Below are 56,817 nucleotides of genomic sequence, written 5' to 3' on the forward strand. Positions count from 1 at the left end.
ACGGACCTCTGGTGTGCCAGTTGTCCCGCCAGGGGCATGGCTGGTTGGCTACGTTCGGTCGGGATAACCGCTGAAAGCATCTAAGCGGGAAGCCTTCCTCGAGATGAGTTCTCCCTCCTGCCCTGTTCGGGGTGGGGTAAGGCCCCCGGTAGATGATCGGGTTGATAGGCCGGAGATGGAAGCACTGTGAGGTGTGGAGTTGACCGGTACTAATAGGCCGAGCGACTTGACACACACGTGTTGTGGTCGTCGTGTTGTGGTGTTCGCGTCCCTGTGTGGTTCTCAGGCAACAAACGGGAACCCGTTGTGATAGGTGTATCGGGCCTTGTGGCTTGGATGAGTCTTGCCACCCCCTGGTTGGGGGTGTGCGTGGGTCGTTCGGTGGTTATGGCGGAGGGGAAACACCCGGTCCCATTCCGAACCCGGTAGTTAAGCTCTCCAGCGCCGATGGTACTGCATGGGAGACTGTGTGGGAGAGTAGGACGCCGCCGGACTCATATTAGGGAGGGCCCCGCCGGAAACGGCGGGGCCCTTCTTTTTTTATTGGCGTGGCGAGGTTCGGTAGCGGAGCCAGACCAGGCCGCCGTCGAAGGACTCGCTCGCCATCAACCTCATGTCGGCGGTGGCGGCCGGCTGCGTCCCGTACCAGAAGCGGAGCCCTTCCGGGCCGGCCAGGCATGGGTGAATGAGGAGGCTGACCTCGTCCAGAAGGCGTGCACTCAACAGTGCGCCGATCAGTGCTCCGCCACTGTCGACGCGGATGACCTTGGCGTTCGCCTGGCGTCCGAGAATATCGATGGCTTCGGCCAAGTCCACGCGTTCGTCACCGGTGACGAGTTCGCGAACGCCTCGACCGGGTGATCGTGGAGGGGTGACCCCGCAGTGGAGCGCGAGTACGTCCGACCAGTGTCCGACATCGCGCAGGGCGTCCCATTGGCGGATACGGGCCTTCCCGTCCACCACGGCCAGCAATGGTCCGTCGGGTGCGGGGCCAGGGCGGGGCGCCGTGGCGAGGGCGGCCTCCTGGGCGAGCGGTGTATCCGCGCCGACCAGGGTGACGTCTTCCGCGAAGGTGCTCGCTAGCTGGTAGAACTTACCGAGGTCCGGTAAGAATCCGGTCGTGGCGCCTTCGAGGGAGATGGCCACGTGGGCGACGACGTAGGGGCGTTGGTTCACGTTCGGACCGTCGGCAGCCATGCGTCTCACCTTAGTCCCGGCCAGCTGCTCATGGCTGTGGGCGTTGCGCTCGACATCGCCTATTGACGTGGCACGCCTTGGTGATCTTCGGGGTAGGCGTATGGATTCTTCCTTGTCCGCGGGATCGTGATGCGGGCGGTCGCCGCGGGCGTGAATCCGCGTTCTGTGGATCCGGCCCTTCTTGGTGTGGGAACCGCGGACCAGTGATCGAGCGCCGTGAGGCCGTGCATATGTCGGCGATATGCGGTGGTGCGTAGGCTTTGGGATGCCTTTGCTGATCGCGGAGGACGGGCGAGGCCGTGCGTGGTGCCGGGCGCTCGGAGCAGTGGAGTGGCGCGGTCGTGAAGGCATGACCGGTATGGCGTGACTGCGACAGGCGGGAGGATTGGCGGTCGCAGCCTCGACGGGGGCGATTCCAAGATCTCGGCGCATCATCACAGCGAATGCGGCCTGACGGGCGTCATATCGGTGAAGACGTCGTTCCGGGTGCGAGTGGGACTCGCGATAGAGGGGAAGCGGAGGCAGCGTGATCGAGGAGTGGCATGCCTGGTTCGGCACGTTCACCGGCGTGGTGGTCATCACGGTGGCCGTACTGCCGTTGGCCGTGCTGGCGGTGTGGGCGCTGACGCGCCACCGGAGGGTCACGGGCACCGCGCCGGCGTTGGCGTTCGGGAGGTCGCTGGCCGAGGTCGGCATCGTCTACGGGACGGTGCCATGGGTATGGATGATCATGTTGCCGGGTGGCCGGGGGGACTCCGTCCCCGCCCGGGTGAACCTGGTGCCGCTGCGGGACCTGTTGGAGATCCTCGCGGACGAGCCGACGACGGCGGTCGGCCAGATCGGGGGGAACCTGCTGGTGTTCGCGGCGCTGGGGCTGTTCGTCCCGATGCGGTTCGCGGCGATGGCGTCGGTGCCGCGGATCCTGGTGCTCGCGGCGGGCTGTTCGATGCTGGTCGAGTCCGCGCAGTACGTCCTGCGGCTGGACCGGGTGACTTCTCTGGACGACGTTCTGCTGAACGCCGCCGGTGCCGGGCTGGCCGCGCTGGTGTCCCGGCGCTGGTGGCGCGGCACGGCTGAAGCGTCGTCCGCAGGCCGGGCCGAAGCGGAGGAGGCTGTGGCAACGTCCGTCAGGTAGCCGCCTGAATCAGGCTGAGTGGGGTTGGGTTCGTCCCAGCGTGGCGTCCAGTGTGGTGGCCCATTGGGCGAGGAGGCGGGCGCGGCGGACGGAGTCGTCGGTGAGTACGTCCGCGAGGCCGAGACCCCGCATCAGGTCGAGTGTGGCCTGCACGGTCTCGCGTACGCCGGGGACATTCTCGTCCGCACCCAGGGCCTCGACCGTCAGCCGGTGCGCTTCGCGGCCGACCTTGGCCTCCAAGGGGACGACCTGGGCGCGGAGCTGCTCGTCCGATGCCGCGGCGACCCAGAGCTGGAGGGCCGCCCGGAACAGGGGACTGGTGTAGATCTCCCCGAGCAGCGTCAGCACTTCGAGGGTGGACGGGCGTCGGCCGGCGAAGGCGTTGAGGCGGCGGCGCATCTGGGCCGTGCGCACCTCGGTGCCGTAGGCGACCGCGGCGGTGACCAGTTCCTCGCGGGTCCGGAAGTGGTGCTGGGCGGCTCCGCGTGACACGCCCGCGCGTTCGGCGACCACGGCGACGGTCGTCCCCGCCCAGCCGGCGGACGCGAGGCAGTCGATGGCGGCTTCGAGGAGCCGGGCGCGCGTCGCGCGGCTGCGATCCTGCTGCGGCTCGCGTGGGAGCGTCTGCGCGGTCATGGCCTGATCACGGCTTTCTCGGTCCTGGTCGTGCCCGATGGGTGCGGCGTGCTCGTCCAGTCAACCAAAGGGCCGGGCCAGGAAACAATCAAGCATGATTGATTTCTTTCCGGGAGGCTGGCAGGGTTCAGCACATGACGCGAGCGTTGCGGGTCGGCAACGCCTCGGGCTTCTACGGCGATCGCTTCACGGCCGTCCGGGAGATGCTGGAGGGCGGGCCGCTGGACGTCCTGACGGGCGACTATCTGGCCGAGCTGACCATGCTGATCCTCGGCCGGGGCAGGCTGAAGGACCCCGAGGCCGGGTACGCGACCACGTTCCTGCGGCAGATGGAGGAGACCCTCGGACTGGCGGTGGAGCGCGGCACGAAGATCGTCACCAATGCGGGCGGGCTCAATCCGCGGGGTCTGGCCGAGCGTCTGCGGGAGCTGGCCGCACGGCTGGGCGTCGATGTCCGGGTCGCGCATGTGGAGGGCGATGATCTGCTGGACCGGGCCGAGGAGCTGGGGTTGATCCACCCGCGGTACAGGCGTCCACTGACCGCCAACGCCTATCTCGGGGCTTGGGGGATCGCCGAGTGCCTGCGGGCGGGCGCCGATGTCGTGGTGACGGGGCGGGTGACGGACGCCTCGCTCGTCGTGGGTCCCGCGGCGGCGCATTTCTGCTGGGAACGGGATGACTGGGACGCTCTCGCGGGGGCGACGGTGGCCGGTCACGTCCTGGAGTGCGGGGCGCAGGCGACCGGCGGCAACTACGCCTTCTTCCAGGAAATCTACAATGTAAAGGACCGTGGCGGTGGCTCACCGGCGGGGTTCCCGATCGCGGAGATCCACGGGGACGGCTCCAGCGTCATCACCAAGCATGAGGGCACCGGCGGGGCGGTGACCGTCGAGACCGTGACGGCCCAGCTCCTGTACGAGATCGGCGGACCCGCCTATGCCGGCCCGGACGTCACGACGTTCTTCGACACGATCGAGCTGCGCGAGGACGGTCCCGACCGTGTCGCGATCAGCGGTACGCGGGGGGCGCCGCCTCCGGAGACGACCAAGGTGTGCCTCAATCATCTCGGGGGTCACCGCAACGAGATGACGTTCGTCCTGACCGGGCTGGACATCGAGGCGAAGGCGGAATTCGCGCGTGCCCAGCTCGAGTCCGCCCTCGGCGCCGATCGTCCAGCCAGGATGGAGTGGACGCTGATCGGTGCGCCGGGACTCGACCCGGCGACGCAGGGGGAGGCCACCGCGCTGCTGCGGTGCGCCGTCCTCGACCCGGACGCGAGCAAGGTGGGGCGGGCGTTCAGCGGGTCGGCGGTGGAGCTCGCGCTGGCGGGCTACCCGGGTTTCGCGATGACGTCGCCACCCGGGAAGGGGAGCCCCTACGGGGTGTACACGCCCGCGTTCGTCCCCAACGGGGAGGTGAAGCAGGTCGCCCTCCTTCCGGATGGGTCGCGTCGTCCTATCGCCCCTGCGCCTGTGACTTCGGCTTCCGGGGGTCTGGCGTCTGTGGCCGGGGCGGCCGGGGCTTCCCCGGCCGGGGCTTCGAGGCCGGGGGCTTCGAGGTCGGAAGTTCCGGCGGCCGGGGCTTCCTCGTCCGTGGTTCAGGCGGATGGAGGCCATCCCCCGCCCTCCCAGGGGGGCGACCCCAGTTCCATTGTCGAACGCCTTGGTGAGGCGGCGGAAGGGCAACCGCGCACTGTGGATAACCCGGTCCGCAGCCGTGTTGTGCGAGTGCCCTTGGGACGGGTCGCCGGGGCTCGCAGCGGTGACAAGGGAGGGGACGCCAACATCGGTGTCTGGGCTCGTACCCGCGAGCAGTGGTCCTGGCTTGAAAGCTACCTCACCGTGGAACGGCTCGGCACGCTCCTCCCCGAAACGCGCGAGCTGGTCGTCACGCGTCACCTCCTGCCCAACCTCCGCGCCATGAACTTCGTCGTCGAAGGACTCCTGCAAGAGGGTGTCTCGGCGTCGACACGATTCGATCCGCAGGGCAAGGCTCTCGGTGAATGGCTGAGGTCCCGACTTGTCGATGTGCCGAAGGAAATCCTGTGACCGGGCGAAGGCGATCCCGTGACCAAGCTTCCTAACGATCCCTGTGCCTGCGGGGACGACGATTCCGTGACCGTGCCGGCGGAGGAGGTGCCGTGGCGCTGAGGAGCGCGTTGGACGTGCGCGGGCCCGAATACCGGGAACGGCGCGAGGCCATGCTCGCCAAGCTGGCCGAGCTCGCGGCCGAGCATGAGAAGGTGCTGCTCGGCGGCGGTGAGAAGTACGTCGAGCGGCATCGCCGGCGCGGCAAGCTCCTGGCCCGTGAGCGGATCGAGTTGCTGCTCGACCCCGACTCGCCGTTCCTGGAGCTGAGCCCGCTGGCGGCCTGGGGCACCGACTTCCAGGTCGGTGCCAGCGTGGTCACCGGGATCGGGGTGGTCGAGGGCGTCGAATGCGTGATCGTCGCCAACGACCCGACGGTACGGGGAGGATCGAGCAATCCCTGGACGGTGAAGAAGAGCTTCCGGGCGTCCGACATCGCGCTGGAGAACCGGCTTCCGCTGATCAACCTGGTCGAGTCGGGCGGCGCGGACCTGCCCACCCAGAAGGAAATCTTCATTCCGGGCGGGCGGATGTTCCGGGATCTGACCCGGCTGTCGGCCGCGGGCATCCCGACGATCGCGCTGGTGTTCGGCAACTCCACGGCGGGCGGCGCGTACGTCCCGGGCATGTGCGACCACGTCGTCATGGTCAAGGAACGCGCCAAGGTGTTCCTCGGCGGGCCGCCGCTGGTGAAGATGGCCACCGGGGAGGAGGCCGACGACGAGGAGCTGGGGGGCGCGGAGATGCACGCCCGTGTCTCCGGCCTGGCCGACTACATGGCCGTGGACGAGGCGGACGCGCTGCGCCTGGGGCGGCAGATCGTCAAGCGGCTCAACCACCGCAAGGCCGGTCCGCCGCCCGCGCCGTCCAGGGAACCGCTGTACGACCCGGAGGAGCTCGCCGGGATCGTCCCCGAGGACCTGAAGACCCCGTTCGACCCGCGCGAGGTCATCGCCCGCATCGTGGACGCCTCCGAGTTCGACGAGTTCAAGCCCCTGTACGGGACGAGCCTGGTCACCGGGTGGGCGCGGCTGCACGGCTACCCGGTCGGCATCCTCGCCAACGCGCAGGGCGTCCTGTTCAGCGAGGAGTCGCAGAAGGCGGCGCAGTTCATCCAGCTCGCCGACCGGAGCGACACGCCGCTGCTGTTCCTGCACAACACCACGGGCTACATGGTCGGCAGGGAGTACGAGCAGGCCGGGATCATCAAGCACGGCGCGCTGATGATCAACGCGGTGGCCAACAGCCGGGTGCCGCATCTGTCGCTGATCATGGGCGCCTCGTACGGGGCGGGCAACTACGGCATGTGCGGCCGCGCGTACGATCCCCGCTTCCTGTTCACCTGGCCGAGCGCCAAGTCGGCCGTCATGGGGCCGCAGCAGCTCGCCGGGGTGCTGTCGATCGTGGCGCGGCAGGCGGCCGAGGCGCGCGGGCAGGTGTACGACGAGGAGCAGGACAGGGCCATGCGGGAGATGGTGGAGAACCAGATCGAGGCCGAGTCGCTGCCGTTCTTCCTGTCCGGGCGGCTCTACGACGACGGTGTGATCGACCCGCGGGACACCCGTACCGTGCTGGGCCTGTGCCTGTCGGTGGTCCACAACGCCCCGGTCCGCGGCGCCGAAGGCGGCTTCGGCGTCTTCCGGATGTGATCCTTGGAGACCCTGAGCGCTGTGAGTCCTGTGTGAACGAGAAGCCGATGATCAGCAGGCTGCTGGTGGCCAACCGGGGCGAGATCGCCCGCCGGATCCTGCGCACCTGCCGGGACCTGGGCATCGGCACGGTCGCCGTGTTCTCCGACGCCGACGCGGCCGCGCCGCATGTGAGGGAGGCGGGCATGGCGGTGCGGCTGCCGGGCGCGGCGCCCGCCGACACCTACCTGCGCGGCGACCTGATCGTCGCGGCGGCGCGGGACGCGGGCGCGGACGCGGTCCATCCCGGGTACGGATTCCTGTCGGAGAACGCCGGGTTCGCCCGCGCCGCCGGGGACGCGGGACTCACCTGGGTGGGGCCCGCGCCGGAGGTCATCGAGGCGATGGGCTCCAAGATCGAGGCGAGGAAGCGGATGGCGGCGGCGGGCGTCCCCGTCCTGCCGGAGCTGGACCCGGGCACCGTCACCGAGGCGGACCTGCCGATCCTGGTGAAGGCGTCCGCCGGTGGCGGCGGGCGCGGCATGCGGGTCGTGCGGGCGCTCGCCGAGTTGCCCGGCGCCGTCGCCTCCGCGCGCCGCGAGGCGCAGTCGGCCTTCGGTGACCCGTCGGTGTTCTGCGAGCCGCTGCTGGAGCGCGCCCGGCACGTCGAGGTGCAGATCCTGGCGGACGCGCATGGGACGGTGTGGACGCTGGGGGAGCGGGACTGCTCCGTCCAGCGCCGCCACCAGAAGATCATCGAGGAGACGCCGTCCCCCGCGGTGGGCGACACGGTGCGCGCCGAGCTGTGCCGGGCGGCGGCGGACGCGGCTCGCGCCATCGGGTACACCGGCGCGGGCACGGTCGAGTTCCTGCTGGACGGCGACGGACAGCGGTTCTTCTTCCTGGAGGTCAACACGCGCCTCCAGGTGGAGCACCCGGTGACCGAGTGCGTGTACGGGCTGGACCTGGTCCGGTCGCAGATCGAGATCGCCGAGGGGGCGCGGCTGGCGGCCGAGCCGCCGCGCCCGCGCGGGCACGCGATCGAGGCGCGCCTGTACGCCGAGGACCCGGCCGCCGGCTGGCGCCCCGCCGCCGGCACGCTGCACACCTTCGAGGTCCCGGACGTGGACGCCGAGTTCGAGGCGCCGTCCCGGTACGGGCTGCGGCTGGACGCCGGGGTCGGCGGCGGCGCGGAGGTCGGCGTCCACTACGACCCGATGCTGGCCAAGCTGATCGCCTGGGCCCCCACGCGCGCCGCCGCCGCGCGCCGCCTGCGGGCCGCGCTCTCGGGTGCGCGCGTCCACGGTGTCACCACCAACCGGGACCTGCTGGTGCGCGTCCTCTCCGAGCCGGTCTTCCTGGGCGGTGGCGCCACGACGGCCTATCTGGACGAGATCGGGACGGACGTCCTGGCGGCCCCCCTCGCCGACGCGGACGGGGTGCGGCTGTCGGCGCTCGCCGCCGCGCTGGCGGACGCGGAGGCCAACCGGTCCGCCGCCCCCGTCCTCGGCGGGCTCCCGCCGGGCTGGCGGAACCTTCCGTCCCAGCCGCAGCGCAAGGCGTACGAGACGGCGGACGGGACGGTGATCGAGGTCGCCTACCGTCTCGGCCGAGACGGCGCTCTGCTCGCCGAAGGGCACGAGGACGTCTCGCTCGTCAGCGCCCGCGCCGATGCGGTCACGCTCGACGTGGCCGGCGTCCGGTACGCCTTCGCGGTGCGCGCCGTCCGCGATGAGCGATCCCGTGAAAGCCTCGGCAAGGCCGAGGTGTATGTCGACTCCGCGCTCGGGCCTGTGGCGTTGCGCGCACGTCCCCGTTTCGCCGACCCCAGCGACCTGGTCGCCCCCGGATCACTTCTGGCGCCCATGCCCGGCACGGTGGTCCGGGTCGAGACCGAGGCGGGCGCCGAGGTCACCGAAGGCCAGACGCTGGTCGTCCTGGAGGCGATGAAGATGGAGCACCGCATCACCGCCCCCGCCGCCGGGACGGTCACCGAGCTGAACGCCGCGGAAGGCCGCCAGGTCGAGGCGGGCGCGGTGCTCGCCGTGATCACCCCTGCCCAGGACCCCTCTCCTGAAGGGAATCCCCGATGAGCTTCGTCGAGAGCGACGAGCGGCGGGCCCTGCGCGCCGCCGTCGCGGACCTGGGAGCCAAGTACGGCTCCTCCTACTACGTCGAGAAGGCCAGGTCCGGGCGGAAGACCCGGGAGCTGTGGGAGGAGGCGGGACGGCTCGGCTACCTGGGCGTCAACGTCCCGGAGCAGTACGGCGGCGGAGGCGGCGGCATCGGCGACCTCGCGGTGGTGGCCGAGGAACTGGCGGCGGCCGGATGCCCCCTGCTGCTCATGGTGGTCTCCCCGGCGATCTGCGCCACGATCATCGCCAGGTCCGGCACCGAGGACCAGCGGAGGCGGTGGCTGCCGGGGTTCGCCGACGGCTCGGTGACCATGGCGTTCGCGATCACCGAGCCGGACGCGGGGTCCAACACGCACCGCATCACCACCACCGCCCGCCGAGACGGCGACGGCTGGGTGCTGACCGGCCAGAAGACGTTCATCTCGGGAGTGGACGAGGCGGACGCCGTCATGGTCGTCGCCCGCACGCACGACCGGGAGGGCAACCTGCGGCCCTCGCTGTTCATCGTCCCGGTGGACGCGCCCGGCTTCACCCGCACGCAGATCCCGATGGAGATCCTGTCGCCGGAGAAGCAGTTCACCTGCCACCTGGACGATGTGCGCCTCCCGTACGAGGCGCTGGTCGGGGACGAGGACGGCGGGATGCTCCAGCTGTTCGCCGGGCTCAACCCCGAGCGGATCATGGCGTCGGCGATGGGCGCGGGCATCGGGCGGCTGGCGCTGGACCGGGCGACCGCCTACGCCAGGGACCGGCAGGTGTTCAGGACGCCGATCGGCGCGCACCAGGGGCTGGCGCATCCCCTGGCCGCCGCCAAGATCGAGCTGGAGCTGGCCCGGCTGATGACGCAGAAGGCCGCCTGGCTGTACGACCAGGGCGACGACATGGGCGCCGGGGAGGCCGCGAACATGGCCAAGTACGCCACCGCCGAGGCCGCCGTCCACTGTGTCGACCAGGCCATCCAGACCCACGGCGGCAACGGCCTCACCACCGAGTACGGGGTCGGGATGCTCGCCGGGGTGGTACGGCTGCTGCGCATCGCGCCGGTCAGCCGTGAGATGATCCTCAACTTCGTGGCCCAGCACTCCCTGGGTCTTCCCAAGTCGTACTGAGCACGTTCGCGGCGATCTGCTCGTCCAGGGGAACGGGCGCGGCGAGGCGGTTGTCGATCGGGATGTGCGGGACGGGCGGCGGCTCCTCCGGGCGCATCCGCTCGATGAAGGCCCCGAAGGCGGCGAGCTTGCCGGTGTCGCGTGGCGATCCGCGCGCCGACAGCCGGTGCCGCAGCGTCTCGGGGTCGCTACGGATCCAGACGAGGCTCACCCGCGGCCCGCCCAGCTCGGCCACCCATTCCCGCCAGCGCCGCGGTGAACGGATCTGCGTGGTGAACGGGCCGGTCAGCAGGACCGGGCACCCGTTGGCGCGGACCTCCCGCGCGGTGGCGGTCATGCCCGCATACTCGTGGCGTTTGACATGCTCGTCATACCAGGGACCCTCCCGCTCTCCCGGGTCGCGGCCGTGGGCCTCCAGGACGGCGGCGACGAACGAGCCGTACATGGTGTCCTTGTCCAGCAGCGCCGGAGCGGGGCGCAGCCGGTCCAGCAGCAGCCCGGCCACGGTCGTCTTCCCGGACCCCGGCGGCCCCGCCACCACCCACACCGTGCCGCTCATGCTCCGCCGCTCATGCTGTGTTGTTCCTGGGGGTGGTCCCCAGACCCCCCGAACGGCTCCGCCGTCATGCTGTGTTGTTCCTGGGGGCGGTCCCCCAGACCCCCCGAACGCTTCGCGCTCACGCTGGGATGCGGAGCCGGCGGCTGGCCAGGCGCTCGATCCGGGCCAGGTCGATCTCGTGGCCGAGGCCCGGCTGGGTGTACGGGACGCCGACCACGCCGCCGGACGAGCGCACCGGCGGGGACACGAACACCGGGCCCCCGGCCGGGTCGGACACCTCGCTCGGCAGCGTCACGCCCGGCAGCGCGGCCAGCGCCACCGCGGCGGCCTGCGCGATGCCGAACGCGCCCGTGCCGGTGCACCACACGTCCCACCCGGCCGCGTACGCCAGGTCGTGGGCGCTGCGCGCCGCGGTGAGCCCGCCGAGGCGGGCGGCGCTCAGGTCCAGGACGCGGCCCGCCTCGCGGGAGATCGCCGCGTCCAGGGTGTCCAGATCGCCGATGCCGGGCGCCAGCGCCGTGCCGATCTGCCGCTGGAGCCGTGCGTGCGCCCCCAGGTCGGCGGCGGGGAACGGGCGGACGATCGCCAGCAGCCCGTAGGCGTCCAGGCCCTCCAGGATGGCCAGGTGCTCGGGCGTCTCGCGGTAGGCGTGCCCGGCGTCGGCGACCAGGGCCAGGGCGGGGAACGCCCGGCGGATCTCCCGCACCGGCTCGATGTCCCAGCCGGGACGCACGTCCACCGTGACCCGCGTGTGCCCGGCGCCGACCGCCTGGTTGACACGGCTCACCACCGACTCCAGCAGCGGTTCGGGGCTGAGCCGGGCACCCGTCACGATCGAGGTGCGGGTGCCGCCCAGCGCGTGCGCGAGCGGCAGCCCCCTGGCCCGGCACCACAGGTCCCAGCAGGCCATGTCGATCGCGGCGGCCGCGCCGCGGCAGCCCAGGTCGGCCGCCGCCGACACGTCCTCGGGACGTTCCAGATCGAGGCCGATCAGCGCGGGACCCATCCGCTCCTGGATATCGGCCCACACCTCGTCGGCGCCCGAGCCGTCACCGGCGGAGCCGTTCAGCGCGGCCTCGCCCCAGCCCACGGCGTCGTCCCGCGCCGTCAGCCGCACCAGGACGCTCTCGGGGCGGCGGCCCCGCGGCATCGCCACCCGGAACGCGTCGCAGCCCTGGATCTGGGGCACCCGCACCGCCTCTCGACCGGCAGAAGTCCGTACCCCTCCATGATCCCCCCTTCGCGGACCTGGGAAGACATCGGCGCCCGCCCGGGCGCGGCAAGCCGCGTCAGAGACGCCGCAGGGGGCGTCTGGTGTAGCCGCCGTCCGCCAGGCCCGCGAGACGCTCGAACGGGTTGTAGGACGAGTAGTCGCCGCACAGCACCAGCGACACGCCCGCGCACACCAGGTAGAGGGGGATCATGACCACGCCGAGGCACCAGGCGTACTGGGTCGAGTGGCGGGCCTCGTGGCGCAGCAGCCGCGGCCGTTCCAGCAGGGTCCGCGCCTCCCGGCGGGCCAGGATCACGTTGCCGACCGTGAACACCGGCGCGGCCGGGAGGGGAAGGCGGTAGCCGCCCGTGACGAGCAGGCCGTCCGGACCGCGCAGCAGGCGGGCGCCGCCGGGTTCCGGGCGGGTGGCGACCGCGGCCAGCAGCAACCCCAGCGGCGTCGACAGGTTCACCACGTTGACCACCTGCCGGACGCGGTGCGCGGGGTTCACCTGAGTGCCCGTCAGTGGGGGCAGGTGGCTTCGAGCGAGACCGGTTTGCTCTGCGGCTTGGTCGCCTTGGGAGAGGAAGACGTGCCGGGGGTCCGGCTGCGGGTCGGGGAGGCCGAGGGGGACGGGGTGGGCTGCCCTTCCTCCGCGATGGCCCGCGCCGCCAGCTTGCGGATCAGCGCGAAGTCGGGGTTGCCGGTGTGGATCAGCGGCGGGACGAACTGCAGGCTGTCGATCCTCGCGCCGTCCTTGACCTTGCCCGACAGGGTGACGAACGCCGGCAGCAGCTCCTGCGGGATGTCGGTGGAGATGGTGCGCTTGGCGGCGGCGGCCAGCTTGTCGAAGCTGGTCAGCACCGTCGCCGGGTCGGCCTGCTTGGCGATGGCGGCCAGCAGGCACTTCTGCCGCCCCATCCGGGTGTAGTCGTCGCTGTTGGTGCGCGAGCGCCCGTACCAGAGGGCCTCCTTGCCCTTCAGGACGCGGTTGCCGGCGGGCAGCACCTGGCCCCGCAGCCCGTACGGGATCGGCTCGGGGATGTTGATCCGGACGCCGCCCATGGCGTCGATGATGTCGGCGAAGCCGAACATGTCGACGAGGATGTAGTAGTCGACCGGCTGCCCGAGTATCCCGCCGATCGTGGCCTTGAGCAGCTCGGGGCCGCGCCGGTTCTTGCGGGCGCCCGGCACCACGTCGGGATGGTCCTCGGCGTACTGGTACACCTCGTTCAGCAGGCCGGGCGTTCCGGCGCCGTCGCCGGTGAAGCCGTAGGGGAAGCGGTCGCGGGCAGGGCCCGGCGGCATCGGGAAGTTCTCCAGGTTGCGCGGCAGGCTCAGCAGCACCGTGTCGCCGGTGCGGGTGTTGATGCTGGCCAGCGTCATGCTGTCGGTGCGCACGCCGGACCGGTTGCGGGCGGCGTCGCCGCCCAGCAGCAGCACGTTGACCCGGGCCTGGCCGTTCCACGGATCCTTGGCGTCGATCTTGCGGCCGTCGCCGCCACCGGCCTGGAAGATGCTGGTGAGCGCGTCCCGGGCCAGGTAGGTGCTGTAGGCGCCCCAGGAGACGGGGACGGCCACGGCGAAGCAGAGCACGGCCACCGCCACCGCGCCCGCGGTGCCGGCGCCGAGCGACAGCGAGCTGGGGCGCAGTAGCTGGTACGAGCGGATCACGACGGTGACCCAGACCAGGCCGAGCAGCAGGATCGCGCCCGCGGCGCCCGAGAGCAGCTCCGGCCGCACCGCCAGGTCCATCAGCTCGTTCAGATCGGCGCGTAAGATCGCGCCCGCCACCCCCGCGGCCGCCGCCAGCAGCAGATAGAGGGACAGCAGCAGCCAGCCGGCCACCCGGCGCCCCGTGGCCAGGTGCGCGATGCCCCAGACCAGGGCTGAGGCCAGGGTGAGGGCCAGCGCTCGGGAGAGACCGGGCTCGGCGGCACCGGGCCGGTCACGCCGGCCGGCACGTCGACTCGCCATCTGCGCTCCGATCCCCAACGCGCGGTGAGCCCACGCGTGCCCTACATCTATGGACGCGCATAACCGGCGAGGAGTTGCCAGGCGGCCGACCCTGCCGGGCGCGGATGGCGCCGCCTTGGCGCGGCTCCGGCCCCGTCCAGGCGTCGCGGCCCGTCTCAGGAAACCCCGTCCGGCCCCTGGTGCGGCCCGGCGGCCGATCCGCCACGGCGCCCAGGGACGCGATTAACGCGATCTTAGCGGGGAGCGGCCCCAGGCCGGTGATCTCCCCGCATCTCGGCGGGGAACGCCCGGCCCCCGCGCCGGGGCGCGGCACCGTCCTCGAACGTGCCGCATCCGCCCGATCATGGGGCGGTGCGGCCACGACCGCGCCCCGTCACGGCGGTGGCGGCCTTCGTCACGGGATTCGGTCATGTCGGAGGGTGCGGGCGTGTCCGCCCGAAGATCACCAGCTGATGGAGACCGGCATGCCCTCGGCATAGCCCGAAGGGCTCTGGATCCCGATCGTGGCGCGGTCGTGGAACTCCTCCAGCGTCCGCGCGCCCGCGTACGTGCAGGCGCTGCGCAGCCCCGCCACGATGGAGTCGATCAGGTCCTCCACGCCGGGCCGCTCGGGGTCCAGGTACATCCTGGACGTGGAGATCCCCTCCTCGAACAGCGCCTTGCGGGCCCGGTCGAAGGGCGAGTCGTCGGCGGTGCGCAACCGGACGGCGCGGGCCGAGGCCATGCCGAAGCTCTCCTTGTAGAGCCTGCCGTCGGCGGCCCGCTGCAGGTCGCCGGGCGACTCGTAGGTGCCGGCGAACCAGGAGCCGACCATCACGTTGGACGCGCCGGCGGCCAGCGCCAGCGCCACGTCGCGGGGGTGGCGCACCCCGCCGTCCGCCCAGACGTGGCGGCCCAGGCGGCGTGCCTCGGCCGCGCATTCCAGCACGGCGGAGAACTGCGGGCGGCCCACCCCGGTCATCATCCGGGTCGTGCACATCGCGCCGGGGCCCACCCCGACCTTGACGATGTCGGCGCCCGCCTCGATCAGGTCGCGGGTGCCCTCGGCGGTGACCACGTTCCCCGCGACCAGCGGCACGCCCGGGTCCAGGCCGCGCACCGCCGCCAGCGCGGAGATCATCTTCTCCTGGTGGCCGTGGGCGGTGTCGATCACGATCAGGTCGGCCCCGGCCTCCAGCAGCGCCTTGGCCTTGCCCGCCACGTCCCCGTTCACGCCCACGGCGGCGGCCACCCGCAGTCGTCCCGCCGCGTCCACGGCGGGGGAGTAGAGGGTGGCGCGCAGCGCGCCGGTGCGGGTGAGGATCCCGGTCAGGCGGCCGTCGCCGTCCACCACCGGCGCCAGGCGGTGGCCGCGGTCGTGCAGGCGGTCGAACGCCTCGCGCGGGTCGACGCCGTCGGGCAGGGTCACCAGGTCGCGGGACATGATGTCGCGCAGTTGGGAGAAGCGGTCGACGCCGTTGCAGTCCGCCTCGGTCACCACCCCGACGGGACGCCCGTCCTCGACCACGATGACGGCGCCGTGGGCGCGCTTGGGCAGCAGCGCCAGGGCCTCTCCCGCGGTGGCGTCGGGGGCCAGCCGGAGCGGGGTGTCGTACACCAGGTGGCGGCGCTTCACCCAGCCGATCACGTCGGCGACGACGTCGACCGGGATGTCCTGCGGAAGCACCGCCAGCGCGCCGCGCCGCGCGACCGTCTCGGCCATCCGGCGGCCGGACACCGCGGTCATGTTGGCCACCACCAGCGGCAGCGTCGTCCCGCTGCCGTCGGCGGTGGACAGGTCCACCTCGAGCCGGGACCCGACCGCCGAGCGGCGCGGGACCATGAACACGTCGTTGTAGGTCAGGTCGTGAGCGGAGCGCTCACCGTTGAGAAGGCGCACGGCTGTACAACGCACCAATCGCGATCAGAGTCCGGGGGTCGCAGTGGCTGGACCACCGTCCATTCTGCGTCATATCTCCGGGTGCTCCGGCCGGGCGCCGCGAGGAACCGGCCGGGTGGGCACTCCGGGCTCCCCTTGGCCCTGCCCCGAGGTGACGATGAGGTGGCGGCGGGGTGCCCTTCGCAAGCGATCCGGGCGTCCGGTGCGTAACCAGAGGTGCCGCCGGGATGCAACGGATTTGAGTGCAACGAGAGGTTACTCTCGGAGTAAAGTTACCTCTTGACGATCCTGCGTGCGCGATGCAGTTTTCTTACATGTGCCTCGCGCGGAAGACCATCCCCCGCGGGAGGCGTCACAGCAGAACACCGGGAGCAGCGCATGCAGGTCACGCAGGTGAACCCGGTGCGCCGCGCCCGCCCGTGCCCCGGCGCGCCGCGCGGGGCCAATGGGCCCCGCACCGGTCACGAGCCTGACCGGCGCCGGGCCGCGCACGGCGATCCCCGCAGCCCCGCCCCGTACCGTGACGTCGCCCCACGGTCCGGGACCCGCGCGGCGATCGATGCCACGTTGCGGTGCCGTGGCGGTACGCCCGGCGCCGCATTCGTCGCCGCAGGGGCCGCCGGCCGACGCTTCGACGGCCCGCGACCCCGGCGAACACGGGCAAGATCAATATTTAACGACGCACCCCGCCGGAATGGAATGATCTTGCAGTTGTCAGCAAATCGAGTAATCGCGTGCCGAGGAGGAGAGCCGTGCTGGATGCGGTCGACGAAGTGCTCGTCCGCGAGCTCCAGCGGGATGGCCGGGCGACGTTCCAGGCGCTGGCCGACCGGGTGGGGTTGTCCCGCACGGCCGTGCGGGCACGGGTGCAGCACCTTCTCGAGACCGAGGTCGTCCGGGTCGTGGGCATCGTGCACGCCGCGGTCGTCGGCGCCGAGGCCATCGGGCACGTCTCGGTCGCCGTGGACGGGTCGGCCCGCGAGGTCGCCGCGACCATCGCCCAGCGCGCCGCGGTCAGCTTCACCGCGCTGACCGCAGGCCCCCACGACCTGGTCGCGCAGGTGCGCACCCGCGACGACGCGTCGCTGGCCGCCGAGGTCGACGCCATCCGCGCCGTGCCCGGCGTGCGCTCGGCCGAGGTGTTCCGGTCGGTGTCCACTGTGCGCGACGCCCACGCCGTGGTGCGAGAGCTGGGCGACATCGCCCTCGACGACATCGACTGGCGGCTGCTGCGGGAGCTGCAACGCGACGGCCGCGCCCCCTACACACGTCTCGCCCACATCATCGGCCTGTCCCAGGCCGCCACGCGCGCCCGGGTGGTACGGCTGATGCGCTCGGGCGTCATCCAGGTGACCGGCCTGGCCGACCCGCTCGCCCTCGGTGCGGCCGAGCTCGGCGGCTTCGGGCTGGTGGTCACCGGGGGGCTGCACCGCGTCGCCGAGGCCGTCGCCGAGCAGGAGGGCGTGCGCTACCTGGCGACCGGGTTCGGGCGGTACGACATCGTCGGCCAGGCCGAGGCGCGCTCCCGCGCCGAGATGGTCGCCGTCCTGGACGCCATCCGTGCCGTGCCGGGCGCCACCGTGCGCGAGTCCTGGCACCACCTGGACGTCATCAAGGAGTCCTACGCCGTCGAACTGCCCGACAAGCGGCTCAACGGCCAGTAGCGCACAAGGAGGCGGCAGGGAGGCCGAGGCGGCAGGGGGCGCGGAAGGCCGCGCCCCACCGCGCCCCACCGGTCAGGGCCTACCGGTCAGGGCCTACGGGTCAGGGACGGTTGAGGGCCGCCTCCTCCAGGTCCAGCTCGTGCAGGACGCGTTCCAGCACCTCGTCGTCGATGCGGCGCTGGTCGCGCATCTCGATGAACACGCCGCGCTCGGCGGCCAGCATCTCCCGGCGCAGCCGCCGGTAGGCGCTGCTGGGCGTCTCCATCCCGCCCATGGCCGTGCCGCCGCCGAGCTGCTCCCACGCCGACCGCTGCCGGTGCTCGGCCAACTGCCGCAGCCGTTCCACCACCGCCTGGTCCGGTTGCTCCTCCTCCTCGGCCAGCAGCTCGTCCAGCCGCCGCAGCGCCGCGTTGGCCGCGGCGTGCTGCGCGCCCGCCTCCGACACGGTGTCGCTGTACTGCTCGCGGTCGCTGCCGACCCCCAGCCTCCGGATCAGCGCCGGGAACGTCAGCCCCTGCACCAGCAGCGTCGCCAGCACCGTGGTGAAGGTCAGGAACAGGATCAGCTCGCGCGCCGGGAACGGCCGCCCGGCCTCGTCGGTGAACGGGATCGCGAACGCCGCCGCCAGCGACACCACGCCCCGCATCCCCGCCCAGGCGACCACGACCCGGCCGCCCACGGGGACCGGGCCGGACTCCCCGCGCCCCATCACCCGCGCGACCCGCAGCCGCAGCGAGGTGACCGCGAACACGTAGACGAACCTGGCCAGCACCACCAGGCCGAAGATCGCCGAGGCCCAGACGGCCAGGCTCGTCCACTCGTACCGGGGCGACAGGCCCTGGACCACCAGCGGAAGCTGCAGCCCGATCAGCAGGAACACCACCGACTCCAGCACGAAGATCAGCACTTTCCAGAAGGCTCGGCCGATCAGCCGGGTCGCGGCGGGCGCCTCGGGGAACCGGTGCCCCAGGTACAGGCCGCTCACCACCACCGCGATCACGCCGGAGGACTGCGCCGCCTCGGCGATCAGGTACGCGGCGAACGGCGCCGCCAGCACCATCGCCTTCTCCACCAGCGGATCCCGCAACCGGGTGCGCAGCCAGTGCAGCGGCGGCCCCAGCGCCAGCCCCACCACCGTGCCGAGCACCGCCGCCATCAGGAACTCCCGGACCCCGTCCAGCAGCGTGAACCCGGCGCCCACGGCGGCGGCCACCGCCACCCGCAGCGCCGTCAGCGCGGTCGCGTCGTTGAACAGGCTCTCGCCGACCAGGATCGTCACGGTCCGGCGCGGGAGTCCCAGCCGCCGCGCCACGCTCACCGCCGCCACCGCGTCCGGCGGCGCGACGATCGCGCCCAGCGCGAACGCCGCCGGCAGCGGCAGCCCGGGGACCATCAGATGCGCCGCGTACCCGATGACGAGCGTGGTGACCAGCACCAGTCCCACCGACAGCAGCACGATCGAGGAGCTGTTCCGCCGCAGGTTGATGGTGGAGCTCTCCCACGCGGCCGAGAACAGGAGCGGAGGCAGGAAGAAGAACAGGACGAGATGGGGGTCGAGCTCGACGTGCGGCACGCCCGGCAGGAACGAGAGCACCAGGCCCCCGATCACCAGCACCAGCGGAGACGACAGGCCGACCCGGCGCGCGAACGCCGCCACCATCAGCGCGCTGACCGGCACCGCCAGCAGCCACAGGGCCTCAGTAGCCTTCACGAGGCGCATCATGACACGCGGCCACGGCCTAGCGTCACAGCGGGCGCGGCGGCATCCCTATACGAGATTGATCCGGTTGCGGGCGCGCGCCGAGTCAGGCGTGCCGGTCACTGGCGTCGGCGTGTCTCGCCTGCGGGGCCCGTGCCTTGGTGTCGCGTGACGTGATCTCCCGCGGCTTGGTTTGGCGTGGCCTGGTCTGGCCTGGCCTGGTCTCGCGCGGCTTCGGCTCGCGGGCGGTCTCCTTGGCGAAGGCCAGGAAGTCGCGCGCCACCGGGGGAAGCTGCCGGTGCGCGTGCACCAAACCGATCTTGCGGGTGATGGGCGGAAGGAACGAGCGGACCGCCAGGCCCTCGGTGTCCTCAAGCTGGTTGCGGTACCACAGCAGCGAGCCCATGCCCGCCCGCACCCAGCCCAGCCAGGAGCCGCGCTCGTCGGACTCCACCGCCGGCACCGGCCTGGCGCCCAGACGGCCCAGCAGCCCGTCGATCTCGGCGCGCCGCGCGCTGCCCCGGGCCGGCAGCACCAGCCGCATGCCGTCCAGCGCGGCGGGCGGCACCGGCTCGCGCAGCCGCAGCCCCGGCGGCGAGATCAGCACCACCTCGCGCTGCTCGAACGGGTGCGCGACCAGGTCGCCGGGCACCGGAAGGTCGGTCACCGCGAGGTCGGCGCGGCCCGCGCAGCGCCACCGCGACCGCCTCGCGGCCCTCGCAGCGGATCACCCGGACCCGTACGGCGGGCTGGTCGCGGGCGAACCGCGGGATCAGCGCGCCGGTCAGCTCCGGCTCGAGCGACGCGGTCGCGGCGATGCGCAGCTCGGCGCCCCGCCCGTTGGCGCGCGCCACCGACAGCCCCTCGATCGCGTCGACGGCGTCGAGCGCGACCCGCGCCTGCCGCACGACCTGCTCGCCGACCGCGGTCAGCACCACGCCGCGCCCCGACCGGGCGAACAGCTCCACGCCGAGCTCGCGTTCGAGCTCGCGCACCGCCCGCGAGAGGGCGGGCTGAGCGACGTAGAGCGCCTGGGCCGCCGACGTCATGGTGCCGTGGTCGGCGGTCGCCACGACATACCGCAGCTGCCGCAGATTCATGACCTGACCGTATGCCAACGAACCCACAAGGTCCCGGACATAGCCGGAATAGGACCGTTGATTTGCCCGTCAAGCCGGTTTCGTCCGCCGAGTTCCGCCGACGGCGCCACTCAGACGGACCGCACCCCTCGGAAGGACGATGCCCCCCAGAAGGACGACGGCCCCCAGGAGAACGACGGCCCTCACGAGAACGACGATCAGACGATCTGCTCGTCGACGAAGCACCACCGCCAGTCCTCGTCCGGCTCGAACGACCGGACGATCGGGTGGCCCTCCTGCTCGAAATGCGCCGTGGCGTGCCGGTTCGGCGAGGAGTCACAGCAGCCGACATGGCCGCACGTCAGGCACAGCCGCAGGTGCACCCACCGGTCCCCGGTCTCCAGGCATTCCTGGCAACCCTCGGGCGTCCGTGCCGCCGGATCGCTGTCCGGTAGCCGCTTCACATGCTCACAGGTGCCCATACCGCTCATCGTGCCACGGCGGAGGCCGCGCACTCGTGACGTGGCCCCGAATCTCACCGCCCTTGGCGTGGGCGTTACCAGTGATCGGGGCTGAACGGCTCGTCCTCGGGCCGGGCCGAGGACGACAGCAGCCGCACGTCCGACTCGACCATCATGGTCACCAGCTCCTCGAAGCCGACCTCCGGCTCCCAGCCCAGCTGCTCGCGGGCCTTCTTCGGGTCGGCGCACAGCAGGTCGACCTCGGCGGGACGGGTGTAGCGGTCATCGAGGACGACATGGTCCTCCCAGTTCAGGCCCACCGTCCCGAACGCGAACTCCACCAGCTCCCGCACCGAGTGGATCCTGCCGGTGCCGATCACGTAGTCCTCGGGCGCCGCCTGCGCCAGCATCAGCCGCATCGCGCGGGCGTAGTCGCCGGCGAAGCCCCAGTCCCGCCGGGCGTCCATGTTGCCCAGCCGCAGCTCGGTGGCCATCCCCAGCTTGATGCGGGCCGCGCCCAGCGTCACCTTGCGGGTGACGAACTCCGCGCCCCGGCGCGGCGACTCGTGGTTGAACAGGATCCCGCTGACCGCGAACATCCCGTACGACTCGCGGTAGTTCTGCGTGATGTAGTGGCCGTAGGTCTTGGCGACCCCGTACGGGCTGCGCGGGTGGAACGGCGTCCTCTCGTTCTGCGGCGTCTCCCTGACCATGCCGAACATCTCCGACGAGGACGCCTGGTAGAACCTGATCTGGCCGCCGCCGGGCGAGCGGGACGGGCTGATGCCCGACACCACCCGGATCGCCTCCAGGACCCGCAGCACGCCCATCCCGGTCACCTCGGCCGTCAGCTCGGCCTGCTGCCAGGACATCGGCACGTAGGAGATCGCGCCCAGGTTGTACACCTCGTCGGGCTGGACCCGTTCCACCGCCGAGATCAGGCTGCCCTGGTCGAGCAGGTCCCCGGTGGTGATCCGCACGTCGCCGACGTGCTTGCGCAGCCGCGACACGTGCGGGTTCGCCTGACCCCGCACCAGGCCCCAGACCTCGTACCCCTCGGCGAGCAGGTGCTCGGCGAGGTAGGACCCGTCCTGCCCGGTGATGCCGGTGATGAGTGCTCGCCTGGACAGCGCATCCTCCATGGCTGGTAGACGGTGGATCAGACGCCCGGACCGTCCCGGGCCCCGCGCCGTGATGCATGTGATTTCCGAGGTTAGCGAGCCTGTGTCCGAACTGACGAGGGAGGGCGTAGTTTGACCCGAATTTGTTTCGGGTTCACGATCGGCCGTGCCGGGTGCGCCGCGTGGCGCGGCCCGCGCTCCTCTGCCACCGTGTGATCACCATGAGGTGCCCGACGCATGCGCTCCGCTGATCCCCGTCCGGCCCGCACCGCCGCCGGACGTACCGCCGGCGACGCCGCCCCGCTGCGGCTGCGCGGCCGCGACCTGGGACGCCACGCGGTGATGGCGGTGGTGAACCGCACCCCCGACTCCTTCTTCGACCGCGGCGCCACCTTCGGGTTCGACGCGGCCCTGGCCGCGGCGGACCGCGCGGTGGCCGAGGGTGCGGACATCATCGACATCGGCGGGGTCAAGGCGGGCCCGGGGGACGAGGTCGGCGTGGCGGAGGAGCTGCGCCGGGTCGTGGACCTGGTCGCCGCCGTACGGCGGGCGCACCCCGAAGTGATCATCAGCGTGGACACCTGGCGGGCCGAGGTGGGGGAGGCGGTCGCCGAGGCGGGCGCCGACCTGCTCAACGACACCTGGGGCGGCCCCGACCCTCGGCTGGCCGAGGTCGCCGCGTCCCACGGGATCGGGCTGGTGTGCGCCCACGCGGGCCGCCAGGACCCGCGTACCCGGCCGCACCGCGCCGGGTACGGCGACGTGGTGGGCGACGTCCTGGAGCACGTGGTCGCCGAGGCCGAGCGCGCCGTGGCCCTGGGGGTGCGCAGGGACGCCGTCCTGATCGACCCCGCCCACGACTTCGGCAAGAACACCCGGCACTCGCTGGAGATCACCCGGCGGCTGGACGAGCTGACCGGCACCGGCTGGCCGGTCCTGGTCGCCGTGTCCAACAAGGACTTCATCGGGGAGACCCTGGGCCAGCCGGTGGAGCGGCGCGGGGTGGGCACGACGGCCGTGCTCGGCGTCTCGGCCTGGCTGGGCGCGCGGGTCTTCCGCGTCCACGACGTGGCCGGAGCCCGCCGCGCCCTCGCCGCCGTCGCCGCCCTCCAGGGTACGCCCTGATCCAAGACGCGGGGACTCGATGCCGGACGCGGGGACTCAGAGGGCCGCCTCGCGCCGGCGGGCGCGGTAGGCGGCCACGTGCATGCGGTTGCCGCAGGTGCGGCTGTCGCAGTAGCGGCGGCAGCGGTTGCGGGACAGGTCGACCAGGACGCGGGAGCAGCCGGGGGCCTCGCAGGTGCGCAGCCTGTCCAGCTCACCCGCCGTCACCACGTAGGCCAGGGCCATCCCGCAGTCGGCCGCCAGATGCTCCACCAGCGGCGCGCCCGGGGCGAAGAAGTGCACGTGCCAGCCGAAGCCGTCGTGGTCGGTCAGGTGCGGGGTGGTGCGCACGCCCCCGACGATCTCGTTGATCAGCCGGACCGCGGTGGCCACGTCGGGCGCGTCGAACACGGCGCGGAACCGGTCCCGCTGCTCGCGGAACTGCTCCACGTCCCTGCCGGTCACCTCGCGGATGTCGCTGAACCTGAACCGTTCGAGGAAGGCGCGCAGGTCCGCCGGCCCGTCCAGGCCCTCGGCGCCGGACGCCGCCGGAGAGGTGTTGATCAGGCCGACGACGGTGGCGAGGGCGTGCTCGGTGTCATGAGTGAAGATCACGATGAACTCCGGCTCCAGATCGGGGACCGGGGCCGCCGGTGACCGGCGCGCGCGGCCCGCCCCTTCACCTTATGCCGCTCCCACCCCGCGCGTGCGTCCTCCGCCGCGCGGGCGCCGAAAGCGTGACCTGGCGGGCGCCGTGCTGTGATCGGCGGGATGATCAGCGGGAGTAGTGCGGGTCGGCGACCACCGGGTAGTAGGCGCCGGTGTGCTGGATCCGCATCGTCACGACCTGGCCCTCCAGGACGTAGTCGGCCTTGACCTGCCGGTACATCGAGTCCGACGCCCACGGGTTGTAGAGCCGCCCCACGGTGGCGCCGTACCGCTGGTGGACGACGTCGTACCCGCCGGACGGCATGGCCTCCAGCGTCAGCCCGTCGGCCAGCGACAGGGGGAACCGGAACTCGGCGGGGGCGTCCGGCCCGTGGATCACCGTCAGCAGCCGCACCCCGCTGGCCGTGGTCTGCGCCACCATGTCGGTGTCGACGTCCACGCCCACGAAGACACGGAGGCTGGGCCGCAGCACCTGCGCGACGGTGTCGGCCGCCGTGACGTCGATGCCGATGTGGATGCGCTGGCCGTCCTTGGTGGGGACCCAGACGCCGTCACGGGCACGCTGCCCCCAGGCCACGTCCGGGTTCTCCAGCTCCTGAGGCTCGTTCCTGCCCCGGGCCACGAGTACCCGGGATGCGGCGTTCATGGCCGCGGCAGCCCCGTCCCGCGCGTGCCTCATGGCGGGCCCCCTCGCCTTCTCGCATCGATCGTGTACGCCCTCGGCCAGGTCCGCGACGACGTACTGTTCCGGGTCTATCACGGGGACGAGCCGCGGGAAGCCGGTTGCTCCGCACTCGCTCTCTCCAGGGACTTCACCCCGTGCGACGTTGGACCTTACACCACCTCCCAAAGGGGAGGAGAGGGGCCCTGAGCGGGACGGACCGCCCGGTGAGGCCCGCCGTACGCGAACCTCGCGACACCGGCGCGCGGCCCCCCGAGGGATTCGCCGGAGGCGCGCCCGCGGATGGACGGCGGCGCGTCGCCCTCCGCGATCACACCGGCGGCGAACGGGCGCGGGCGCCGGAAAAATGCTTTGCGGGCGATCATGAGGCGTCGCATCCTTGAAGGCGACGAAGGACGGCCGCGGGGGAGCGGGAAGGCGAACCCGGCGGTACGGCTTCATAACGAAGGGGTGAGCCACCGGTTAGGCGGCTGGTCTCCAAAACCAGCGGAAAGTGGGTTCGACTCCTACCGCCCCTGCCGATCTGCCGACCTGGGCTTGTGGTGTAACGGGAACACATCTGTCTTGCACACAGACGATCAGGGTTCGATTCCCTGCGGGTCCACGGATCCCTCCCCGCTATGGGGAGCGGGCGGGATCGCTTGATCTCGCGGGCGCCCGACCCGGACCCGGGCGCCCGGGGAATGGCGGCGGCCCCCGCCTCGCGATGAGGCCGGGGCCGCCGCCGTTTCGCGGCAATTATCCCAAATCATGGGACAAGTCGGTATTTGCCGTTATTCACGGGCGCGGATCCGGTACGGCCGCCGTCCCGCCGGAGCCCGGGAACGCTCAGCCGGCGAGGGCCGTGGTGAGCGTGTGACCGGATGCGGCCTTGAGGTCGTCGAGGATCTCGGTGATCCGGTCGAGTCCCGAGGCGATCCACGGCAGCGCGGCCGGGTCCGGGTCCATCAGGGCCGCCCGGCGCTGCTCGTCGTTCTCCCCGTACAGCAGGCTCGTGGCCACCCGCATGCGCAACGCGTCGCCCGGCTCGCCGAACGCGGACGCCGGCAGGACGCCCATTCCGTAACGTTCCAAAAGCAGCGTGGTCAGCTCCGCCCCCGTGGTGATGCCGTGGGCCTCGCGCAGGTGCGCGCGCAGCGGGTCGAAGTCCGGGTAGGCGTAGAAGGCCGCCTCGGGACGCCGTACGCGCGCCCCGGCCTCGGCGAACCGGTCCGCGACGGCGGCGGTGACGGCGGCGTGCAGGCGGCGGCTGAGGTCGATGTGCTCCACCAGCTCGTCGGGCTCGCCGAAGGCGTAGGCGGCCGCGTGCTGCACGGGTGCGGGCGCGGCCGACCAGATCTCGCTGGCGATGCCCAGGACGGCGTCGCGCAGCGCGGACCCGAACGGCCCGTCGGGCATCCTGGCGACGCCCAGCCGCCAGCCGCCCGCGGCCAGGCTCTTGCTCAGCCCGGTCGTGACCACCGTCCGCTCGGGCGCGTACGCGGCGGGGCTCGGCACCGGGCGGCCCGGGTCGTGCATCAGGTCCCGGTAGATCTCGTCGGAGATGATCACCAGATCGTGCTGGCGGGCGACCGCGCACAGCCGCCGGACCGTCGCCTCCGGGGCCAGGGTCCCGGTCGGGTTGTCGGGCAGCGTCACCACCACGGCGCGGATCCTGCGTCCCGTGGCCCTGGCGCGTACGACGGCGTCGGCCAGGAGCGCGGGGCTGGGCACGCCGCCCTCGCCCGGGGCGGTGGCCACCGGGACCGCGCCCGCGCCCGTGAGGGACGCCTGGGCGGCGTAGGAGACCCAGCTCGGGGTGGGGATGGCGATCTCGCCGCCGATGGCGGTCATCAGCGCGTACAGCAGGGGCTTGCTGCCCGGCCCGCAGAGCACCAGGCCGGGGTCGGTGGGCAGGCCGCGGCGCGTCCAGTATCCGGCCGCCGCCGCGCGCAGGGCGGCCGAGCCCGCGACCGGGCCGTAGCCGCCGCGTCCGGCGGCGGCCGCCAGTTCCCGGGTGAGGGAGGGGTGGACCGGGATGCCGGCCTCGCCGAAACCGAGGGCGAGCACGGGCATCCCGTCGCGTCTTCTACGGGCGATCGCTTCATTGATCGCGAGTGTCGGGGAGAGCGGAACCGGCCGGACGGACGGGTTCATAACGGGCATTTCGGGCTCCAGGCAGGACGACGTCACGGTTTTCAGGGTGGGTGCAGGGGAGGAATAAGGCATCCCCGAAAAGCCGGCCGGCTCACCTCTAGCCTGCCCGGTTTTAGCATCATGACAAGCGAGTCTCATCGATGCTGACCGTAAGATTGTCTGATGCTGGAGCTTCGCCGCCTCCGTCTGCTGGCCGAATTCGCACGTCGGGGCAGCATCGCCGCCACCGCCTCCGCGCTCGGCTACACGCCCTCCGCGGTGTCGCAGCAACTCGCCGCGCTGGAGCGGGAGGCCAAGGTCGCCCTGCTCGACCGCACCGCCCGCAGCGCCGAGCTGACCGATGCCGGACGCCGGCTCGCCGAGCGCGCCGAGGAGATCCTGATCCTGGTCGAGGCCGCCGAGACCGAGCTGTCCAGCCAGGCCGACACGCCGGTCGGGCGGGTGGTGGTCACCGCCTTCCCCACGGCCGCCGTGGCGTTCGCCCCCGCCCTGGCGCGCAGCCTGCGCGATCACCCGCAGCTCACGTTCGTGCTGCGGCAGACCCCCGGCCCGGAGGGCGCGATCCGGCAGGTGCAGAGCGGCGAGGTGGACATCGCCCTGGTGGACGACTGGTCCGGCAAGCTCCCCGACCAGCCGCCCTCCGCGTTGAAGTTCTTCCACCTCCGGCGGGACCCGCTCGTCCTCGCCGTGCCGGCCGATCACCCCCTGGCCGACCGGAGCCGCGCGGTGGACCTGCAACGCCTGCGCGAGGAGTCCTGGATGGCGGCGCCGCCCGGCGAGCCGTCCCGGCAGGGCGTGGAGCGGCTCCTGGACACCGTGGGCGGCGCCCGTCCCGTCCCATGGGAGTTCGAGGGGCTCCACACCATCCTGAGCCTGGTGGCCAAGGGCATCGGGATCGCCGCCGTCCCCTCGCTGGGCATGGCCGCCGGGATCGAGGGCGTGGTGACAAGGCTCATACCCGGCCCGCCCATCGCCCGCGAGGTGTACGCGGTCACGCGGGCCGCCAGCGTGCGCAGGCCCTCGGTGGCGGTGACCCTGCGCGCCATCTACTCGGCGGCCGGCGACGTCCAGCCGCCCCTTCCCGAGGAGTGAGGCCGCCGTCCGGGGGCATCCTCCCAGGAAGCATCCACAGCGCGAAGTCCCAGCTCACGGCCGGTGACACCGGTGCGGGGGCACGGGGACGCCGCCAGGGGACGACGGTATCGATCCTGGCCGAAAGCGGACGCGAGACCAACCCGGTCCCGCTCCGGGCCGAACCCACCGGTGATCCGTCGCCGGACCCTGTCACGTACAGGGTCACGTACACGTGCACGTAACCGAGCGCCGCGCCGGACCCGAAGGCGGGGCATCCCAGGGGGGAGGCGGTACGGATGGAGGGGACTCCGGACCCGAAGATGACCGCTCAGCGCGGATCTTCACGTACCTTGGACCGAACCGCCGCCTCCCCAGGAGCACAGCAGCCTATGAACCGGTCCGCCCACCATGGCTTCGAGTTGCCGCGCCTGACGTCCCTCATCCGGCACGCCCTGCCGCGGTTCATCGAGGGCGCGGTGGCCCCCGTCGCCATCTTCTACGCCGCCTTCGCGCTGCTCGGCCTCAACGGAGGGCTCGTCGCCGCGGTCGCCTGGGTGTACGGAGGGATCGCCTGGCGGTACTGGCGCGGGCACGGGGTCCCGGCGCTGATGTTCCTGGCCGCGGCGGGCGTCACCGTCCGCGCCGTCCTGGCGGCGGTCACCGGAAGCCCGGTGGTGTACTTCCTCCAGCCGACCCTGGGCACCCTGGTGGTCGGCGCGACCTTCCTCGCCTCGGTGCCGCTCGGGCGCCCGCTGGCCCAGAAGCTGGCCGCCGACATGGTGCCGCTGCCCGAGGCGTTCATGAAGCACGAGCGGGTGCGCCAGTTCTTCCTGCGCATCTCCCTGCTGTGGTCCATGGTCTTCTTCGCCAACGCCCTGATCAGCCTCTGGATGCTGTTCAACGAGTCGCTCGGCGCGTTCCTGTGGATGCGCACCAGCATGGTCACCGTGCTGGGCGCCGCGGCCGTGGCGGTCTCGATCCTCGGCTTCAAGCGCGTCCTGCGCCACGTCAACGGGGAGCCCGCCACCGGCGTCACCGCCTGAGCCTCTCGGCACCGCATTCCTCTCCCGGACCGGCACGAGCCTTCGTGCCGGTCTTTTCGTCGTAGATCACCGTGCCCCTGAGCCAACCTTTGCCGCGCCCTGGGCATCCAAAGGGTTTGGATGGATTCGCATGACACGGGGTTAACCAGGGCCTTCAGGAGTTTCTGTGGGGAGTAAAGGTCGTTTCGGGCTGATCACGTCGGGGGGCGCGGGAGCGGTCCTGATCCTGACGGCCGCCTGCGGCGTCGTCGGCGGGAGCAGGACCGGCGGGCTGGCCGCGGGCCAGGAGGGCGCGGTCACGATCACGCCGGTCAACGGGGCGCAGTCGGTGCGGCCGGACGGGCCCATTCAGGTCCGGGTCGGCGAGGGCACGCTTCAGGACGTCACCGTCCAAGGGCAGGGAGTCACCGTCACCGGCACGATGTCCGCGGACCGCAAGAGCTGGAAGTCCGACCGCACGCTGAGCCCGGGCACGTCCTACACGGTCACGGTCAGGGCGCGGCACGACGGCAAGACCAGCACCGCGACCAGCACGTTCAGCACGCTCAAGCCCGAGCGGACGCTGTCGATCGCCGATGTGACGCCCAGCGTCAAGGGCGAGAAGGTCGGCGTCGGGATGCCGATCATCGTGCGGTTCGACGGGCCGGTGGCGGACAAGGCCGCGGTCGAGCGGGCGCTGACGGTCACCCCGGAGAAGCCGGTCCCGGGCGCCTGGCGCTGGATCGGGTCCGACCAGGTGATCTACCGCACCCAGACGTACTGGCAGCCGCACCAGAAGGTGCGCTTCACCGCGCGGCTCGCCGGGGTGAACGCGGGTCAGGGCGTGTACGGCGCGAAGGACGTCGACCAGACGATCACCATCGGCGCCAAGCAGATCACCACCGGTGACATCGGCGAGCACCACATGACGGTGACCCGGGACGGCCGCAAGCTGCGCACCATCCCCTTCAGCGCCGGCAACGGGACCACCAGGGAGTACACCACCACCAGCGGGATCCACCTGCTCATGGGCAAGGAGAACCCCGTCACCATGGAGGCCCCGGGCCGCAAGCCCGGCGACCCCGGCTACTACAAGACCGTGGTGAACTACGGCGTCCGGTTCTCCAACAGCGGCGAGTACACGCACTCGATGCCGTCCACCGTGAGCGTGCAGGGCTCGGCGAACGTCAGCCACGGCTGCCTCAACCTGAGCCCGTCCAACGCCAAGTGGTACTTCGACATCGCCCAGCGCGGCGACATCCTCAAGCTGACCGGCAGCAGCCGCCGGCTTGAGTGGGACAACGGCTGGGGCTTCTGGCAGATGCCCTTCGACCAGTGGAAGCAGGGCAGCGCCCTCGCCTGACCGGGGCCTGACCGAGCACGATTGCGGGGACCGCGTCCGGTCCGGAATGCTGGACGCGGTCCTCAGGCTTACGGGAGAGCATATGGCCGACGACGTCCCCCGGCTGCCCGCCAAGGCACGGCCCCGGCGCGCCGGGGATCCCGAGAGGCTGGGCGGCTACGAGGTGATCGGGTTCCTCGGTGAGGGCGGCATGGGGTCGGTCTACCTGGGCCGAGGACCCGGCCCCGGCGGCGGCCTGGTGGCGATCAAGGTGGTCAGGTCCGACCACGCCCGGCACGCCACGTTCCGCGAGAGGTTCCGGTACGAGGCCGCGCACGCGCTGAAGGTCCCGCGGTTCTGCACCGCCGAGGTCCTGGACGCCGATCCCGACGCCGAGCACCCCTACCTCGTGACCGAGTACATCGACGGGCCCACGCTCGACGAGGCGCTGGAGGAGGGCGGCCCGCTGCGCCGCGCCGAGCTGGAGCAGCTCGGCGTGAGCATGGCCGCGGCCCTGGCCGGCATCCACGGCGCCGGTGTGGTGCACCGCGATCTGAAGCCCGGCAACGTGCTGCTCAGCCGGATGGGCCCGCGCGTGATCGACTTCGGGATCGCCAGCGCGCTGGACGCCACGCAGGGGCTCACCGCGACCGGCCAGCTCGTCGGCACGCCCTCGTACATGGCGCCCGAGCAGTTCGAGGGCGCCGGGGCGAGCGAGGCGAGCGACGTGTTCGCCTGGGGCGCGGTCATGGCGTTCGCCGCGACCGGCCGCAGGCCCTTCGGGACCGGCCCCTCGCAGGCCATCGCGTACCGGATCGTGCACGCCGAGCCCGACCTGGAGGGCATCGAGGAGCCGCTGCGCGAGGTGGTCGCCGCGGCCCTGGCCAAGGACCCGGCCCACCGTCCCACGGCACGCGACCTGCTCTCGCGGCTCGGCGTGCCCGGCGGCGACCCGGCCGCGGCCGCCGCCTCCCCGGGAGCTCGGGGCGCCGTGGGCGCCATGGGGCCCGCCGGTGGCGGTCAGGCGCCGCCTCCTCCGATACCTCCCGCCCTGCCGCCCGACATGCCGCCTCCGCCGCCGTCCGACATCCCCACGCGGGCCGACGCGCCGCCACCGCACGGGTGGCCCCAGGCCGGGACGCCCACGGCCCCTGTGGCCATGGACGGCCGGCGGCACGGGCCGGAGCCGACCCTGCCCGCGGGCGCCGGGCGGACGGCCCCGCGGAGGCGCCGGGGGCCGCTGCTCGCCGGGCTCGCCGCCGGCGCCGCCCTGCTCCTGGCGGGGGCGCTCGCCATGGTGATCGTCCCGCGGTTGTCCGGGGACGACCACACCTACCTCAACGGGCACTACAACAGCACCTACGGCGACATGTACATCCGGACGGACGGCGAGGACGTCTGGATGATCTACCGCTGGCGAGGCAAGAGCAAGATCCGCGGCGTCGTCGAGGGGAACGGCAGGTCGGTCTACGCCTGCTACACCGAAGGCGTGGGCACCGAGCCCACCGGGAAGGTCCGGTTCACCATCGTCCGCAACGGTGCCGGCGTCCGGCTCGACGGCAAATGGGGGGCCACCGGCGGCGCCCTGAACTCCGACTGGGAGGCCACCAGGGTGGACGGGGAGATCCCCGCCGACATCGACCTCGACCTGCACAACGCCGGCCTGTTCCCGGCCGCGCCGACCGACTCGGGGGCGTGACGTTCGTCACGTCCCGTCCGTGACGCACCACTCCAGGTCCCTTGTCGCAGACGTCCCAAGCAACGCTTTGATCTCGGAGTTTGGGCAAAGCGGCCATCATGCCATCCTCGGCGGCGCTTTGTCGCTAACGTTCCCCTGGTAACGGCGGGGTTTCTGGAGGTCGTACGGTGCAGCGGAGGTTCTCCCCAGGGTTGAGGGCGGGCGCGGGGGTGGCAGGGGCCGTGCTGCTCCTCACCACCGCCTGCTCGGGAGGGGAAGAGGACGGGGACGGCGTCACCGTCGGGGGCAAGGCCGAGGCGGGCACGCCCCAGGTGACCGTGGCACCCGGCAACGGCGAACTCAAGGCGAGGCCCGACAAGGGCGTCTCGGTCACGGTCGCGGGGGGCGCGATCGAGAGCGTCACCCTCACGTACAAGGGCAAGCCGGTCGCCGGCGCGCTGTCGGCGGACAAGACCCGGTGGCGGTCGCGGACGCTGCGCCCGGGAGCGCGGTACCAGGTCACCGCGGTGGCCAGGAGCCCGCAGGGCAAGACCACCACGGTCACCAGCACCTTCAGCACCCTCAAGCCGGCCGCCGAGCTGGACATCATCGACGTCACGCCGCGGCCGGGCGAGACGGTCGGCGTGGGCATGCCGATCATGGTGACGTTCAACCGGCCGGTGGAGAACAAGAAGGCCGTGGAGAAGGCGCTGCGGGTGAGGTCGACCAAGCCCGCCACCGGCGCCTGGAACTGGGTCGGCTCCAACACCGTGATCTTCCGGACCGAGAACGGCAAGTACTGGCAGCCCAACCAGCAGGTGACGTTCTCCGCCAAGCTCAGCGGGGTCAGGTCCGGCAAGTCGACCTACGGGGTGGACGACTTCTCGCAGCGGTTCAGGATCGGCGACTCGCACATCGTCGTCGCCAGCACCAAGACCAAGCGGCTCGTGGTGAAGGAGAACGGCAGGACGATCAAGTCCTGGCCGATCAGCGCGGGCAAGGGCGGCCGGGTGGTCAACGGCGTCGACACCTTCCTGACCACCAGCGGGATCCACCTGACCATGGGCAAGGAGAATCCGGCGATCATGACGTCGGAGTGGATGGGCGTCGATCCCAAGGACAAGAAGAACGGCGGCTACCGCGAGGTCATCCCGCACGCCGTGCGGATCTCCAACAGCGGCGAGTACATCCACTCCATGGCCTCCACGGTGTGGGCGCAGGGACGTCAGAACGTCAGCCACGGCTGCCTGAACTCGCCGCCCGCCGCCGCCCAGTGGTTCTACAAGTACGCCTACCGCGGCGACGTCGTGATCATCACGGGCAGCAAGCGGAAGCTGGAGTGGAACAACGGGTGGAGCTACTACCAGATGCCGTGGAGCTCCTGGGTCAAGGGCAGCGCCCTGGACCGCACCGTGACCACCGGCTGATCGCCGGTGACCTCGTATCTCCCGCCTGACCTCCCGCCTGGTGGAACCCGCCGCCGTGCGGGCGGAAGCCGACCTCGGGGGAACGTCGGAAGAGCGGGGCGCCCGTGGCGGACCGGGCCACCACGGCGAACGGCGCCGGTCCGGCTTACGGCGGTGCGCGCAAGCGAGGGCGCGGCGGATCGTGCACCGCGTGGCACGCGCCGGGCACTGCGCTGCCTGGCGCTGTGGCCGGCGATACCCGCGCGCGGCCCTGAACCGCGCGCCGGAGGAGAACGCGGACGGGCGGCTGCGCGTGCGCATCCTTCTCCACTACGCGCAGGGCGGCGGCACCGTCCGCACCGTGCTCAACCTGAGCGCCTACGTCCGACGTCGGGACGGCACGGCCCCTGGCGTCGGCGGGGTCGGGTCACTCCCAGCGGTCGCCCCAGGCCCACAGCTCGGCCTCCGAGACGGTGTCGTCGGCGGCGCGCCGTCCCACCCCGAACCCGCTCCTGAAAAAGATCATCGGTTCCTGGTCGCCGGGGGCCTCCACCTCCAGCACCCGCCCGATCACCACGTCGTGGTCCCCGGCGGGGTGCACGTCGGCCACCTCCGCGTGGACGCGGGTCAGCACGCCGCGTAACGCGGGGGCGCCCCACCGGGAACGGTCCCATTCCAGGCCGTCGAACTTCGCGCCCGTGCTGGACCCGAACCTGCGGACCACGTCCTCCTGGTCATGGGCGAGCACGTTCACGCAGAAGCGGCCCGCGGCCCGGATCCGCGGCCAGGTGCGCCCTCGGTGGTCGGCGCAGAACAGCACCAGCGGGGGCTCCAGCGAGACCGAGGCGAACGACTGGCAGGCGAACCCCACCGGCTCGCCGCCGTGCAGCGCCGTGATCACGGTGACGCCGCTGGCGAACGCGCCCAGCGCCCTGCGCACCTCGTCGGGTGCCGGCGGGGGCCGGTCGCGCGAATCCGGAGGGATCCCGGGTTCTGCGGTCACCGGTCGAGTTTATTGCAGGCCCGGACCGCGCCGCGTCCCGGCCGTCCTCATGCGGCGGTGTTCGAGGGCCCACCAGAGGAGGAAGGTGTCGCGGCTGCGGGTCAGGCGCAGGCCGGTGGCCTCCTCGAAGCGGCGGACCCGGTAACGGACCGTGTTGGGGTGGACGTGCAGCCGGGAGGCCGTCGCCTGCACGTTCAGATCGGTCTCGACCATGGCCGACAGCGTCTCGGCCAGCATCAGGCGGCGTTCCTCGGCGGCGCCGAACGGGCCCAGGCAGCGGCGCTCGGCGATCGCGCCGATCATCCGGTCATGGGTCACGGCCAGCTCCAGCGGACGGTCCTCGGGACGTACGGGGGAGCGCAGGTCGAACGCCACGGCCGTCTCCAGGGCGCGGGTGGCCAGCGGGAACACCCGCGCGAGCTCGGTGAGCCGCGCCGGGCCGGCCACCCCGACATAGGCGGCGGCGTCCCGGCCGGGGACCCGCGAGGTGATCGCGGTGAGGTCGCCGGCGAGCCGGTCCACCAGCGGCGGGATCCCGCCGGGCATGCCGCCGAGCACGAGCCTCGGCTCCCGGTCGCCGGGGTCCGGCGGGCGGGTACCGCTCGTCTCCTCTTCGTGCCGCTGAACGGGCACCTGAGAAGCTAGGAGGGTGCCGCGTAAGGGGCTAGGAGACGGTTTCCCAGAATCTTCCGGCACGGATTTGGGAGCGGCTGAGAAAACCGCGCGGCAGGGTGCGGGAAAGCCCGTGCGGCGATACGCGGGAGTGGCCGATGTCTCATCGCCGTGCGCGCCGCGCGGGCGGCGCGGAGCCGCCTTGACTCCGGCCGAATCGCTGTGCAAATCTGAGTTCTGGTTCATTTTCTGGAGGGGGCGATGGCTTCTCGCGCGGCCGGCCGGCGCACGACCGCGCCACCCGGCGAGCCGCGGCAGGACCGCAGCCGCCGGTCCCACGCGGCGCTGCTGCGCGCGGCCCTGGAGAACTTCTCCGCGCACGGCTGGCGGGGCGCCTCGGTCGACCGGATCGCCAGGGACGCCGGGGTCTCGGTGGGCACCGTCTACACGCGTTTCGGCAGCAAGCGCGACCTGCTCCAGGCCGTGGTGGGACAGCGGGTCGAGGAGATCGCCGAGCTGTTGGTCTCCCCGTCCGACCTGCTGTCGGACCCGGTGGGCGCCCTGGTCCGCTCGATGCGTACCGCCGTGGAGCGGCGGCGCGCCGCCGCCGGACTGCTCGGCGCCTGGTCGGAGGCGTGCGTGGACCATCCCGAGCTGCGCCTCCAGGAGGAGGCGATCAGGGCCGCCCTGCTGGAGCGGCTGCGCGGCGTCCTGGAGGCCCTCGCGCCGCTGCCCGGGGTGCGTCCCGAGCTCGACCCGTCCTCCCTGGCCGTCGCGATCGGCGGCCTTCTCGAAGGGCTGCACGAGCCGCCGTGGTCGCTGCTGGACGACGAGACCGCGGCGCGCACCTGCGCCGGGCTCGTCTCGCACGCGGTATTCCTGGACGGCGCGCTTCCCGGCCCGGGCACGGCGGGAGACACCGCCGGCCGGAATATGTGAAGAACCGAGCTGCGCCTGTAGTGGCGCCGCGGGCTCGTGGAGACCGCCGACGGGTACGCGCTCACGCTCGTCCGTACCGCGGGTCCCGCCGCAGCGCTGGTGGCGGGAGCGCTGCTGCTTCTGGCGGCGGCGTGGACGGCACGCCCGCACCGCTCGCGGGAACGCGGCTTCGCAGCGCCGACAGGCGGAGCCGCACCAGGTCGCGGACGCATCCCGCCGCGTGGCGGGCGGGCGAGAAGGCCGTACCGGGCGCATCCCGCCACACCACCGGAAGCTCGGTGATCGCGGCACCGCGCCGGACGCAGCGCATCAGCACCTCGGCGTCGAAGACGTACCCGGTGATCCGCAGTTCGGCGGCGACGGACCGGGCGAGCGGCCCGTCGAAGAACTTGAACCCGCACTGCGTGTCGGCGACGCCACCGGCCAGGTCCCGGACCAGCCGGTTGAACACCAGGGCCCCGGCACGGCGCATCGGGTCGCGGTAGGGCTCGGCGGCCGATCCGGGATGCCGCCGAGCCCCGATCACCACGGGACGGCCCGCGCGCAGCAACGCCAGCGCCGGGCCGACCGCCGCCACGTCGGTGGCCATGTCGGCGTCACAGAACCCCACGTACGGGGCACTGGTCGCCAGCAGCCCGGCCCGCACCGCCGCGCCCTTGCCGCGCCGCGCGCACCGCAGCACCCGTACCGGGATCGGCCCCGGCCATGACCGCGCGATCCGCGCGGTGGCGTCGGTGCTGGCGTTGTCGACGACGAGGATGGCGGATCGTACCGGAAGCGTGCGCAGCCGTGCGCAGAGGACGGCCAGTCCGTGCGGGAGGCGCGCCGCCTCGTTCCGGCATGGAACGACGATCTCCAGCGTCGCGTCCGCCGCGCCGCCGGTGCCGTCCGCGCGTTCCCGCGAGAGGTCCATTCCCGGACGCTACCCGGGGGTGGTGGAGAGTCGCTGGCCGGAACAGGACACCGCGTCGAGGTGGCCTGACCCGCCGCCTTTGAACGAGGTGACGGCCTGGGCTCCTGTGTCATATGACATGTACGCGGGCGCAGGGGAACCGCTAGCCTCCGGTGCTGGGGTGCCAACGGGGTGATGCGATATGTCCACCGATCCTGTGACCGCCGACGACGTGCTGCGCGTGGCGTCCTTCCGCGACCGAGCCCCGGCCCGGCAGGCGATGGTCATCGCGCACGTCTACCACCTGCTCGCCCGTGACCTGGGGGCGCGTGCCGGACGGGACGAGGCCAATTGGTTCGCGTTCGCGACCTGGAGCTCCAAGGCGATCGCGGAGGGCCTCGACCTGTCCGACGGCTCGCCCTTCCTGGCGGGCCTGGCCGCCAGGCTGGGGCTGCCGCCGTGGTGCGCACGCCCGTTCCGCGCGCTGACGCTGCGGCTGCTCGGCCCCAGCTACCAGCTCGGCCTGACCCTGGCCAACCGGATGATCTTCCTGGAGACCGGCAGCCTGGCCGCGAGCCTGTGGCGGGACGGCCGCGCCGCGCCGCTGGCGGTGCGCTCGCGACGCCCCGGGCCCGGCGAGCCGGTCGAGGTCCGCCCGGTGTTCCTCAGCGACCTGGTCGCGCCCGCCGACGAGGCGTACCTGGACGCGGTGTCGTCCCTCCTCACGCGTGCCGCCGGGACGCGGGACGCGCGGCTCCGCGCCGAGCTGGTGTTCGGCGCGAACATCGCGATGTCGGCGTACGAGCAGGCGCGGGCGCAGAAGGCGCTGGAGCTGGTGCTCTACCGTCCCGTGCGCTGGGTCATGCGGGCCTCGTGGCGGACGCTGCTGGCGATGGTGACGCGGCGCCCGTTCCACCGCCTGGCGCTCTACACCCAGCCGCACGAGTGCGTCCCCTGGCCGGTCCGGGTCGCGGAGTCGCTGTGGGCCCGCCTCTACACGCGTTACATGGGGACGCTGCGCACACCCGTCAGCGAGATCCGGCTCAGCAAGCCGCTCAAGCCGCCGCCCGGTGCCGCGGCGCCGCCGCTGACCTGGCAGGTGCGGGACGCGGAGGTCCGCAAGCTGGTGGAGACGTTCGTCCCCGACCCGGACAGGGCCGAGGACGGCGTGGCCGACTGGCTGGACTACCCGGAGCGGATGCGCTTCATCGTCGCCTACTTCCGCGCCTACCTGGCCGTCCCCGAGATGTTCGGCCCGCCCTACGGCCCTCCGCTGGCCGCCGAACTGGAGGCCGAGGCGGCGGCGGGGACGCTGCCCGAGCCGGTGCGCAGCGAGTGGTTCCGTAAGAAGATCGACCGCTACGAGGACAGGGCGAGAAGGCCCGGCCTGCGCGGATGGGTGGTGCGCCGCTTCTACCGCTCGCCCGTCCGGTACGACCCCGACGCGCTGGAACTGGCGCGGATCGACCTCGGCGCGCACGCCACCGCGCGGACGACCGCCCCGGAGCCGCGGCCATGACGCGGACGACGCCGGCGCGGTGGACGCGTGAGGAGTTCGAGCGGCTGCGCCACGCCGGTGACCCCGAGGTCGACGAGGCGGCGGTCGCCTACCTGCGCGACCACCCCGAGCTCGGCGACGCCCGCGCCGCCGTCGGCGCCGTGATCCGCGAGCTGGGGGACGCCAGGCGCCGTGCCCGCGGCGGCGCCGCCGTCCCGTCACGGGACGCCGCCTCCATCCTGGACGAGCTGGGCGGCGACCGGGACCTGCCGGACTGGGCGCGCGACGACGCCGAGATCGAGCGCGGCCAGCGGGTCTTCCACGACAACGGCCTCTACCAGGCCGCGGTGCTGTACTGCGCGTGCCTCCCGCTGGCCTACGCGCACGAGTCCAGCGCCATCGTCCTGGCGGGCGTCTCCGACCTGGGCACCCGGAACCTGACCCGCCGCGTCGCCGAGACCGGGCAGATGCTCGTCGACGTGATGGCGCTGCGCGGCCCGGACACCCTCCGCCCCGGCGGGCCCGGCCACACCTCGGCGGTGGGCCTGCGCGTCCTGCACGCGTTCGTCCGCGCGCTGGTGCGGGAACGCCGGCGGGCCGGGAAGTGGAACCCGGACTGGGACGGCGAGCGTCACGGCGCCCCGGTCAACCAGGAGCTCCTGCTGGCCACGCTCATCGACTTCAGCGGCGTCACCTGGACGGCGATGGAACGCTTCGGGGTGGAGCTGTCCCGGGCCGACAAGGAGGCCAACCTCTACACCTGGAGCGTCTTCGGCCACCTGATGGGCGTGGCGTCCTGCCGCGAGAGGCCGCTGTCGCTCTCCGACGCCGACGAGATCATGGCGTACTTCAGCGGTACGCTCGGCACCTGCGAGGAGGGCCGGCGGCTGATGGCGGCGCTGCTCGCCGAGATGGAGTCGTTCATGCCGCTGGGGTGGCGCAAGCTGCCCCGCAGCCTGATCCACTGGATCTTCCGGGACTGGGGGGACGGCGTCGAGCGCGTGCCCGGCCTGCTGGCGGTGCCCCGGCCCGCCTGGTGGTCGGTGCCGCTGTTCGGCCTCGCCCGGTTCCTGCGCCGTCACGAGCGGATCCCCGACCCGGTGCGCCCGGTGATCCGGATGCTGATGCGCAAGGCCGGGAGGTGCGCGATCCTATGGTTCACCGACCATTTCGCCGAGGGGCGCGCGCCGTTCCGGATCCCTCCGGAGCTGGCCCGCTCCTGGCGGATCCGGCGGGCCGGACGGATACGCCGGCGGACGCGGCGCGCGGTGCGCGGCTCCCTGGGCAGGCGCCCGGCCCTGTCCGCGAACACCCCCTAGCCCCCGCCCGCAGACACAGCCCAGCGAAACCCCTGGATTTCGCCTTCAGAACCCGCCATGTGTGAGCCCGCGTGAGTCCCAAGCGAGAACCGGGGGCCGTGACGACGGCCACCGTCCTGTGCGCCGACATCGTCGGCTCGTCCGGGGTCCCGAACGTGGAGCGGCTGCTGCGCTCGGCCGCCACGGCGTACGGCGCGGTGTCCCTCCAGCGCCGGGGCGGCGGGCTGCTGGCGGTGTTCGAGTCCGTCGCCGCCGGGCTCGGCGCGGCGCTGGCCGCCGAGCGCGAACTGGCCGGTGAGAAACGGTGGGCGCCCGCGCCCGTCGCGGTCCGCGCCGCCTTGAGCGTCGGCGATGTCACCTGGGACGAGGAGGGCGTCCGTGGCAGGCCCCTGGCCGAGGCGGCGCGGCTGGTGAGCACGGCGGACAGCGGCCAGGTGCTGTGCACCGACCAGGTGCGCGGCCTGGCGGCCCTCGGGGATCCCGACCTTCCCTTCGGCGATCTGGACGAGCCGCGGGTCCACGAGTTCCGGTGGCGGGACGCGCGCCTCGCGGACCACGAACCGCTGCCCCCGTGGCTGGACGAGCGGCATCCACCCGGCGTGGTCGGCCGCGAGACGGAGCTGGCCGAGTTACGGGCGGAACTGTCGGCGGCCGAGGCCGGCACCCGTACCGTCCTCGTCACCGGTGAACGGGGCGAGGGCAAGACCGGCCTGCTGTCGGCCGTCGCGCGGGAGGCGGTGCGCCGCGGCTTCACGGTCCTGGCCGGGCGCTGCCACGACCCCGCCCGGGAGGCGTACGAGCCGATCGCGGGCGCCGTCCGGCGGCTGGCGGGCACCTCCGCGGTGCGGCTGCTGCGCGCCGGGGTGGCCGAGGCGGAGGAGTGCCGGCAACTGGCCAGGCTGGCGCCCGCGCTGTCCGGGCCGCCGCTGGGGATGACCGTCCCGCCCGACGACGATCCGGTCTCCGACCGCTACCGGCTGGTCCGCGCGACGCGGACGCTGATCGAGCGGCTGGCGCGGGTGCGCCCGGTGCTGCTGGTGGTGGACGACCTGCACCGCGCCTCGGCCGGGTCCCTGGAGATCCTGCGCTCGCTGCGCTGGGACGAGTCGCCGCCCAGGCTTCTGGTGCTGGTCACCGCGCGTCCCGGCCAGGGGGTGCGGCCGCGCGGCCTCGACCGCCGCGTCGCGCTGCGCCCCCGCAGGTTCGACCGCGCGCAGATCGCCGCGATCCTGGCCGCCGCGCCGGACGTGAGGCTCGCCGACCCGGAGGCGGACGCGGCCCGGCTGCACCACCGGACCGGCGGCGACGCGCTGCTGGTCACCGAGGTGGTGCGGGAGCTGATGGCGGGCCGCGACCTGGACGAGGTGCCGGTGGCCGACTCGGCCGCCCGCATGGTCGCCGACCGGCTGGACCGGCTGTCGCCCCGCGCCCGCGCCGTGGCGGACCTGCTGGCCGTGGGTGGGCGGATGCGGCACGAGACGCTGCGGGCCGGGCTCGGGTTCGACGGCGTCCAGTTCGCCGGGGCGGTCGCGGAGATGACCGCGGCCGGGCTGGTGACCCAGACCGCGCGCTGGAACCTCCAGTTCTCGCACGAACCGACCCGCGAGGCCGTGTACGCGGCGCTGCCGGAGTCCCGGGCGGCGGAGCTGCACGGGCGGGTGGCCGACCTGCTCCTCGAACACGAGGCGCGGACGCTGGGGGCCCGCCCGTACGTCCTGGCGGGGCATCTGCTGCGCGCCGCGCGCGCGAGCGGCGAGATCGGCCGCGTGCGGCAGGCGATCGACGCGGTCGGCCGCGCCGCCGAGGAGGCGCTGTCCCGGCTCGCCCACGCCGAGGCCGTGACCTGGTACGAGGGCCTGCTGGACCTGCTCGACCTGGACCCCGGCACCTCGGCCGGGCGGCGCGCCGAGACGCTGGCGGCGTGCGGCCGGGCGATGTGGCTGGCGGGAGACTCCCGGTCGTGGCGGACGCTGCAGAGCGCCGTGGAACCGGCCCGCCGGAGCGGGCGGGACGACCTGATCGTGGCCGTGGCCTCCACCGGTGACCGCGGCTTCTTCAGCACGACCGCGGTGACCGACCCGGACAGGATCGCGCTGCTGGAGGAGGCGCTGCGCCTGGTCGACCCGGCCGACCTGCGTACCAGGGCACTCCTCACCGCACAGCTCGCCGCCGAGCTGACCTGGGCGTATCCCGGTGGGGGGACGACCCCCCACACCCCCCGGCAGGGGGACGGTGGGGGGACGACCCCCCACACCCCCCGGCAAGGGGACGGCGAGCGGCGCTTCGCCCTGAGCGATGTGGCGCTGGGCTGGGCGCGGGCGGCCGGTGACCCGCGCATCCTGGTGCGGGTGCTGGGGCTGCGGAACCTGACGGTCGTCCCGGAGGGCACCCCGGAACGGCGCCGCGCCGAGACCGAGGAGATGCTGGCGGCGGCCCGCGCGACCGGGGACGACCTGGCGCTGTTCCACGCGACCTTCCAGGGCGTCTCCGGGATCCTGGACACCGGCGACACCGAGGAGGTCACCCGCTGGCTGGACCGGGCGGGCGAGCTGGCCGGACGGCTGGCGCAGCCGCACCTGTTCTGGCTGGTCTCCTTCTCCCGGGCCTCGCTGCTGCTGATGCGCGGGCGCATCGAGGAGGCGGAGAGCGAGGCCGAGCGGGCGCTGAGGCTCGGCCTGGAGATCGGGCGGGAGTACGAGGCGCCCGCGTTCTTCGCCGAGCAGACCGGCGAGATCCGCAGGCTGCGCGGCCGTCTCGGCGAGGTACGGGACGCGGTCCACCGCGCCGTCGAGGACCGCATGCCCGACCCGGCGCACGTCCTCCTGCGCTTCCTCACCGAACTGGACGACGAGGCGGCCGGTCCGGTGCTGCGCCGGATCGTCGCCGAGCACGGCGTCATCCCGCCGCGCAACCTGGCGCAACGTCCCGCCCTGGACAACCTGGCGCTCGCCGCGTCCCGCCAGGGCGCCGACGACCTGCTCGACCCCCTCTACAAGGCGCTGGAGCCGCACGGCGACACGTACGGGCACTCCGCGGTCGCGCACCACTGCGGCCACCACTACCTGGCCCACCTCGCCGCGGCGTCCGGGAACCCCGCGCTGGCGGCCGAGCACTTCGAGGCGGCCGCGGCCGTCCACGAACGCTGCTCGGTGCCGCTGCTGATGGCCGAGTCCCTGCTGGACTGGGCCGACCTGGACGCCCGTACGCCCGGCACGGCACTGGCACCGCCCGGCCTGCGCGAACGGGCCGCCGGTCTGCTGACCGGCCGCGGCGCCGCCCTCCTGGAACGGCGCCTGTCAGGCACCGGGCGTTGAGTTCCAGAGGGTCACGTACACCGGCGGGCGGAAACGGGACGGCGGGACCCCCGACCCCGGGGTCCGCATGATGTGCAGGGCGTCGGCGGTGGCCAGGAAGCGGCGGAACGCCCCGGCCAGCGGAGGCCTGCGCGCGGCGGCGAGCGTCGTGACGTGCCACCGGATCTCCACGGGCGTCGCGGCGGTGGGCACGATCCGCAGCTCGCCGCGCTGCACCCGATGCCCGACCAGATGCGCCAGCGCGACGGCCAGCCCGTCGCCGTCCGAGGCGGCGGCCCACGCGGCGGTCTGGTTCGGGTAGACACGGACACGCTCCTCGGGGACCCTCAGGCGCCGCAGCAGCAGGCTGGTCTCGCTGGACGGGTCCGTGCCGGACGGGTCGACCAGCCACACCGGCGGCGGGCCGGGCCTCCCGCGCGGAGGCCCCACGGCGACCAGCCGGGCCCGGAACACCGGCTCGCTGACCAGGTCCGGCTCGTCCCCCAGGTCGGGGCCGAGCGCCACGTCCGCCAACCGGCTGTGCAGCAGCACCGGCACCTCCTTGCCGGCCACCACGCCCGCGCTGCCGTCCACCTCCCGCGCCGAGCGCCTGGTGAACGTCTCCAGCAGGGGGGTGGCGACGAACTCGGCGATCGCCGCCGTCGCCACCACCCGCAGCGTCTCCGGCGCGCCCCGCGCGGCCCGCACCGCCCCCTCGGCCTCCGCGCCGAGCGCCACCATTTGGGAGGCGACCGGCAGGAGCCGCGCGCCTCCCGGGGTGAGCGCCATCCCGCCGGGGCCGCGTTCGATCAGCGGGTCGCCCAGGTGCTGCCGCAGCGCGGTCAGCGCCTGCGACACCGCGGGCTCGCTCACGCCCAGCGCGCGCGCCGCCTCCTTCACCGACCCGAGCCTGGCGACGAGCACGAACGCGCCGAGCTGGGTGAGGGTCATGCGCCCAGTCTGTCCCGTTCCGGCCGGCGGGTTAAGGGATCGGTTATTCGCCGGTTGTGGCCGCCTCCGGCCCGGGATGACAATCCGGCCACGTTGCCACGGCCCGGGCATGCCCGTCCCGACCCCGTCCACCCCTGAGGGGGCGCCATGCAGGTACCGGCAAGGTTCGAGTACGAACGCGCGACGAGCGTGGAGGAGGCGCTGGCCCTGCTCGCCCGGCACGGCCCCGAGGCGCGCGTCGTCGCGGGCGGGCACAGCCTGATCCCGATGATGAAGCTGCGCCTGGCCGAGCCCGAGGCGCTCATCGACATCAACGACGTGGAGGAGCTGTCCTCCATCAGGATCGACGGCGACATGCTGTGCGTCGGGGCCCTCGTCCGGCACGCGGAGCTGCTGGACTCGGCGGTGGCGGGCGAGCACTTCCCGATCCTGCACGACGCCGAGCGGGTGATCGCCGACCCGGTGGTGCGCAACCGCGGCACCGTGGGCGGCTCGCTGTGCCAGGCCGACCCGTCCGAGGACCTGTCCGCCGCGTTCGCCGCCCTGCGCGCCCTGGCGGTGATCCGCGGCCCGGGAGGCGAGCGGACCGTGCCGGTCCGCGAGTTCCACGTCGGCCCGTACGAGACGGTCGTCGAACCCGGCGAGCTGCTGACCGAGCTGCGCGTCCCGATCCGCCCCGGAGGTTCGAGCGCGTACGAGAAGGTCGAGCGGCGCGTCGGCGACTGGCCGCTGGCCGCCGCCGGCGCCGCGCTCCGCCTGGACGCGGACGGCCGGATCGCCGAGGCCGGGATCGGGCTCACCGCCGTCGGCGCCGAGCACTTCGTCGCCGCCGAGGCCGAGGACGCGCTGCGCGGCGCCGAGCCGTCCGACGCGGCCTTCGCCGAGGCGGGGCGGCTCGCCGCCGAGCACTGCTCCCCGTCGTCCGACCAGCGCGGCCCCGCCGACTACAAGCGGCACCTGGCCGGCGAACTGACCATCCGCGCGCTCCGCCGCGCCTACGAGAGGTGCCGCGTATGAACATCACGGTGACCGTGAACGGGCAGGCGTACACACGCGACGTGGAGCCGCGCCTGCTGCTGGTCCACTTCTTGCGGGACGAGCTGGGGCTCACCGGCACGCACTGGGGCTGCGACACCTCCAACTGCGGCGCCTGCGTGGTCTGGCTGGACGAGGTGCCGGTCAAGTCCTGCACGGTGCTGGCGGTGATGGCGTCCGGCAAACAGGTCCGCACCGTCGAGGGCCTGGAACGCGACGGCGTCCTCGACCCGGTGCAGCAGGGGTTCAGCGAGTGCCACGGCCTCCAGTGCGGGTTCTGCACGCCGGGCATGATGATGACGGCCCGGTGGCTGCTGGACCACCGCCCCGACCCGTCCGAGCCCGAGATCCGCGAAGCGCTGTCCGGGCAGATCTGCCGGTGCACCGGCTACGAGAACATCGTCCGCGCCGTCCGCTGGGCGGCGGAACACCCGGCCGCGGAAACCGAGGGAGCGGCCCTCAGCCCGGACAAGGCGGCGCCATGACGTGCTTATGGTCGCGGCTTCGCCGCTCGGGGTCTTGGCGCTGTGGCGCCTTGTCTTCCTTCGTCGTTCGTTCCTCTCTCCTCAGTCCAGACAAGGCGGCGCCATGACGTGTTCATGGTCGCGGCTTCGCCGCTCCGGGTCTTGGCGCTGTGGCGCCTTGTCTTCCCTCGTCGTTCGTTCCTCACTCCTCAGTCCAGACAAGGCGGCGCCATGACCGAGACACAGGAAAGGCCGCGGCATCACGGGTTCGGGCGCGTGCCGCGCAAGGAGGACGCCCGGTTCATCCGCGGCAAGGGCAACTACGTCGACGACATCAGGCTGCCGGGCATGCTGTACGGGGCCGTCCTGCGCAGCCCGCACGCGCACGCCCGCCTGGTGTCCATCGACACCTCGGCCGCCGAGGCGCATCCCCAGGTGCGCGCGGTGATCACCGGGGAGACGCTGGCCGGGCTGAACCTGGCGTGGATGCCGACGCTGTCGGCGGACGTGCAGGCCGTCCTGGCCACCGACAAGGTGCGCTTCCAGGGCCAGGAGGTCGCGTTCGTCGTCGCCGAGAGCCACTACGCGGCGCGCGACGCGCTGGAGCTGATCGACGTCGACTACGAGCCGCTGCCCCCGGTCGTCGACGCGCGCACGGCCCTGGACCCGGACGCCCCGGTGATCCGCGACGACGTCGAGGGCCGCACCGACAACCACATCTTCGACTGGGAGGCGGGGGACGCCGCCGCCACCGACGCGGTCTTCGCGAGCGCGGACGTGGTCGTCGAGCAGGACGTGCTGTACCCCCGCGTGCACCCCGCGCCGCTGGAGACCTGCGGGATCGTCGCCGACATGGACCCGGTGACCGGCAAGCTCACCGTGTACACCACCACCCAGGCGCCGCACGCGCACCGCACCGTGTACGCGCTGGTCGCCGGGCTGCCCGAGCACAAGATCCGAGTGGTGTCGCCGGACATCGGCGGCGGCTTCGGCAACAAGGTCGGCATCTACCCCGGCTATGTCTGCGCGATCGTCGGGTCCATCGTCGCCAAGCGTCCCGTCAAGTGGATGGAGGACCGGTCGGAGAACCTGATGACCACGTCCTTCGCGCGGGACTACCACATGCGCGGCGAGATCGCCGCGACCCGTGACGGCCGGATCCGCGGGATCCGGGTGAAGGTGCTGGCCGACCACGGCGCGTTCAACGGCACCGCGCAGCCCACCAAGTTCCCCGCCGGGTTCTTCCACGTGTTCACCGGCTCGTACGACATCGAGGCCGCGCACTGCGCGGTCACCGGCGTCTACACCAACAAGGCGCCCGGCGGCGTCGCCTACGCCTGCTCGTTCCGCATCACCGAGGCCGCGTACCTGGTCGAGCGGATGATCGACGTATTGGCCGGCGAGCTGGACATGGACCCGGCCGAACTGCGGATGCGCAACCTGCTGCGCCCCGAGCAGTTCCCGTACTCCTCGGCCACCGGCTGGGAGTACGACTCGGGCGACTACCCGGCCACGCTGCGGCACGCCATGGACATCGCCGGGTACGAGAGGCTGCGCGAGGAGCAGGCCGAACGCCGCCGCGCCGGCGACGGGCCGCTGATGGGCATCGGGATCAGCTTCTTCACCGAGGCGGTCGGCGCGGGCCCGCGCAAGCACATGGACATCCTCGGGCTCGGCATGGCCGACGGCGCCGAGCTGAGGATCCATCCCACCGGCAAGGCCGTCCTGCGCATCTCCGTCCAGACCCAGGGGCAGGGCCACGAGACGACGTTCGCGCAGATCGTCGCCGAGGAGCTCGGGATCCCGGTGGACGACGTCGAGGTGGTGCACGGCGACACCGACCAGACCCCGTTCGGGCTGGGCACCTACGGGTCCCGGTCGACGCCGGTGTCCGGCGCCGCCACCGCCGTCGTGGCCCGCAAGGTGCGCGAGCGGGCCAGGATCGTCGCCGGGGCGATGCTGGAGGCCGATCCCGAGGACCTGGAATGGGCGCCGGGACGCTGGCAGGTCCGCGGCGACCCCGCGTCCGGCGCGACCATGCAGGAGATCGCGATGGCCGCGCACGGCAGCGTCGAGCTGCCGGAGGGCGTGGAGGGCCATCTGGACGCCACCACCGTCTACAACCCGCCGAACCTCACCTACCCGTTCGGCGCGTACATCGCGGTCGTGGACGTGGACCCGGGCACCGGCAAGGTCACCGTCCGCCGGTTCATCGCGGTGGACGACTGCGGCGTCCGCATCAACCCGATGATCGTCGAGGGCCAGGTGCACGGCGGGCTCGCCGACGGGGTCGGGATGGCGCTGATGCAGGTCATGGCGTTCGACGAGGACGGCAACCACCTGGGCGCCTCGTTCATGGACTACCTGCTGCCGACGTCGATGGAGTGCCCGTCCTGGGAGCTGGGGGAGACGGTCACGCCGTCCCCGCACCACCCGCTGGGCGCCAAGGGCGTCGGCGAGTCCGCCACGGTCGGCTCGCCCGCCGCCATCGTCAACGCCGTCGTGGATGCGCTCAAGCCCTACGGCGTACGGCACGCCGACATGCCGCTCACCCCGGCCAACGTCTGGCGCGTCATGCGGGGGAACCCGTTCCGGACGGACCTGGCGATCCCATGATGGACCAGCTCGGCCGAGCCGAACGGCTGCGCAGCGAACGGACCCCGTTCGTCCTGGCCACGGTGGTGCGCGCGGAACGTCCCACCAGCGCCAAGACCGGCGACCGCGCGCTCGTCCTCCCCGACGGGACCCTTGAGGGTTTCGTCGGGGGGTCGTGCGCGGCCTCGACCGTACGCGCCCAGGCGCTGGCCCTCCTCGACTCCGGGGAGTCCACCCTGCTGCGCATCACCCCCGGCGCGGACGAGGGCGCGGACGCGTCGGAGGGCCTGGTCACGGTCAGCAACCCGTGCCTGTCCGGCGGCACGCTGGACCTGTTCCTGGAGGCCGTGATCCCGCCCGCGCTGATCCAGGTCTACGGTGACGGCCCGATCGCCCGCGCCCTGGCCGACGTCGGCACCGCCGCCGGCTACGACCTGCGTCCCACCGCGGACCTGGACGCACCCGTCATCGGGGACGCCGCCGCCCTGGTCGTCGCCACCCACGGCCACAACGAGGAGGCCATCCTCCGCGCGGCCCTCGACGCCGGCATCCCGTACATCGGCCTCATCGCGAGCCGGAAACGGGGCGCGGCCGTGACGGCGTCCATCGAGGGCGGCGACCGCGTCCACAGCCCCGCGGGCTTGGACATCGGCGCCCGGACCGCGCCCGAGATAGCCCTGTCCCTGCTGGCCGAGATCCTCTCGCTGCGGCCCCGTGCGGCGCGCCGGGCCGTCCACGAGACCCGGCATGCCGCCCAGGAGGCGCGGCACGAGGAGGCCCGGCACGAGGAGTCACATCACCACTGCCACTGAGCGCGTGCCGGTCAGCCGGCCGGTGGCTCCAAAAGCCGGCGGAGGAGGGCGGCGAGCTGGTCGCGTTCGTCCGGGCGGAAGCGGCCGAAGATCCGCCCTCCCACGTCGGCGGCGATCTCCCGGGCCTCCGCGAGGACGCGCTCGCCTTCGGGGGTCGGCGTGACCGAGTACGCCCGCCGGTCCTGGGGCGTGCGCTCCCGCCGGACGAGGCCGGCGTGCTCCAGCTCGTCGATGAGCCGGACCATCGTGGACTTGTCGATGCCGGTCAGGTCGATGAGGCGCCGCTGGCTCGACGGCCCGTAGGTCCGCAGGGCGAGCAGCATGGCGTACCCGCGCACGTCGATCCCCAGCGGGCGCAGCGCCTGGTTCATCGCCCCCCGGCTGGTGTTGTGGGCCCTGGCGAGGAGCATGCCGAGCCCGACGTGCCGGGAGGCGGGGTCGCCGGTCTCGGACAGGAACCGTTCGAGCAGGTCGTCGAGCATGGGCCCATCTTAGGCCCTTTTGATATAGTCTCATCTGAGACTGTCTCGGCACTGACTAAATCCGTACGGTGGCCCGACCAGACCAGGGGAGACCTCCATGCCCGGAATGACCCGCCGGCGCGCCCTCGCGGCGTCCGGCCTGACCGCCGTCGCGGCGACCGTGCCGGCCGTCCCCGTGACGGCCGGCACCGCCCGCCCGCCCGCGCGAGGCAGGATCGACGTCCATCACCATGCCGTCCCGCGCGAGATGCGCGAGTGGGCGGAGCGGCAGGGACTGATCCCGCCCGGCGGCGGGCCGTCCTGGGCCGACTGGAGCCTGAACGCCACGCTCGACACCATGAAGGCCAACGGCATCGCCGCCGGCGTCGCGTCCGCACCGATCCCGGCCGAGGTGTTCCAGGATCGGGCCGTCGCCGCCTCCGGCGTCCGGATCTGCAACGAGTCGATGGCCGGGCTGGTACGGTCCCACCCCACCCGGTTCGGCTTCTTCGCCAACGTCGCGATGCTCCACCCCGACCTCGCGCTGAAGCAGATCGCGTACGCGTTCGACGAACTGGGCGCCGACGGGGTGCTCCTCAACACCTCGGCCGACGGCCGCTACCTCGGCGACCCGATGTTCGACCCGCTGTTCGCCGAGCTCGACCGGCGCGGAGCGGTCGTGTTCACCCATCCGTTCGCGCCCAAGGGCATCGTCACGGTCCCCGGGGTCGAGGACTACATCGGCGACTTCCTGCTGGACACCACGCGGACCGCGCTCAGCCTCATCGCCGCCGGAACGCTGGAACGGTACCGCCGGGTGTCCGTCATCCTGTCCCACGCCGGCGGGTTCCTGCCGTACATCGTCGGCCGCGCCGAGGGCTGGGGGAGGGAGGACGGCGGCCCCGACCCCGCGAAGATCCGGTACGCGCTGCGGCGCTTCTTCTACGACACCGCCCTGCCGATGTCGCCGTACGCGACGCCGTCCCTGCTGAACGCGGTCGGCGCCGGCCGGGTGCTGTTCGGGACCGACTGGCCCGCCAACACCGCCGGGGAGGTCCGCGTCAACACGCGCGACTTCGACCGCGACCCGGGACTGGGCGACCGCGAGCACCGGGCCATCGGCCGCGACAACGCGCTGCGCCTCCTGCCGCGCCTGGCGGCACGGGTCGGCCGGTGAACGGTGCTCAGCGTCCGGCGGCCAGATCCTGGGAGCCGACGACCTTGAGGAGGCGCAGCGCCTCGTGGGCCGGGCTGCCGGGGGCCGGTGTAGAAGACGACCCACTGGTCGCGTTGCGGGTCGTGGAGGGCGTCGCAGTCCAGATCGAGCCATCCCACGAGCGGGTGGTGGATGCGCTTGCGGGTGGTGCGGCTCGTCTGAACGTCCTGCTCGTCCCACAAAGTGCGGAACTCGGCGCTCTCCGTGAGCAGCCGCTCGATGAGGGCGCGCACGCCCGCGTCCCGTGGGTAGCGAGCCGACGCGGTACGCAGGTCGGCCACCGCCTCGCGGGCGAAGGAGTGCGCGCCTTCCGGGTCGAACCGTGCGCGGGATTCCGGGTCGGTGAAGAACCGCACGGCGACGTTCCGCTCGTCCCCCGGCTCGAGGAACCCGCCCAGCAGGAGGCCCGCCATCGCGTTCCACGCCAGCACGTTCAGGACGGCGTCGCAGACCAGCGCGGGCGTGTCGTCGAGGCGGTCGAGCATCCGCAGGACGCTCGACCGCACCTCCCGCACCGGTCCGGGCGGCGGCTCCGGCGCCGCACCGGCCAGGCGGTACAGGTGGTCGCGCTCGTCGTCCGACAGCCGCAGCGCCCGGCCGACCGCGCCGAGGATCTGGCGGGACGGCCTGGGACCGCGCGCCTGCTCCAGCCGGATGTAGTACTCCACCGACATCCCGGCAAGCTGCGCGACCTCCTGCCGCCGCAACCCGGGCGTGCGCCGCCTCGGCCCCGCCTCAAGCCCCACATCGGCGGGACGCACCCCGGCCCTGCGCTTCCTCAGGAAGGCGGCCAGTTCCCGCCGGTTCACCTCGTCCACCCCTCCAGACTGCCGCGCCGGCCCGCCCCGACGGGCGTATTCCTCAACGAGAACGGCGGCACCTACCCCTGGTGACCCGGCGGCTTCCGGTCGGGGTGTCAGCCGCCGAGCTCGTCCAGCAGACCGGCGAGCAGGGACTCGGCGGTCTCCGGTGGGCCGGCGTTGACCGAGAGCCAGTCCAGGTGCGCCTTGTAGGCGGCCAGGTCGGCGGGCTTGTCCAGGTACAGCGCGCTGGTCAGCTGCTCCATGTAGACCACGTCGGGCAGGCTGGGCTCGGCGAACCGCAGCAGCGAGAACGAGCCGGCGAGCGCCGCCATCGCGCTGTGCCGCGGTGGCATCACCTGGATGGTGATGGCCGGTGACCGGGCCGCGGCGAGCAGCGCCGCGATCTGCTCCCGCATGACCGCCGTTCCGCCGACCCGGCGGCGCAGCGCCGCCTCGTCCACCACCGCCCACAGCTGGGGCGGCTCGGGACGGCTCAGGATCCGCTGCCGCCGCATCAGGACGCTGACCCGGCGCTCGATCTCCTGCGCGGGGGCCATGGGGCGGCTGACCTCCAGCGCGGCTCTGGCGTAGTCCTCGGTCTGCAGCAGTTCGGGCACGCACCGGGTCTCGTGGACGCGCAGCGTGGACGCCGCCTCCTCCAGCCCGATGTAGACCTCGAACCAGGGCGGCAGGATGTCGCTGAAGCGGTGCCACCAGCCCGGGCGGTTGGCCTGCTCGGCCAGTTCCAGCAGGGGCTCGCGCTCGTCGGCCGCCGTCACCCCGTACAGGGTGAGCAGGTCGGCGACGTCGCGCTCCTTGAAGCCGACCCGGCCGAGCTCCAGTCTGCTGATCTTGGACGCGGAGGCGCGTATCGCGTTCCCGGCGTCCTTGGGCGAGATGCCCTTGGCCTCGCGCAGCCGGCGCAGCTGACCGCCGAGCAGGATGCGCAGGACGGTGGGCCCGCCGCTGGGGAGATCGCGCGCGCGGCCTCCCGGTTCCGGATGGTCGTCCGGCTGAAGTGCCTTCACTCCGTCCCCCCGCGCCCTCGTCCGGGCGCTCGTCATACGCGGCTTCCGGCACCCACCGTAACGCCACGGCCCCCGGAAGGTGTGCGGTTTGTCCGGTGAAACGGGGGAAGGCCGGGCCGCACGGGGGCCACGGCCCGGCCTCTATGGACCCATCATGGGTCCTCGCGGGGCCGCTGAACAGGAGGAACGCTCACGTTTCCCCGTCCGGAACCGGCCCCCGGGAGCCGATCCGCACGGGGCGTGAGCGCAAGGTCACCGTCCGCCGGTCCGGGACGTTTCTTGACGGCGATATGTGACCTCCGGGAGGGAGGGGGCGGGACGGCCCGGGTAGGAGCGGCGCGTCGGGGCTGACGAGGGGGGATCGCGGCATGACCGATATTGCGCATCTGGGGCCCGAGGAGGGGGACCGGCGCGCCGAACTGACCAACCGCCAGGGCCACCGGGTGTACGACAACCAGAACCAGCGCACCGTCGGGGCGCGCGGCCCGGCGACGCTGGAGAACTACCAGTTCCTCGAGAAGATCAGCCACTTCGACCGGGAGCGGATCCCCGAACGGGTCGTGCACGCCCGCGGCACCACCAGCTACGGGTACTTCGAGGCGTACGGGTCCTGGGGCGCCGAGCCCATCGCCGGTTTCACCAGGGCCGGGCTGTTCCAGCGGCGGGGCGCGCGGACACCGGTCGCGGTGCGGTTCTCCACGGTGATCGGCGGCCGCGACTCCTCCGAGTGCGCCCGCGACCCGCGCGGCTTCGCGGTCAAGTTCTACACCGAGGACGGCAACTGGGACCTGGTCGGCAACAACCTCGGGGTGTTCTTCATCCGGGACGCGATCAAGTTCCCGGATCTGATCCACGCGCTCAAGCCCGACCCGGTGACCTTCCGGCAGGAGCCCAACCGGATCTTCGACTTCCTGTCGCAGACGCCCGAGTCCATGCACATGCTGGTCAACCTGTTCAGCCCGCGCGGCATCCCCGCCGACTACCGGCACCAGCAGGGCTTCGGGGTCAACACCTACAAGTGGGTGAACGAGCAGGGCGACACCGTCCTGGTCAAGTACCACTGGCAGCCCAAGGCGGGGGTGCGCAGCATGACCGAGGCCGACGCCGCCGCCGTCCAGGCGGGCGACCTCGGGCACGCCACCAAGGACCTGCGCGACGCCATCGACCGGGGCGACTACCCGGAGTGGGAGCTGCTCGTCCAGATGATGAGCGACGACGAGCACCCGGAGCTGGACTTCGACCCGCTGGACGACACCAAGGTGTGGCCCGAGGAGCAGTTCCCGCCCCGTCCCGTGGGCCGGATGGTCCTGAACCGCAACGTCGGGAACCACTTCGCCGAGAACGAGCAGATCTCCTTCGGAACCGGCGTGCTGGTCGACGGCCTGGACTTCTCCGACGACAGGATGCTGGTCGGACGGACCTTCTCCTACAGCGACACCCAGCGCCACCGGGTGGGCCCCAACTACCTGCAGCTTCCGGTCAACCAGGCCAAGGAGGCCAGGGTCCGCACCAACCAGCGCGACGGGCAGATGACCTACTACGTCGACGAAGCGGGGGAGAACCCGCACGTCAACTACGAGCCGTCCATCACCGGCGGGCTGCGCGAGGCACAGTACCCCGTCCATGACGAGCAGGGCCCGACGATCCAGGGGCGGCTCACCCGCAAGCGCATCCCGCGCGCCAACGACTACGCGCAGGCGGGCCAGCGGTACTGCCTCATGCAGGACTGGGAACGGGACGACCTGGTGCACAACCTCGTCACGAACCTGTCGCAGTGCGACCGGCCCATCCAGGAACGGATGGTCTGGCATCTCCTGATGGTCGAGAACGACCTGGGTCTGCGCGTCGGCGAGGGCCTGGGCATCGGCCCCGCGGACGTGGCGCACCTCAAACCGCTGAAGGGCCAGAGCCTCACCCCCGAGGACCGCAAACGCCTGGCGAACCTGGGGAAGAACGGTCCCCGCGACGTGACGGGCCTGCGGATGACCCATTGCGTCCCCAACGAGCGGGCCGTCCACCACTTCACCGGACGGCCCTAGCGGGGACCTGGCAACGGAAGGGAGGCGCCGGTGTGAAGTACGGCCAATTCATCGCGACGGTCCGCGACATGGGCGAGTACCAGGACCGCGAGGAGACCGAGCGGGTCACCAAGGCGGTGCTGCGGGTGCTGGGCAGCCGGATGACACCGCAGTCCGCCGACCACCTGGCCGCGCAGCTGCCCCCGCCGCTGGACCAGGCGGTACGGGACGGCGCCGACGGCAGGCCCGACCCCTTCGGCATCGAGGAGTTCTACCGCAGGGTCGGCGAGGCCACCAACGGGCACCGCGAGACCGCCGAGTGGGACGCGGGCGCCGTGCTGACCACGGTCGCGCGCACGGTGTCCGGCGGCGAGCTCAACCAGGTGCTCAGCCAGCTCCCGTCCGGGTACGCGCCGCTGTTCGGCAAGAACGAGCTGAGTGATTGAGGTGGGACACGATGACCGGTGACGCGCGCTCCGTCCGCGCGGGGGACCCCGATCCCGCCGACCGTGGCCCGGGGGCGAGCTCCGGGCACGAGAGCCGGCCGCAGGAGCGGATCGTCCGCGGCACCGGCACCGCCGCCGAGGGCTACGAGACCAGGGGCGCGGCCGGCGGCACCAAGGACGGCGACCCTCTCGCCGGTGTGCGGATCGACACCGAGAGCGAGGCCGATGCCGAGACCACGGCCGGCGACGAGGGCTCCGGAGAGCCGGAGGAGGACCCGTCCGGCCGCGCCTGACCGCACCGGTCTGAGACCGGGCGGCCTCAGACCGGTCCGGAGCGATCCGGTCTGGAACGATCCAGCACTAGGCCGTGGAGCCGCTGCCCGCCTCGGCGGTCTCGGCGCGTCCGGCGTCCCGGCCGCCGTGCGGCGCGGGCGCGTCCACCGCGTCCTGGTTCCGCTCGGCGCGGACCAGATCACGGTGCCCCGTCGCCAGGATCGCCACGCCCACCAGGATGGCGCCCGCGCCCACCGCGAACGGGACGTGCACATTGAAGTGCTCGGCCAGCCGCCCGGCGGCGTAGGGGGCCAGGCCGCCCCCGATGAACCGGACGAACCCGTAGGCGGCCGAGGCCACCGGGCGCTCGACCGGCGCGACCGTCATCACCGCCTGCGTGGTCACCGTGTTGTTCACGCCGATGAACGCCCCCGCCACGATCACGGCGGTGACCAGGACCGGCACCGAGTCGGTGAAGACGGCGATGACCACCACGTCCAACGTGAACAGCGCGAGCGTGCCGTACAGGGTGCGGGCGAGGCCGAACCTGCGCCGCAGCCAGGGCGCCGCGAACACCGAGAAGACCGCGACGAGCAGCCCCCAGCCGGTGAAGACCAGGCCGAGGTGCAGGGCGTCCAGCTCCATGGGGAACGGCGCGTACCCGAGGACGGTGAAGAAGCCCCAGTTGTAGCAGAGCGCGGTCAGGCTCATGATCAGCAGGCCGCGATGCCGCAGCGCCTTGATCGGGTCGGCGAGCGAGGTCCTGTGCTCCGGCCGCGGCTGCCGCGCGACGAGGGCGATCGTGGCGACCAGCGCGACGGCCATCAGGGACGCGACGCCGAAGAAGGGCCCGCGCCAGCTGATGTCGCCCAGCACGCCGCCCAGCAGCGGGCCCACGGCGATGCCCAGGCCGAGCGCCGCCTCGTACAGGATGATCGCCCCGGCGAAGCCGCCGCTGGCCGAGGCGACGATGACGGCCAGCGAGGTGGCGATGAACAGGGCGTTGCCCAGGCCCCAGCCCGCCCGGAACCCGATGATCTGGCCCACGGTGCCGGACGCGCCGGCCAGCGCGCTGAAGACCACGATCAGCACCAGACCGGCCAACAGCGTGCGCTTGGCGCCGAGCCTGCTGGACACCCAGCCGGTGCCGAGCATCGCCACCGCCATCACGACCAGGTAGCTGGTGAACAGCAGGGTCACCTGGCTCGGCGAGGCGTTCAGGTCCGCGGAGACGGCGGGCAGGATCGGGTCCACCAGCCCGATCCCCATGAAGGAGATCACGCAGGCGGACGCGACCGCCCACACCGCCTTGGGCTGGCGGAACGGGCTCCGGCCCGGCGCCGCGGCGGCGGCCGGACCGGTCGGGGGACGGTTCATGTGTCGCTCCGGTGAGTGTGGTCGCCGCCGGCGGCCGGCGCGGGGCCGCAGGCGCGCTCGGTGAGCCGATCCAGGGCCGGCAGGGCGGCGGCGATCGCCGCGCGGTCGGCGGCGGGGAGCTCGGCCAGCAGGGCGGCCAGGCGCGTGGCCTGGATCCTCCTGAGGCGTGTCAGCTCGGCCCGCCCGGTCTCGGTGATCCGCACGGCGACGACCCTGCGGTCGCCGGGCTCGGCGATCCGCTCGGCCAGGCCGTCCCGTTCCAGCCGGGACACGAGCTGGGTCATGGCCGGCTGGGTCACGCCCTCCTCGGCGGCCAGCACGGTGATCCGGCGCGGGCCGGACCGTTCCAGATTGGCCAGCGTGGACATCGAGGTCATCGACCGTTCCCTGGGGATGGCCAGGGCCCTCATGAGCGTCGACACCCGCCCGAGGCCGGCGGCGAGCTCCAGCTCGCCGGGGGGCGGTGGCTCGGATTCCATAAGGCATTTATATCAAGTCTGGATATAAGTCCCTTATGTAATGTGCGTCACGCGGAAATCTGGTTACCTAGCGCTTGCTTCACTTTCGTACGCTCACCCCGGAGGTGCCCGATGCAGGTACGCGAGCTGCGCCATCGTGTCGAGATAGGCGACCTGCTCACCCGTTACGCGCGAGCCGTCGACGGCGGCGACTGGGACGCGCTGGACGACGTCTTCACCCGCGACGCCGTGCTGGACCTCACCGCGCCCGGCGGTATCAAGGGCGGGCTCGCCGAGGTCAAGTCCTGGCTGGCCGAGGCGCTGGCGCGATGGCCGGGGCGCCAGCACCTGCTCGGCGTCCCCCTGGTCGAGTTCCCCGTCGACCCCGGGGACACGGCGATCGCCTCGGTCTCCTTCACCGACACGCTGTCCCCGTCCCGGGACGTCGTCCAGGCGGACACGCCCGGCATCAGCCGCGGCGGCGGCATCTACCACCACGACCTCGTCCTGCTGCCCGAGGGGTGGCGCAGCCGCGCCATGAGGATCGAGCAGCAGTGGCGCACCATGTCCTGATCGACGTCCTGATCGACCGGGGTCCCGTTCCCTCCGGACGGCCGTCCGGCGTTGCGTTC

The 56,817-nt window shown here is 72.7% G+C and carries 47 protein-coding genes, 2 tRNA genes, 2 rRNA genes and 2 pseudogenes; 29 read left to right on the forward strand and 24 right to left on the reverse strand.

Annotation, left to right across the window (positions count from 1 at the left end; all coding sequences use genetic code 11):
- Nucleotides 1-234: ribosomal RNA gene (locus QSK21_RS02410) — 23S ribosomal RNA — on the forward strand; the annotation flags it as partial.
- Between the two features lie 143 nt (nt 235-377).
- A 5S ribosomal RNA gene (gene rrf, locus QSK21_RS02415) occupies nt 378-494 on the forward strand.
- A gap of 46 nt (nt 495-540) precedes the next feature.
- On the opposite strand, the gene QSK21_RS02420 is transcribed toward rrf, so the two are convergent.
- Complete coding sequence (locus QSK21_RS02420; RefSeq protein WP_285693330.1) at nt 541-1,197, reverse strand: dihydrofolate reductase family protein; 657 nt, start codon at nt 1,195-1,197, stop codon at nt 541-543.
- Between the two features lie 526 nt (nt 1,198-1,723).
- Between QSK21_RS02420 and QSK21_RS02425 the strand changes: the two genes are divergently transcribed.
- A complete protein-coding gene (locus QSK21_RS02425; RefSeq protein WP_285693332.1) occupies nt 1,724-2,332 on the forward strand; it encodes a VanZ family protein in 609 nt (202 codons plus the stop codon).
- Nucleotides 2,333-2,341: 9 nt separating this feature from the next.
- Here QSK21_RS02425 and QSK21_RS02430 read toward each other — a convergent pair whose 3' ends face one another.
- The gene (locus tag QSK21_RS02430) at nt 2,342-2,968 is read right to left on the reverse strand and encodes a TetR/AcrR family transcriptional regulator (RefSeq protein WP_285693334.1); all 627 of its coding nucleotides are present in this window, start codon (nt 2,966-2,968) and stop codon (nt 2,342-2,344) included.
- Between the two features lie 134 nt (nt 2,969-3,102).
- Between QSK21_RS02430 and QSK21_RS02435 the strand changes: the two genes are divergently transcribed.
- From QSK21_RS02435 to QSK21_RS02450, 4 genes are all read left to right on the forward strand, one after another.
- Entirely contained in the window at nt 3,103-5,016 is a 1,914-nt protein-coding gene (locus tag QSK21_RS02435) for an acyclic terpene utilization AtuA family protein (protein ID WP_285693335.1), read from the forward strand.
- Nucleotides 5,017-5,168: 152 nt separating this feature from the next.
- Nucleotides 5,169-6,704, forward strand: coding sequence for an acyl-CoA carboxylase subunit beta (locus QSK21_RS02440; RefSeq protein WP_285693887.1), 1,536 nt, complete (start codon nt 5,169-5,171; stop codon nt 6,702-6,704).
- Nucleotides 6,705-6,751: 47 nt separating this feature from the next.
- Nucleotides 6,752-8,776, forward strand: a complete 2,025-nt coding sequence (locus tag QSK21_RS02445) for an ATP-binding protein (protein ID WP_285693337.1) — start codon at nt 6,752-6,754, stop codon at nt 8,774-8,776.
- Complete coding sequence (locus QSK21_RS02450) at nt 8,773-9,927, forward strand: acyl-CoA dehydrogenase family protein (RefSeq protein ID WP_285693348.1); 1,155 nt, start codon at nt 8,773-8,775, stop codon at nt 9,925-9,927. The genes QSK21_RS02445 and QSK21_RS02450 overlap by 4 nt, the downstream gene beginning before the upstream one ends.
- Here QSK21_RS02450 and QSK21_RS02455 read toward each other — a convergent pair.
- From QSK21_RS02455 to QSK21_RS02475, 5 genes are all read right to left on the reverse strand, one after another.
- Nucleotides 9,881-10,486: a P-loop nucleotide/nucleoside kinase family protein gene (locus QSK21_RS02455; protein WP_285693352.1), complete on the reverse strand. Its 606-nt coding sequence runs from the start codon at nt 10,484-10,486 to the stop codon at nt 9,881-9,883. The two genes, QSK21_RS02450 and QSK21_RS02455, sit on opposite strands and share 47 nt — an antisense overlap.
- 118 nt (nt 10,487-10,604) lie before the next feature.
- The gene (locus tag QSK21_RS02460) at nt 10,605-11,675 is read right to left on the reverse strand and encodes an enolase C-terminal domain-like protein (protein ID WP_285693353.1); all 1,071 of its coding nucleotides are present in this window, start codon (nt 11,673-11,675) and stop codon (nt 10,605-10,607) included.
- A gap of 100 nt (nt 11,676-11,775) precedes the next feature.
- Nucleotides 11,776-12,210, reverse strand: a complete 435-nt coding sequence (locus QSK21_RS02465; protein ID WP_285693355.1) for a hypothetical protein — start codon at nt 12,208-12,210, stop codon at nt 11,776-11,778.
- Between the two features lie 11 nt (nt 12,211-12,221).
- Nucleotides 12,222-13,676 carry an LCP family protein gene (locus QSK21_RS02470; protein WP_285693357.1) on the reverse strand — a complete coding sequence of 485 codons (1,455 nt, stop codon included), beginning with the start codon at nt 13,674-13,676 and terminating at the stop codon, nt 12,222-12,224.
- Between the two features lie 442 nt (nt 13,677-14,118).
- Nucleotides 14,119-15,555 (reverse strand): GuaB1 family IMP dehydrogenase-related protein, encoded by a 1,437-nt coding sequence (locus QSK21_RS02475; RefSeq protein ID WP_285693888.1) that lies wholly within the window; start codon nt 15,553-15,555, stop codon nt 14,119-14,121.
- Between the two features lie 752 nt (nt 15,556-16,307).
- Between QSK21_RS02475 and QSK21_RS02480 the strand changes: the two genes are divergently transcribed.
- On the forward strand, nt 16,308-17,219 hold the full coding sequence (locus QSK21_RS02480) for an Lrp/AsnC family transcriptional regulator (protein ID WP_285693358.1): 912 nt from the start codon (nt 16,308-16,310) through the stop codon (nt 17,217-17,219).
- Between the two features lie 100 nt (nt 17,220-17,319).
- On the opposite strand, the gene QSK21_RS02485 is transcribed toward QSK21_RS02480, so the two are convergent.
- The 5 genes and pseudogenes from QSK21_RS02485 to QSK21_RS02505 all read right to left on the reverse strand — a co-directional run bounded on the left by QSK21_RS02485 (nt 17,320) and on the right by QSK21_RS02505 (nt 21,588).
- Nucleotides 17,320-18,930, reverse strand: a complete 1,611-nt coding sequence (locus tag QSK21_RS02485; protein ID WP_285693360.1) for a Na+/H+ antiporter — start codon at nt 18,928-18,930, stop codon at nt 17,320-17,322.
- A gap of 94 nt (nt 18,931-19,024) precedes the next feature.
- Entirely contained in the window at nt 19,025-19,585 is a 561-nt protein-coding gene (locus QSK21_RS02490; protein WP_285693362.1) for a LysR family transcriptional regulator substrate-binding protein, read from the reverse strand.
- A gap of 307 nt (nt 19,586-19,892) precedes the next feature.
- Nucleotides 19,893-20,018: pseudogene (locus QSK21_RS36040) on the reverse strand (LysR family transcriptional regulator); the annotation flags it as partial.
- Nucleotides 20,019-20,215: 197 nt separating this feature from the next.
- Entirely contained in the window at nt 20,216-20,479 is a 264-nt protein-coding gene (locus QSK21_RS02500) for a ubiquitin carboxyl-terminal hydrolase 14 (protein ID WP_285693364.1), read from the reverse strand.
- A 74-nt stretch (nt 20,480-20,553) separates the two neighbouring features.
- Nucleotides 20,554-21,588, reverse strand: coding sequence for a GDP-mannose 4,6-dehydratase (locus tag QSK21_RS02505; protein ID WP_285693889.1), 1,035 nt, complete (start codon nt 21,586-21,588; stop codon nt 20,554-20,556).
- A gap of 228 nt (nt 21,589-21,816) precedes the next feature.
- On the opposite strand from QSK21_RS02505, the gene folP reads away from it, so the two are divergent.
- Entirely contained in the window at nt 21,817-22,704 is an 888-nt protein-coding gene (folP, locus tag QSK21_RS02510; RefSeq protein WP_502871498.1) for a dihydropteroate synthase, read from the forward strand.
- A 36-nt stretch (nt 22,705-22,740) separates the two neighbouring features.
- On the opposite strand, the gene QSK21_RS02515 is transcribed toward folP, so the two are convergent.
- Nucleotides 22,741-23,298 carry a CGNR zinc finger domain-containing protein gene (locus QSK21_RS02515; RefSeq protein WP_285693366.1) on the reverse strand — a complete coding sequence of 186 codons (558 nt, stop codon included), beginning with the start codon at nt 23,296-23,298 and terminating at the stop codon, nt 22,741-22,743.
- Between the two features lie 160 nt (nt 23,299-23,458).
- Entirely contained in the window at nt 23,459-23,998 is a 540-nt protein-coding gene (locus QSK21_RS02520) for a hypothetical protein (protein ID WP_285693367.1), read from the reverse strand.
- 482 nt (nt 23,999-24,480) lie between these two features.
- On the opposite strand from QSK21_RS02520, the gene QSK21_RS02525 reads away from it, so the two are divergent.
- Both QSK21_RS02525 and QSK21_RS02530 read left to right on the forward strand, forming a co-directional pair.
- Nucleotides 24,481-24,552: transfer RNA gene (locus QSK21_RS02525), tRNA-Trp, on the forward strand.
- Nucleotides 24,553-24,567: 15 nt separating this feature from the next.
- Nucleotides 24,568-24,638, forward strand: a tRNA-Ala gene (locus QSK21_RS02530).
- A 224-nt stretch (nt 24,639-24,862) separates the two neighbouring features.
- On the opposite strand, the gene QSK21_RS02535 is transcribed toward QSK21_RS02530, so the two are convergent.
- Nucleotides 24,863-26,170, reverse strand: a complete 1,308-nt coding sequence (locus QSK21_RS02535) for a pyridoxal phosphate-dependent aminotransferase (RefSeq protein ID WP_285693891.1) — start codon at nt 26,168-26,170, stop codon at nt 24,863-24,865.
- Between the two features lie 162 nt (nt 26,171-26,332).
- Here QSK21_RS02535 and QSK21_RS02540 point away from each other — a divergent pair, with 162 nt between their 5' ends.
- From QSK21_RS02540 to QSK21_RS02560, 5 genes are all read left to right on the forward strand, one after another.
- The gene (locus QSK21_RS02540; protein WP_285693369.1) at nt 26,333-27,262 is read left to right on the forward strand and encodes a LysR family transcriptional regulator; all 930 of its coding nucleotides are present in this window, start codon (nt 26,333-26,335) and stop codon (nt 27,260-27,262) included.
- A gap of 371 nt (nt 27,263-27,633) precedes the next feature.
- Complete coding sequence (locus QSK21_RS02545; protein ID WP_285693371.1) at nt 27,634-28,287, forward strand: VC0807 family protein; 654 nt, start codon at nt 27,634-27,636, stop codon at nt 28,285-28,287.
- Nucleotides 28,288-28,453: 166 nt separating this feature from the next.
- On the forward strand, nt 28,454-29,629 hold the full coding sequence (locus tag QSK21_RS02550; RefSeq protein ID WP_285693373.1) for a L,D-transpeptidase: 1,176 nt from the start codon (nt 28,454-28,456) through the stop codon (nt 29,627-29,629).
- Between the two features lie 82 nt (nt 29,630-29,711).
- Nucleotides 29,712-31,307: a serine/threonine-protein kinase gene (locus QSK21_RS02555; RefSeq protein ID WP_285693375.1), complete on the forward strand. Its 1,596-nt coding sequence runs from the start codon at nt 29,712-29,714 to the stop codon at nt 31,305-31,307.
- A 209-nt stretch (nt 31,308-31,516) separates the two neighbouring features.
- Entirely contained in the window at nt 31,517-32,713 is a 1,197-nt protein-coding gene (locus tag QSK21_RS02560) for a L,D-transpeptidase (RefSeq protein ID WP_285693377.1), read from the forward strand.
- Nucleotides 32,714-33,119: 406 nt separating this feature from the next.
- Here the strand turns inward: QSK21_RS02560 and QSK21_RS02565 are convergent, their stop codons facing one another.
- Both QSK21_RS02565 and QSK21_RS02570 read right to left on the reverse strand, forming a co-directional pair.
- Nucleotides 33,120-33,695 (reverse strand): flavin reductase family protein, encoded by a 576-nt coding sequence (locus tag QSK21_RS02565; RefSeq protein WP_285693379.1) that lies wholly within the window; start codon nt 33,693-33,695, stop codon nt 33,120-33,122.
- A 9-nt stretch (nt 33,696-33,704) separates the two neighbouring features.
- The gene (locus QSK21_RS02570) at nt 33,705-34,328 is read right to left on the reverse strand and encodes a PucR family transcriptional regulator (protein WP_285693384.1); all 624 of its coding nucleotides are present in this window, start codon (nt 34,326-34,328) and stop codon (nt 33,705-33,707) included.
- Nucleotides 34,329-34,568: 240 nt separating this feature from the next.
- Here QSK21_RS02570 and QSK21_RS02575 point away from each other — a divergent pair, with 240 nt between their 5' ends.
- Nucleotides 34,569-35,246 (forward strand): TetR/AcrR family transcriptional regulator, encoded by a 678-nt coding sequence (locus QSK21_RS02575; protein WP_285693386.1) that lies wholly within the window; start codon nt 34,569-34,571, stop codon nt 35,244-35,246.
- A 61-nt stretch (nt 35,247-35,307) separates the two neighbouring features.
- Here QSK21_RS02575 and QSK21_RS02580 read toward each other — a convergent pair whose 3' ends face one another.
- Complete coding sequence (locus QSK21_RS02580) at nt 35,308-36,159, reverse strand: glycosyltransferase (RefSeq protein ID WP_285693388.1); 852 nt, start codon at nt 36,157-36,159, stop codon at nt 35,308-35,310.
- Nucleotides 36,160-36,340: 181 nt separating this feature from the next.
- Here QSK21_RS02580 and QSK21_RS02585 point away from each other — a divergent pair, with 181 nt between their 5' ends.
- The 3 genes from QSK21_RS02585 to QSK21_RS02595 all read left to right on the forward strand — a co-directional run bounded on the left by QSK21_RS02585 (nt 36,341) and on the right by QSK21_RS02595 (nt 42,269).
- Nucleotides 36,341-37,657, forward strand: coding sequence for a hypothetical protein (locus QSK21_RS02585; RefSeq protein WP_285693391.1), 1,317 nt, complete (start codon nt 36,341-36,343; stop codon nt 37,655-37,657).
- Nucleotides 37,654-38,955 (forward strand): oxygenase MpaB family protein, encoded by a 1,302-nt coding sequence (locus QSK21_RS02590; protein WP_285693393.1) that lies wholly within the window; start codon nt 37,654-37,656, stop codon nt 38,953-38,955. Before QSK21_RS02585 ends, QSK21_RS02590 begins: the two co-directional genes overlap by 4 nt.
- 98 nt (nt 38,956-39,053) lie before the next feature.
- A complete protein-coding gene (locus QSK21_RS02595; RefSeq protein ID WP_285693395.1) occupies nt 39,054-42,269 on the forward strand; it encodes an ATP-binding protein in 3,216 nt (1,071 codons plus the stop codon).
- Here the strand turns inward: QSK21_RS02595 and QSK21_RS02600 are convergent.
- On the reverse strand, nt 42,252-43,199 hold the full coding sequence (locus QSK21_RS02600) for a LysR family transcriptional regulator (RefSeq protein WP_285693397.1): 948 nt from the start codon (nt 43,197-43,199) through the stop codon (nt 42,252-42,254). The genes QSK21_RS02595 and QSK21_RS02600 overlap by 18 nt on opposite strands.
- Nucleotides 43,200-43,346: 147 nt before the next feature.
- Here QSK21_RS02600 and QSK21_RS02605 point away from each other — a divergent pair, with 147 nt between their 5' ends.
- The 4 genes from QSK21_RS02605 (at nt 43,347) to QSK21_RS02620 (ending at nt 48,105) form a co-directional block, all read left to right on the forward strand.
- On the forward strand, nt 43,347-44,216 hold the full coding sequence (locus QSK21_RS02605) for an FAD binding domain-containing protein (RefSeq protein WP_285693399.1): 870 nt from the start codon (nt 43,347-43,349) through the stop codon (nt 44,214-44,216).
- Nucleotides 44,213-44,719: a (2Fe-2S)-binding protein gene (locus QSK21_RS02610; RefSeq protein ID WP_285693401.1), complete on the forward strand. Its 507-nt coding sequence runs from the start codon at nt 44,213-44,215 to the stop codon at nt 44,717-44,719. The genes QSK21_RS02605 and QSK21_RS02610 overlap by 4 nt, the downstream gene beginning before the upstream one ends.
- 210 nt (nt 44,720-44,929) lie before the next feature.
- Nucleotides 44,930-47,314: an aerobic carbon-monoxide dehydrogenase large subunit gene (locus tag QSK21_RS02615; RefSeq protein WP_285693403.1), complete on the forward strand. Its 2,385-nt coding sequence runs from the start codon at nt 44,930-44,932 to the stop codon at nt 47,312-47,314.
- Entirely contained in the window at nt 47,311-48,105 is a 795-nt protein-coding gene (locus QSK21_RS02620) for an XdhC family protein (protein WP_285693404.1), read from the forward strand. Before QSK21_RS02615 ends, QSK21_RS02620 begins: the two co-directional genes overlap by 4 nt.
- 11 nt (nt 48,106-48,116) lie before the next feature.
- Here QSK21_RS02620 and QSK21_RS02625 read toward each other — a convergent pair whose 3' ends face one another.
- The gene (locus tag QSK21_RS02625; protein ID WP_285693406.1) at nt 48,117-48,587 is read right to left on the reverse strand and encodes a MarR family winged helix-turn-helix transcriptional regulator; all 471 of its coding nucleotides are present in this window, start codon (nt 48,585-48,587) and stop codon (nt 48,117-48,119) included.
- Between the two features lie 97 nt (nt 48,588-48,684).
- Between QSK21_RS02625 and QSK21_RS02630 the strand changes: the two genes are divergently transcribed.
- Nucleotides 48,685-49,743 (forward strand): amidohydrolase family protein, encoded by a 1,059-nt coding sequence (locus QSK21_RS02630; RefSeq protein WP_285693407.1) that lies wholly within the window; start codon nt 48,685-48,687, stop codon nt 49,741-49,743.
- Nucleotides 49,744-49,889: 146 nt separating this feature from the next.
- Here the strand turns inward: QSK21_RS02630 and QSK21_RS02635 are convergent.
- Together QSK21_RS02635 and QSK21_RS02640 are read right to left on the reverse strand one after the other, a co-directional pair.
- A pseudogene (locus QSK21_RS02635) lies at nt 49,890-50,600 on the reverse strand (helix-turn-helix transcriptional regulator); the annotation flags it as partial.
- 98 nt (nt 50,601-50,698) lie between these two features.
- Nucleotides 50,699-51,613 carry a Sco1979 family transcriptional regulator gene (locus QSK21_RS02640; protein WP_285693408.1) on the reverse strand — a complete coding sequence of 305 codons (915 nt, stop codon included), beginning with the start codon at nt 51,611-51,613 and terminating at the stop codon, nt 50,699-50,701.
- Between the two features lie 368 nt (nt 51,614-51,981).
- Between QSK21_RS02640 and QSK21_RS02645 the strand changes: the two genes are divergently transcribed.
- Genes QSK21_RS02645 through QSK21_RS02655 form a run of 3 tightly spaced genes read left to right on the forward strand, consistent with a single transcriptional unit; the run spans nt 51,982 to nt 54,370 of the window.
- Nucleotides 51,982-53,652 (forward strand): catalase, encoded by a 1,671-nt coding sequence (locus QSK21_RS02645; RefSeq protein ID WP_285693409.1) that lies wholly within the window; start codon nt 51,982-51,984, stop codon nt 53,650-53,652.
- A 32-nt stretch (nt 53,653-53,684) separates the two neighbouring features.
- On the forward strand, nt 53,685-54,077 hold the full coding sequence (locus tag QSK21_RS02650) for a DUF2267 domain-containing protein (RefSeq protein WP_285693411.1): 393 nt from the start codon (nt 53,685-53,687) through the stop codon (nt 54,075-54,077).
- A gap of 11 nt (nt 54,078-54,088) precedes the next feature.
- Nucleotides 54,089-54,370: a hypothetical protein gene (locus tag QSK21_RS02655; protein ID WP_285693412.1), complete on the forward strand. Its 282-nt coding sequence runs from the start codon at nt 54,089-54,091 to the stop codon at nt 54,368-54,370.
- 67 nt (nt 54,371-54,437) lie between these two features.
- Here QSK21_RS02655 and QSK21_RS02660 read toward each other — a convergent pair whose 3' ends face one another.
- Nucleotides 54,438-55,727 carry an MFS transporter gene (locus QSK21_RS02660; RefSeq protein ID WP_285693414.1) on the reverse strand — a complete coding sequence of 430 codons (1,290 nt, stop codon included), beginning with the start codon at nt 55,725-55,727 and terminating at the stop codon, nt 54,438-54,440.
- Nucleotides 55,724-56,206, reverse strand: coding sequence for a MarR family winged helix-turn-helix transcriptional regulator (locus QSK21_RS02665; protein WP_285693418.1), 483 nt, complete (start codon nt 56,204-56,206; stop codon nt 55,724-55,726). The genes QSK21_RS02660 and QSK21_RS02665 overlap by 4 nt, the downstream gene beginning before the upstream one ends.
- A 111-nt stretch (nt 56,207-56,317) precedes the next feature.
- Here QSK21_RS02665 and QSK21_RS02670 point away from each other — a divergent pair, with 111 nt between their 5' ends.
- Entirely contained in the window at nt 56,318-56,758 is a 441-nt protein-coding gene (locus tag QSK21_RS02670; protein ID WP_285693419.1) for a nuclear transport factor 2 family protein, read from the forward strand.
- Nucleotides 56,759-56,817: the final 59 nt, after the last annotated feature.

The sequence above is a fragment of the Actinomadura sp. NBRC 104412 genome (assembly GCF_030269515.1).
Lineage (GTDB): Bacteria > Actinomycetota > Actinomycetes > Streptosporangiales > Streptosporangiaceae > Spirillospora.

What these genes read in the sequence shown, in the direction of transcription:
- QSK21_RS02420 (WP_285693330.1), bottom strand. Translation starts at nt 1,197, where the DNA reads ATGGCTGCCGACGGTCCGAACGTGAACCAACGCCCCTACGTCGTCGCC.
- QSK21_RS02430 (WP_285693334.1), bottom strand. Translation starts at nt 2,968, where the DNA reads ATGACCGCGCAGACGCTCCCACGCGAGCCGCAGCAGGATCGCAGCCGC.
- QSK21_RS02435 (WP_285693335.1), top strand. Translation starts at nt 3,103, where the DNA reads ATGACGCGAGCGTTGCGGGTCGGCAACGCCTCGGGCTTCTACGGCGAT.
- QSK21_RS02440 (WP_285693887.1), top strand. Translation starts at nt 5,169, where the DNA reads ATGCTCGCCAAGCTGGCCGAGCTCGCGGCCGAGCATGAGAAGGTGCTG.
- QSK21_RS02445 (WP_285693337.1), top strand. Translation starts at nt 6,752, where the DNA reads ATGATCAGCAGGCTGCTGGTGGCCAACCGGGGCGAGATCGCCCGCCGG.
- QSK21_RS02450 (WP_285693348.1), top strand. Translation starts at nt 8,773, where the DNA reads ATGAGCTTCGTCGAGAGCGACGAGCGGCGGGCCCTGCGCGCCGCCGTC.
- QSK21_RS02455 (WP_285693352.1), bottom strand. Translation starts at nt 10,486, where the DNA reads ATGAGCGGCACGGTGTGGGTGGTGGCGGGGCCGCCGGGGTCCGGGAAG.
- QSK21_RS02470 (WP_285693357.1), bottom strand. Translation starts at nt 13,676, where the DNA reads ATGGCGAGTCGACGTGCCGGCCGGCGTGACCGGCCCGGTGCCGCCGAG.
- QSK21_RS02500 (WP_285693364.1), bottom strand. Translation starts at nt 20,479, where the DNA reads ATGGGCACCTGTGAGCATGTGAAGCGGCTACCGGACAGCGATCCGGCG.
- folP (WP_502871498.1), top strand. Translation starts at nt 21,817, where the DNA reads ATGCGCTCCGCTGATCCCCGTCCGGCCCGCACCGCCGCCGGACGTACC.
- QSK21_RS02520 (WP_285693367.1), bottom strand. Translation starts at nt 23,998, where the DNA reads ATGAACGCCGCATCCCGGGTACTCGTGGCCCGGGGCAGGAACGAGCCT.
- QSK21_RS02535 (WP_285693891.1), bottom strand. Translation starts at nt 26,170, where the DNA reads ATGAACCCGTCCGTCCGGCCGGTTCCGCTCTCCCCGACACTCGCGATC.
- QSK21_RS02540 (WP_285693369.1), top strand. Translation starts at nt 26,333, where the DNA reads ATGCTGGAGCTTCGCCGCCTCCGTCTGCTGGCCGAATTCGCACGTCGG.
- QSK21_RS02545 (WP_285693371.1), top strand. Translation starts at nt 27,634, where the DNA reads ATGAACCGGTCCGCCCACCATGGCTTCGAGTTGCCGCGCCTGACGTCC.
- QSK21_RS02555 (WP_285693375.1), top strand. Translation starts at nt 29,712, where the DNA reads ATGGCCGACGACGTCCCCCGGCTGCCCGCCAAGGCACGGCCCCGGCGC.
- QSK21_RS02575 (WP_285693386.1), top strand. Translation starts at nt 34,569, where the DNA reads ATGGCTTCTCGCGCGGCCGGCCGGCGCACGACCGCGCCACCCGGCGAG.
- QSK21_RS02580 (WP_285693388.1), bottom strand. Translation starts at nt 36,159, where the DNA reads ATGGACCTCTCGCGGGAACGCGCGGACGGCACCGGCGGCGCGGCGGAC.
- QSK21_RS02585 (WP_285693391.1), top strand. Translation starts at nt 36,341, where the DNA reads ATGTCCACCGATCCTGTGACCGCCGACGACGTGCTGCGCGTGGCGTCC.
- QSK21_RS02590 (WP_285693393.1), top strand. Translation starts at nt 37,654, where the DNA reads ATGACGCGGACGACGCCGGCGCGGTGGACGCGTGAGGAGTTCGAGCGG.
- QSK21_RS02600 (WP_285693397.1), bottom strand. Translation starts at nt 43,199, where the DNA reads ATGACCCTCACCCAGCTCGGCGCGTTCGTGCTCGTCGCCAGGCTCGGG.
- QSK21_RS02605 (WP_285693399.1), top strand. Translation starts at nt 43,347, where the DNA reads ATGCAGGTACCGGCAAGGTTCGAGTACGAACGCGCGACGAGCGTGGAG.
- QSK21_RS02610 (WP_285693401.1), top strand. Translation starts at nt 44,213, where the DNA reads ATGAACATCACGGTGACCGTGAACGGGCAGGCGTACACACGCGACGTG.
- QSK21_RS02615 (WP_285693403.1), top strand. Translation starts at nt 44,930, where the DNA reads ATGACCGAGACACAGGAAAGGCCGCGGCATCACGGGTTCGGGCGCGTG.
- QSK21_RS02620 (WP_285693404.1), top strand. Translation starts at nt 47,311, where the DNA reads ATGATGGACCAGCTCGGCCGAGCCGAACGGCTGCGCAGCGAACGGACC.
- QSK21_RS02625 (WP_285693406.1), bottom strand. Translation starts at nt 48,587, where the DNA reads ATGCTCGACGACCTGCTCGAACGGTTCCTGTCCGAGACCGGCGACCCC.
- QSK21_RS02630 (WP_285693407.1), top strand. Translation starts at nt 48,685, where the DNA reads ATGCCCGGAATGACCCGCCGGCGCGCCCTCGCGGCGTCCGGCCTGACC.
- QSK21_RS02645 (WP_285693409.1), top strand. Translation starts at nt 51,982, where the DNA reads ATGACCGATATTGCGCATCTGGGGCCCGAGGAGGGGGACCGGCGCGCC.
- QSK21_RS02655 (WP_285693412.1), top strand. Translation starts at nt 54,089, where the DNA reads ATGACCGGTGACGCGCGCTCCGTCCGCGCGGGGGACCCCGATCCCGCC.
- QSK21_RS02660 (WP_285693414.1), bottom strand. Translation starts at nt 55,727, where the DNA reads ATGAACCGTCCCCCGACCGGTCCGGCCGCCGCCGCGGCGCCGGGCCGG.
- QSK21_RS02665 (WP_285693418.1), bottom strand. Translation starts at nt 56,206, where the DNA reads ATGGAATCCGAGCCACCGCCCCCCGGCGAGCTGGAGCTCGCCGCCGGC.
- QSK21_RS02670 (WP_285693419.1), top strand. Translation starts at nt 56,318, where the DNA reads ATGCAGGTACGCGAGCTGCGCCATCGTGTCGAGATAGGCGACCTGCTC.